50 protein-coding genes (1 of these 50 running past the window's edge) are annotated in these 57,671 nt (G+C 50.6%); 9 read left to right on the forward strand and 41 right to left on the reverse strand.

Translation table 11 applies throughout. From position 1 onward, the window contains the following. Positions 1-1,018: 1,018 nt before the first annotated feature. The 25 genes from CRO74_RS16255 to fahA all read right to left on the reverse strand — a co-directional run bounded on the left by CRO74_RS16255 (position 1,019) and on the right by fahA (position 29,702). A complete protein-coding gene (locus CRO74_RS16255; RefSeq protein ID WP_097127135.1) occupies positions 1,019-4,963 on the reverse strand; it encodes a PA14 domain-containing protein in 3,945 nt (1,314 codons plus the stop codon). 61 nt (positions 4,964-5,024) lie between these two features. Next, complete coding sequence (locus tag CRO74_RS16260) at positions 5,025-6,344, reverse strand: glycosyltransferase family 4 protein (protein ID WP_097127136.1); 1,320 nt, start codon at positions 6,342-6,344, stop codon at positions 5,025-5,027. 41 nt (positions 6,345-6,385) lie between these two features. Then, positions 6,386-6,796: a hypothetical protein gene (locus CRO74_RS16265; protein WP_097127137.1), complete on the reverse strand. Its 411-nt coding sequence runs from the start codon at positions 6,794-6,796 to the stop codon at positions 6,386-6,388. 10 nt (positions 6,797-6,806) lie between these two features. After that, a complete protein-coding gene (locus CRO74_RS16270; RefSeq protein WP_097127138.1) occupies positions 6,807-7,676 on the reverse strand; it encodes a glycosyltransferase family 2 protein in 870 nt (289 codons plus the stop codon). A 35-nt stretch (positions 7,677-7,711) separates the two neighbouring features. Next, positions 7,712-8,275, reverse strand: a complete 564-nt coding sequence (locus CRO74_RS16275; protein ID WP_245877879.1) for an LbetaH domain-containing protein — start codon at positions 8,273-8,275, stop codon at positions 7,712-7,714. A 20-nt stretch (positions 8,276-8,295) separates the two neighbouring features. Continuing rightward, positions 8,296-9,498: a glycosyltransferase gene (locus CRO74_RS16280; protein WP_097127139.1), complete on the reverse strand. Its 1,203-nt coding sequence runs from the start codon at positions 9,496-9,498 to the stop codon at positions 8,296-8,298. A 33-nt stretch (positions 9,499-9,531) separates the two neighbouring features. Continuing rightward, positions 9,532-10,197, reverse strand: coding sequence for an LbetaH domain-containing protein (locus CRO74_RS16285; protein WP_097127140.1), 666 nt, complete (start codon positions 10,195-10,197; stop codon positions 9,532-9,534). Position 10,198: 1 nt separating this feature from the next. Further along, positions 10,199-11,350 (reverse strand): glycosyltransferase family 4 protein, encoded by a 1,152-nt coding sequence (locus CRO74_RS16290; protein WP_245877880.1) that lies wholly within the window; start codon positions 11,348-11,350, stop codon positions 10,199-10,201. Positions 11,351-11,361: 11 nt separating this feature from the next. After that, the gene (locus CRO74_RS16295; RefSeq protein WP_245877881.1) at positions 11,362-12,738 is read right to left on the reverse strand and encodes a hypothetical protein; all 1,377 of its coding nucleotides are present in this window, start codon (positions 12,736-12,738) and stop codon (positions 11,362-11,364) included. A gap of 16 nt (positions 12,739-12,754) precedes the next feature. Further along, a complete protein-coding gene (locus CRO74_RS16300) occupies positions 12,755-14,044 on the reverse strand; it encodes a glycosyltransferase family 4 protein (protein ID WP_097127142.1) in 1,290 nt (429 codons plus the stop codon). Between the two features lie 10 nt (positions 14,045-14,054). Further along, positions 14,055-15,044: a glycosyltransferase family 2 protein gene (locus CRO74_RS16305; RefSeq protein WP_097127143.1), complete on the reverse strand. Its 990-nt coding sequence runs from the start codon at positions 15,042-15,044 to the stop codon at positions 14,055-14,057. A gap of 53 nt (positions 15,045-15,097) precedes the next feature. Next, on the reverse strand, positions 15,098-16,267 hold the full coding sequence (locus tag CRO74_RS16310; protein WP_097127144.1) for an acyltransferase family protein: 1,170 nt from the start codon (positions 16,265-16,267) through the stop codon (positions 15,098-15,100). 146 nt (positions 16,268-16,413) lie between these two features. Next, positions 16,414-17,448, reverse strand: a complete 1,035-nt coding sequence (locus CRO74_RS16315) for a glycosyltransferase family 4 protein (protein WP_097127145.1) — start codon at positions 17,446-17,448, stop codon at positions 16,414-16,416. Positions 17,449-17,462: 14 nt separating this feature from the next. Beyond that, entirely contained in the window at positions 17,463-18,764 is a 1,302-nt protein-coding gene (locus tag CRO74_RS16320) for a lipopolysaccharide biosynthesis protein (protein ID WP_097127146.1), read from the reverse strand. A 156-nt stretch (positions 18,765-18,920) separates the two neighbouring features. Further along, positions 18,921-19,403, reverse strand: a complete 483-nt coding sequence (locus tag CRO74_RS16325) for a UpxY family transcription antiterminator (RefSeq protein WP_097127147.1) — start codon at positions 19,401-19,403, stop codon at positions 18,921-18,923. 49 nt (positions 19,404-19,452) lie between these two features. Further along, positions 19,453-21,771, reverse strand: coding sequence for a GumC family protein (locus tag CRO74_RS16330; protein WP_097127148.1), 2,319 nt, complete (start codon positions 21,769-21,771; stop codon positions 19,453-19,455). A gap of 47 nt (positions 21,772-21,818) precedes the next feature. Next, positions 21,819-22,649 carry a polysaccharide biosynthesis/export family protein gene (locus tag CRO74_RS16335; RefSeq protein ID WP_097127149.1) on the reverse strand — a complete coding sequence of 277 codons (831 nt, stop codon included), beginning with the start codon at positions 22,647-22,649 and terminating at the stop codon, positions 21,819-21,821. A gap of 45 nt (positions 22,650-22,694) precedes the next feature. Next, positions 22,695-23,393 (reverse strand): sugar transferase, encoded by a 699-nt coding sequence (locus tag CRO74_RS16340; RefSeq protein WP_097127150.1) that lies wholly within the window; start codon positions 23,391-23,393, stop codon positions 22,695-22,697. Between the two features lie 1,366 nt (positions 23,394-24,759). Continuing rightward, entirely contained in the window at positions 24,760-25,050 is a 291-nt protein-coding gene (locus tag CRO74_RS16345) for a hypothetical protein (protein ID WP_097127151.1), read from the reverse strand. Between the two features lie 102 nt (positions 25,051-25,152). Further along, entirely contained in the window at positions 25,153-25,284 is a 132-nt protein-coding gene (locus CRO74_RS16350; protein WP_144035937.1) for a sigma factor, read from the reverse strand. Positions 25,285-25,303: 19 nt separating this feature from the next. Then, positions 25,304-26,161 (reverse strand): TraB/GumN family protein, encoded by an 858-nt coding sequence (locus CRO74_RS16355; protein WP_097127152.1) that lies wholly within the window; start codon positions 26,159-26,161, stop codon positions 25,304-25,306. A gap of 258 nt (positions 26,162-26,419) precedes the next feature. Beyond that, the gene (locus CRO74_RS16360) at positions 26,420-27,310 is read right to left on the reverse strand and encodes a flavin reductase family protein (protein ID WP_097127153.1); all 891 of its coding nucleotides are present in this window, start codon (positions 27,308-27,310) and stop codon (positions 26,420-26,422) included. After that, entirely contained in the window at positions 27,303-27,959 is a 657-nt protein-coding gene (locus tag CRO74_RS16365; protein WP_097127154.1) for a hypothetical protein, read from the reverse strand. Before CRO74_RS16365 ends, CRO74_RS16360 begins: the two co-directional genes overlap by 8 nt. After that, positions 27,956-28,438 (reverse strand): hypothetical protein, encoded by a 483-nt coding sequence (locus CRO74_RS16370; RefSeq protein WP_097127155.1) that lies wholly within the window; start codon positions 28,436-28,438, stop codon positions 27,956-27,958. Before CRO74_RS16370 ends, CRO74_RS16365 begins: the two co-directional genes overlap by 4 nt. A 91-nt stretch (positions 28,439-28,529) precedes the next feature. Then, complete coding sequence (gene fahA, locus CRO74_RS16375; protein ID WP_097127156.1) at positions 28,530-29,702, reverse strand: fumarylacetoacetase; 1,173 nt, start codon at positions 29,700-29,702, stop codon at positions 28,530-28,532. Between the two features lie 142 nt (positions 29,703-29,844). On the opposite strand from fahA, the gene CRO74_RS16380 reads away from it, so the two are divergent. Then, entirely contained in the window at positions 29,845-32,184 is a 2,340-nt protein-coding gene (locus CRO74_RS16380) for a PDZ domain-containing protein (RefSeq protein WP_097127157.1), read from the forward strand. A 45-nt stretch (positions 32,185-32,229) separates the two neighbouring features. On the opposite strand, the gene CRO74_RS16385 is transcribed toward CRO74_RS16380, so the two are convergent. The 4 genes from CRO74_RS16385 to CRO74_RS16400 all read right to left on the reverse strand — a co-directional run bounded on the left by CRO74_RS16385 (position 32,230) and on the right by CRO74_RS16400 (position 35,984). Further along, positions 32,230-32,667 (reverse strand): MarR family winged helix-turn-helix transcriptional regulator, encoded by a 438-nt coding sequence (locus CRO74_RS16385; protein WP_097127158.1) that lies wholly within the window; start codon positions 32,665-32,667, stop codon positions 32,230-32,232. A gap of 120 nt (positions 32,668-32,787) precedes the next feature. Then, positions 32,788-33,513 (reverse strand): phenylalanine 4-monooxygenase, encoded by a 726-nt coding sequence (phhA, locus tag CRO74_RS16390; protein WP_097128630.1) that lies wholly within the window; start codon positions 33,511-33,513, stop codon positions 32,788-32,790. An 85-nt stretch (positions 33,514-33,598) separates the two neighbouring features. Beyond that, positions 33,599-34,732 (reverse strand): 4-hydroxyphenylpyruvate dioxygenase, encoded by a 1,134-nt coding sequence (hppD, locus tag CRO74_RS16395; RefSeq protein ID WP_097127159.1) that lies wholly within the window; start codon positions 34,730-34,732, stop codon positions 33,599-33,601. 55 nt (positions 34,733-34,787) lie between these two features. After that, complete coding sequence (locus CRO74_RS16400) at positions 34,788-35,984, reverse strand: homogentisate 1,2-dioxygenase (RefSeq protein ID WP_097128631.1); 1,197 nt, start codon at positions 35,982-35,984, stop codon at positions 34,788-34,790. A gap of 303 nt (positions 35,985-36,287) precedes the next feature. Between CRO74_RS16400 and CRO74_RS16405 the strand changes: the two genes are divergently transcribed. Further along, positions 36,288-37,199, forward strand: coding sequence for a nucleotidyltransferase family protein (locus CRO74_RS16405; RefSeq protein WP_097127160.1), 912 nt, complete (start codon positions 36,288-36,290; stop codon positions 37,197-37,199). 275 nt (positions 37,200-37,474) lie between these two features. On the opposite strand, the gene CRO74_RS16410 is transcribed toward CRO74_RS16405, so the two are convergent. Next, on the reverse strand, positions 37,475-39,142 hold the full coding sequence (locus tag CRO74_RS16410; RefSeq protein ID WP_097127161.1) for an amidase: 1,668 nt from the start codon (positions 39,140-39,142) through the stop codon (positions 37,475-37,477). Positions 39,143-39,341: 199 nt separating this feature from the next. Here CRO74_RS16410 and CRO74_RS16415 point away from each other — a divergent pair, with 199 nt between their 5' ends. Together CRO74_RS16415 and CRO74_RS16420 are read left to right on the forward strand one after the other, a co-directional pair. Continuing rightward, positions 39,342-39,788, forward strand: coding sequence for a very short patch repair endonuclease (locus CRO74_RS16415; RefSeq protein WP_097127162.1), 447 nt, complete (start codon positions 39,342-39,344; stop codon positions 39,786-39,788). Next, a complete protein-coding gene (locus tag CRO74_RS16420; protein ID WP_097127163.1) occupies positions 39,757-40,614 on the forward strand; it encodes a Cfr10I/Bse634I family restriction endonuclease in 858 nt (285 codons plus the stop codon). Before CRO74_RS16415 ends, CRO74_RS16420 begins: the two co-directional genes overlap by 32 nt. Here the strand turns inward: CRO74_RS16420 and CRO74_RS16425 are convergent. The 8 genes from CRO74_RS16425 to nusB all read right to left on the reverse strand — a co-directional run bounded on the left by CRO74_RS16425 (position 40,544) and on the right by nusB (position 46,100). After that, positions 40,544-41,824 (reverse strand): DNA cytosine methyltransferase, encoded by a 1,281-nt coding sequence (locus CRO74_RS16425; protein WP_097127164.1) that lies wholly within the window; start codon positions 41,822-41,824, stop codon positions 40,544-40,546. The genes CRO74_RS16420 and CRO74_RS16425 overlap by 71 nt on opposite strands. Continuing rightward, positions 41,821-42,126 carry a DUF6471 domain-containing protein gene (locus tag CRO74_RS31625; RefSeq protein ID WP_179830222.1) on the reverse strand — a complete coding sequence of 102 codons (306 nt, stop codon included), beginning with the start codon at positions 42,124-42,126 and terminating at the stop codon, positions 41,821-41,823. Before CRO74_RS31625 ends, CRO74_RS16425 begins: the two co-directional genes overlap by 4 nt. 175 nt (positions 42,127-42,301) lie before the next feature. Further along, a complete protein-coding gene (coaE, locus tag CRO74_RS16435) occupies positions 42,302-42,913 on the reverse strand; it encodes a dephospho-CoA kinase (RefSeq protein ID WP_097127165.1) in 612 nt (203 codons plus the stop codon). Positions 42,914-42,991: 78 nt separating this feature from the next. After that, a complete protein-coding gene (locus CRO74_RS16440; protein WP_097127166.1) occupies positions 42,992-43,684 on the reverse strand; it encodes a hypothetical protein in 693 nt (230 codons plus the stop codon). Between the two features lie 3 nt (positions 43,685-43,687). Continuing rightward, positions 43,688-44,014, reverse strand: coding sequence for a preprotein translocase subunit YajC (yajC, locus tag CRO74_RS16445; protein ID WP_097127167.1), 327 nt, complete (start codon positions 44,012-44,014; stop codon positions 43,688-43,690). 12 nt (positions 44,015-44,026) lie between these two features. Beyond that, positions 44,027-44,479: a DUF1573 domain-containing protein gene (locus tag CRO74_RS16450; RefSeq protein ID WP_097127168.1), complete on the reverse strand. Its 453-nt coding sequence runs from the start codon at positions 44,477-44,479 to the stop codon at positions 44,027-44,029. 64 nt (positions 44,480-44,543) lie between these two features. After that, complete coding sequence (locus CRO74_RS16455; protein ID WP_012930772.1) at positions 44,544-44,846, reverse strand: YtxH domain-containing protein; 303 nt, start codon at positions 44,844-44,846, stop codon at positions 44,544-44,546. A gap of 117 nt (positions 44,847-44,963) precedes the next feature. Continuing rightward, a complete protein-coding gene (gene nusB, locus CRO74_RS16460) occupies positions 44,964-46,100 on the reverse strand; it encodes a transcription antitermination factor NusB (protein ID WP_097127169.1) in 1,137 nt (378 codons plus the stop codon). 325 nt (positions 46,101-46,425) lie between these two features. Between nusB and CRO74_RS16465 the strand changes: the two genes are divergently transcribed. After that, a complete protein-coding gene (locus CRO74_RS16465; RefSeq protein ID WP_097127170.1) occupies positions 46,426-48,207 on the forward strand; it encodes an ABC transporter ATP-binding protein in 1,782 nt (593 codons plus the stop codon). 101 nt (positions 48,208-48,308) lie between these two features. Here CRO74_RS16465 and CRO74_RS16470 read toward each other — a convergent pair whose 3' ends face one another. From CRO74_RS16470 to CRO74_RS16480, 3 genes are all read right to left on the reverse strand, one after another. After that, a complete protein-coding gene (locus CRO74_RS16470; protein ID WP_097127171.1) occupies positions 48,309-48,869 on the reverse strand; it encodes a hypothetical protein in 561 nt (186 codons plus the stop codon). Between the two features lie 266 nt (positions 48,870-49,135). After that, entirely contained in the window at positions 49,136-49,579 is a 444-nt protein-coding gene (locus tag CRO74_RS16475; protein ID WP_097127172.1) for a VOC family protein, read from the reverse strand. Positions 49,580-49,691: 112 nt separating this feature from the next. Beyond that, entirely contained in the window at positions 49,692-51,197 is a 1,506-nt protein-coding gene (locus CRO74_RS16480) for a D-apionate lactonase family protein (protein WP_097128633.1), read from the reverse strand. A 117-nt stretch (positions 51,198-51,314) separates the two neighbouring features. Between CRO74_RS16480 and CRO74_RS16485 the strand changes: the two genes are divergently transcribed. The 4 genes from CRO74_RS16485 to CRO74_RS16500 form a co-directional block, all read left to right on the forward strand. Then, the gene (locus tag CRO74_RS16485) at positions 51,315-52,703 is read left to right on the forward strand and encodes a glycoside hydrolase family 140 protein (RefSeq protein ID WP_097127173.1); all 1,389 of its coding nucleotides are present in this window, start codon (positions 51,315-51,317) and stop codon (positions 52,701-52,703) included. Between the two features lie 21 nt (positions 52,704-52,724). Beyond that, on the forward strand, positions 52,725-53,378 hold the full coding sequence (locus tag CRO74_RS16490) for a 3-keto-disaccharide hydrolase (RefSeq protein WP_245877882.1): 654 nt from the start codon (positions 52,725-52,727) through the stop codon (positions 53,376-53,378). An 88-nt stretch (positions 53,379-53,466) separates the two neighbouring features. Continuing rightward, positions 53,467-56,298 (forward strand): PVC-type heme-binding CxxCH protein, encoded by a 2,832-nt coding sequence (locus CRO74_RS16495; protein ID WP_097127174.1) that lies wholly within the window; start codon positions 53,467-53,469, stop codon positions 56,296-56,298. 220 nt (positions 56,299-56,518) lie between these two features. Continuing rightward, a protein-coding gene (locus CRO74_RS16500) for an FG-GAP repeat domain-containing protein (RefSeq protein ID WP_097127175.1) crosses the window boundary here: on the forward strand, positions 56,519-57,671 show its 5' portion. The gene runs 116 nt beyond the window's last position; the window shows 1,153 of its 1,269 coding nt (coding positions 1-1,153); the start codon lies at positions 56,519-56,521; its stop codon lies beyond the right edge, outside the window.

The following is a 57,671-nucleotide window of genomic DNA, read 5'->3' on the forward strand; positions in this document are numbered from 1 at the left end:
CGATGCCGATGATGAGGTCGAATTTATCGGCGAAGAAGGCGACGGCTTCACTGCCAATCAAACCGGCTGATCCGGTAACGAGTGCAATCTTCATAATTGTATTCTTTTGTTTTAATTTGTGAAATTTAAATTGATGGACGAACGCCACTGCGCGTCAATTCATCCTGTTCCGGCTTTGACATAAGGCCGAATGTACTGAGCCGTTTATGTGCTCGATTTTAATGGCAGTGCATTCTCTGGTACCAATTTATTGAGTAGTAAAAAAAGTTTTAATGTCTTAACGTATATTTTTTGCCAAGCGTTTTAATTAAGTATTAGATTTAATAAATAATATCTAAAATAAAATTGGTATTGAGTTTATTTATTGAAACCTTATCCTAAAAATAAGTCAGCTATAAATGATAATTTTTACTGGAATTAAAACATTTACGTCGTTGGGTGAACGAGTAATAGTCTCACTTCTTTTATACGTATATACCTAACTGTTTAAGTAAGGCTGTTATTCAATAACGTAACTGGGTTTTGCGACCGAATACTAACTATGTAAGCGATATATCTGCTCAAACCCATTATTTAACTACCTTAATGGATAAAAGGATCATGGTTTAATCCTCCTGATCCTGGCGAGTGTAACGGTTGATTAGTTAATCACAAATAAAGTCAGAGCCGTAATTTTACTTATATCAATTTATCAGTCTATTTTTATTCCACATCACAAAATGTCAACAGTAAGAAAATTGTGTTTGTTGAAAATGTATGCCTGTTGACACGACCGAAATTCTAACTCAGTGAAAAAATCGAAATTAAAAAAGTTTATTCCCGGCCCCTGGACTATAATAATAGTCATAAGTATAAGCCTCTTTATTCTAGTCGTCTGGCTGCTACGATATGTATTTATATAATGCCGAAAATTGATTTGACAGGTAACATAAATTGAAAAACTGTTCGCCTGTTTTTTTTATAATACAAGTCATCATTTTTCTGTTAGTCCATATACTTTATAGAAATCAGAACAAGCTTACCGGATAAATCGAGTGGACACATTAGTCGAATTCTTTTGAAATTGTAGTACATAAGTGCCTTTTGCAAATGTACTGACATCAACTGCGGAATCTGACGTACCCGTTGCCGGAATCCAGCTGGTCACTTCTTTTCCATCCATAGAGAAGACCCGGAGTTTACAGTCGCCCTCCACAATAGGGTGTTTAATGTAAAGAATTCCCTCGGTTGGGTTCGGGTAAACGCTGAATTTAGTGTCGGCAGAGGCCGTGAAAGCCGGACTGTTGACCACCTCAGCCCCCGGTGCATCTAACTTGAACTTCCAGTACCCTTCAGGGCGTGTCTGATTGCCAGCGTTAATGACGCCGGTATAGGGAAGATAAGGCCCCCCATTTTCGCTTACCAGTATTCGATAGCGCGTGGATGGCGTAGTTGCGGTGAGGGTATTGGCCTCATCGTCGGCCTTTAGGAGCACAACCGACGGCGAGTTGTTGGCAAAAAAACGCATCTGCTCAATATCAACCACCCGATTGACATTGTAGCCATTGCCCCAAAAATAGATGCGCAGGGTTTTGGGCCTGTGCCAGTTAGCCGCCGGGTCCAGAACGGATGCACTCACGGCATTGAAAGGGCCATATTTGATAAAGGCCGTGCCGTCTACCATCGTTATATCGAGCGGTTGGGCACGATTGAAGATTGGTGCAATAACATTGTTGTAATCTCCCTGCGCAATGACTTTGTCGTTGCCGTAGATTCGTCCAATGGGGGTGGGAACCAGCGTAACCTGGCAATTGATGCGGGAAATTACCTTGTCTTCGTCGTCGAGGATCTCGATATAGCTGCCGCCGTTTCGATTGCGCCCTTCGTCAATACTGAAGAAGTTGCCTTCCTGATTAATGACACCCTGTAGCCGCCAGCTATTGCGTAAATTGTTGTTGTTACCCAGATTACGGGTAATGCTGTAACTGGCGCTGTTTTGTCGGAAAAACATGAACAGGTCAGGAGACGCAAATCGGTCGTATTTTTTGACGGTTGTGCGGGCAGTCCAGTATTTCGCATTCATGTCGGTGTAGTCTTCCTGCGCCGGGCTTCGTTTCCAGCCATATAGGTCATTTTGCAGAATGCTGCTTGCCGGAAGACCCTCCAGCAAGTCAAGGCCATTGGTTGTGTCCGTTTCAATAGGCGGGTACAGGTACTCGGAAGGAACAATCTGTTTGGACTGGCTGGCGCTTGACCACGAAAAAACCGCCCGGTTGCCGCCATACGACTCCAGGCGAACCATGTATTGTTTATGCGCAGCCAGCGAAATACTGCCGCTGTATTCTGTTGAACTGCTCGTGGTGACCTGGTCGATCACCAATTTATTGTCGATCCAGAGCCGTATGCCTTTTGTGGCGTTGACATAAAACGTGTACTGTTCCGAAAACTGAGGACTAACAAAGCCGCTCCATCGTACGGAAAAATCCGACGTACCCGACAGCTTTGCGCCAACGGGGTTTTCTATCCAGTTGACATTAACGAGTTTATCGAGTTGGATCAGTCGGGTGTTGGCGTTGTTGAGGTCGGGCCCTTCGGCGTAGGTTCCGAGCAGGCCATTCGTGCGTGTTCGGGTTAGCGAAACAGGAATGGATTGCTGCTGAATGGTTTCCAGTCCGGTTACTTTCCAGCGATGCAGACCGCTATGCCCCGCTTCCTCGGCATGCCAGATGTAGATCGACCCGTCCTGCCCGGCCACTGCCGTGCCATACAGCACATTACCGCCCATGCCCGGAAAAGCGGGCTGCCCCCCGGTTTCGGTTCCCAGTACACCAAACTGGCCAACAAACAGGCCGTTTTCGTAAACGTGGTTCCACTTATTAGTTTGGCTGTTTTTCCAGAATTCGCCGTGGTAAGACCAGAAAATGTGCCGCCCGCTAACGGTTACATCGCCACCGCCATACTCAACGCTATTGCCTACGTCATAGGCTCCGTCGGGCGGGAAGTTGCCGGTGTACTCCTCTGCCGTGGCGTAGGCTGTTTTCCAGGCCCAGCCTGAGGTGCCTGGTTTGATACCACCCAGGTGAAACCCGAATCCGTTCGATTTGTCGGCGCTGATCTTGTTTTTGTTAAATGAGATGATCGTACCGTTTGCCGTGGTCAAACCGGGGCGCATGTTGCCATAACCCGTGAAATCGACGGGGTCCGTAGCACTGATAACCGGAATACGAGCGGTAAGTAACGGGGGCGACCAGAGGGGGTTATTTTGCGGATTGAAACCCGCCAGCAACTTCTTCTGCCATTTTAGGTTACCACCCACTCCGCTGGGCTGACTGATGGCCTGGTTCAGCGAACCATCCGCTGCCAGGTAATACTCGGCATTGTCGAGGGTAATCCCCGTAAACCGCAGGGGGCCGCTTTGAGGTAATTCAACGACGCTCCATCCTTTCGGTTTCACTTGCTGCAACAACGCATACGTCCGGTTATTGCTGAGCGTCGTTACCGACTTGAATACGTTGATGATGAATGTGTGGTTGATATTCTGCTGATCGAAATAGGTTTCCGGTATCGACGCCCGCCAGTTCCTGACCAGCGTCCAGGAGGAGGCCAGCGGTTTGGTATAATCGACATCGAACTCCAGATACTGGCAAAAGACCCGCCGGGGGTTGTTCTGGTCGACCTCCGAGCTGTAAGCGTGCTGCATGTACTGAATCCGATCAATGAAAGTTCGGCTGGCCGAGTAGTGCTGCGCCCGGTAATTGCCCGAATCGCCCACCCAGAACGACCCATCGGCCTGAAACGCAAGAAACGTATCGTTGATAATCCCGCTCACATCCGAAAAGTAGAACTTGTCGTTGTTCACGGTTGGGTCTGTTGCATAGCCACCCTGTTGACCCAGTGTCCAGCTCGATACGCCACTCACGTTATTGTAGGCTTTCAGTTGCTGGCTTCCTCCGCCATCGGCAACGAGTACGGTTCTGTTATCGGGCGATACGGCCAGGGCCATCGGACGTTCCAAACCCGTCAGGGAAACATCTGTCTCGACTAGATTGCCATCGGTTGCAACGGCGTATTTACGTACGGTCAGGCCGTTGATGACCCAAAGCTGGTCCTGCCCGTCCACGGCTAGTCCGGCCGCATCGTTGAAGAAGAGCGTTTGGACCAGCGCACCGGTTGTCTTGTTGTACACCCGAATCTGGTGCCTTGCCTTGTGCGAAACGAACAGGTAGTTCCCGTTTTTCTGAACGGCCAGCCCCGTTATGACACCATTGGCCTCCCGGATTATATCCAGACAGGACGCGTATGTTTTGCCGAGGGCAGTCTTGAAGGAAAGGCCTTTGGGAAACAGCTTTTCTTTATCATCGCTGGTATTGGTACCATAAATAAACCAGCTGTTGCCATTGCCGTAACCGTCATAACCGGCCCAGTAAACGGTGGTCCCATCAGTGGCCGTAAACAAGGTGGCCTGGGCCGTTTCACCTTTTGGCGAAAACTCAATCCGCGACTGTGGGTTGTCTACCGTAAACTTGGCCTGCGAGGGATTGCCTTCGGCGTAGCCAACGCCAAAATACGTGGTGTTGCCGCTGACGGCCATACTCTGCATACGCAGAAAAGCCCGATGCATGTTGTTGCCCTTGCTAATGCCAAAGGACGAATTGCCGATAACACCCTCCCAGGTATAATTTACATTGTTCGATAATACCCGGATGTCGTAATTGCCTTCCGTAATAAGCCTGCCCTCATCGTCGAGGCCATCCCAGGTTTTTTGATGCGTACCCGCCGGGTACTCGACACCGCTCCAGAGGGTCCGGAGCAGCACGCTGTCTTTGGAGAATACGCCCGCGCTTGTTCGGGCCGCCGTTTTCAGGGTAAACGAGAAGGGAGTCCGGTCTTTGGACTGGGCAGCTGTCATTAAGGGCAGCAGGGTGCAAATAACCAGACTTACCAGCAGGAGCAACACTCCCTTACTCGTTTTTAACCTGTACATAGACTATTTCTTATAATCAGTAAACCACCAAAATTCGAACTGGTTGGTATAATGTGTTTTTTTATTGGTTGACAACCTCTGCTACCCGAGGGGCAGATACCGGCTCATCCAGCAATACCTGGGCAATGTTCGACAGTACCACTTCCCGGCCAAACTGCACCACAAATTTTTCGGCTTCCGATTTGTAGTCTTCAATAACCGGATCGTTGGTAATCACCATAGAGACGTACTTCTTCAGGGTAGCCATGTCGCCGTAGTCACTCACCAGCGCGATGTCGTTTTTCTTCGTCGTCTTGTAGAGCTCCGATTTAGCGTCGGCGTTGACGATCAGCAGCTGACGCATGGCCATGATACCCAGCAGTTTCGATGGGAAGTAGATATCAAATGGTACTTTCACCTGCGAGATAAAGACCGCATCGACATCGGCCAGAAACTCAAGGTATTCGGAGGAGTTCAGGAACGGCATGAACTGTACGTTCCGGATCGACTTCTCGGCGGCATAAGCCTTCAAGCGTTCCAGATCGGCCCCTTCACCAATGATCAGAAACTGTACATCCGGCACGTGCGCAAATTCGACGGCGGTATCCAGCAGAATATCCAGTCCCTGCTTTTTGCCCACGTTACCGGCATAGCCAATGAGTTTGGTGGAGGGAGCAAAGTTGAACTTCTTGCGGAACAGCCCGGCTGCGGGCTTTACAAAGGTTTTTTCGTCGTTGTGCGTCCAGTTCGGCCAGAAAAGGATCTTGCTGTCGGGAAGCTTTTTGCGGTCGCGCAGCAGGTCGAGCATACTGCCCGAAATACTGGATACATAATCGGCTTTTTTGTAGCTCCATAACTCCAGAGCGTTGATGACCTTCAGCATGGCCGATCCTTTCAGCATACCCAGCGAGTAAGCCGCTTCGACCTGAAAATCCTGCACGTTGATGACCAGTTTTCGACGCCAGAACAGGTTCATGAAAGCTGCCAGTACACCCAGCAGAACGGGCGTGGTAAAGACCACGATAACGTCTGGCCGCTTCACCCGGAACGAGTTGATCATGGCAAAGAAGGTCAGCGACACTTCGTGCATGATTCGCTGAAAAGCCGACGGATTATGCGGAACGTATAAGTAGCCCCGGTGAACCGTAACGTTGTTGATCACTTCTGTAGCGAACAGTTTGCCTTCATCCTCTTTGCGTTTCTGCCACTGTGGATAAAAAGGAAAACCGGTGATAACATCGACGTCGTAGCCATTCTCGGCGCAGTAAAACGCGTAATCAGAGGCATAAATAGAGATGCCGCTATGATCGGGAGCGAACGTCTGACTGTAAATAAGAACCCGTTTGTTAGCCATGAGCCAGTTGTATGTTGTTGAGAGTCGTTTGAGAAAATGTTTTGTCATGCCATAAAGGCATGGCGGGGCATACGTAAGTGTCCGGGCCTTCAGAAAAGGGATTTGATCTCGCGACCTGCCAGCAGCAGCGCCGTGACAAGCACGAGGCCAGCCGCTGCACCCCCTGATCCCCAGCCAATATCTCCCCAGTCGAAGTGACGCAGGGGAAGTAGTAACTGACCCGCTTCGGCAAGCGTAACAATGGCGACCAATCCCAGCCAGACGGCTAGCCACATGGGCCAGGGCCGGTTTGTGCTGACCAGCCAGATGGCCGAAAGACCGCCGAGGAAAACGAACGGAATGGCCGTTCGGATATTCATGTTCGCGTCGTCGTCTGCCCAGCGCGTTACCCAAATGGGTAGGTAATTGGATAATTCCAACCTTGGTTGCGGTAGCCAGCTGAACAGAAAGACACTGAGTAAGCCAATCGCTAAAAGAATATAAAGAATACTTGATCGCATGAAGGGGTAGTTACTCACTGGCTACCAGTACCGGTGATTTGTCGGCCGGTTTGGCCTGATGCTGCTTCATTAGCTCCTTTGTCCGCAGCACAATGAAGTACTCGTAAATGGCCTGTAGCGTCGAGTAAGTGACGCCAGCGCCCCCGTCGAGAAAGGCCCGGCGCACGACCACCATGTACAGCCATTTGATAATTGGCCGACCAGGCATTTGGTAGAAAAGCCCCTTCTGGTGGAATCGTTTCTCGGTGAAATCCTTACCGAACAGTGCTTTCTGTACCGAAAATGACGTTTGCCCGTTCATGTTGGCGAGGTGCGTGGCGGCTTCCATATCGGCGTAGCCCAAATGCCGCTGCCACCAGAAACGGAACCCTTTGCTGAACGGATAATGATCCAGAAAACCGCTCAACCGACCCGTAGGGCCATCGGGCAATGACACCGGGTTCACCAGCCGTTCGTAGCGCATCTTGTTCGGGCGGAACAGCCGCAGGTAATACGGCGACATCTGTGCGTGTTTCAGCCAGGTGCCATCCCAGGCAAAATCCCGGCGTTGTACTTCAAAAGCCACAGCATCCGTCCGGGTGGTATCAAAGGCTTTCAGCGAAGCCAGCAAACTATCCGATACCCGCTCATCGGCGTCGATGTAGAGTACCCAGGGGTATTTGAACGGAATGTTGGCCAGTCCCCAGTTCTGGTGTGCCGACCAGTTGTCGAACTTCCGCTTCGTGATGGTCGCGTTGGCAGCCAGGGCAATATCAGCTGTTCGGTCGTCGCTGAAGGAGTCGAACACGTGAACGTCATCGCACCAGGTTACCGATTTCAGGCATTCGGGTAAATCCTGCTCTTCATTCTTTGTGAGGATCAGTACGGAGATCGGGATCATATATCGTTATCGTATGATGTGTCTGAATAAGAATTTTACGCTTCCTGCATGACGCGTTCCTTGATCGGCTTGCAGGGATGACCGGCGCAGATTGTCCAGGGTGGCATGTTTTTGGTCACCACCGAGCGGGCACCCACCACGCAGCCGTTACCAATGGTAATGCCCGGATGAACAAAGGCTTCGGCCGCCACCCACGCGTGGTCGCCAATTTCGATCGGCATAGCTACCAGCGGAGAGCCGGGCCGGGTGTAATCGTGGGTACCTGCGCAGATGTGCGCCCCCTGCGATACCACCGCCCGCTGACCAAGGGTGATTTTGGCCAGTGAATACAGGATAGCTCCATCCGCTACGCCACACTCGTCGGCGAGGTCGAGGTTCCAGGGAGCCCAGATTTTCACGTTCGGGTACACGTGAACGCCCCGGCCAACTTTCGCCCCGAAACACCGGAGCACGAATGACCGCCAGCTATGAAAGGGGCGGGGGGAGAGCCGGAAGAATAAGGCGGCAAAAACACCCCAGACAACCCGGCCAATTCGGTTCTTCAGCGAAAACGAAGGCCCCGTGAATGTATCTTGATTAACCATTACCATGTTGAGCATAGTTGAAATTGCCTGCTTTCTCAGGCACTGATGGCCTGCGCCATGCGGGCAGCCGCCGGATTGATGTAGAAATATTCTTCAAATGCGTACCGGGCCTGCTTTTCCATCTTGCGCTGCTCAGGAGGTGTCAGACTCAGCCAGTCTTCCAGTACCTGCCGGGTGCCTTCGACCGTATTAGGGGCGACGAAACCACCCGCTGCTGATGCGATTTCCCGCCAGATATTGACCTGATTCGAGATTAATACCGGCTTTCCGCACGCGAGGGCTTCCACCACGGCAATACCGAAGTTTTCCTGATGGCTGGGGAGTACAAAAGCCTCGCAGCCGTAAAAAGCACCCCATTTTGTATTGCCCGTAAGCATACCCGGAAATATCACTTTGTCTTTTATGAGCGGGTTGCCAGCCACCAGTTGCTGCATACTCTGCCCGTAAGTCGTTTCCAGACCCGGCCCGGCAATGACCAGTTTCGGAACCGACGCGCCCGTATGCTGACTTGCCGACACGACGGCTGCGTACGCTTTGATGAGCAGATCGACGCCTTTTTTCATGTCTATCCGGCTCAAAAACAGCAAATAAGGCTGGTTGGCTAGTTCGGGACATTTGGTTAGAAAAGCCTCCTTCATGGCTGGCGTAAAAGCCGGTGAGCTGTCGATGCCGTACCCAACGTTGATTTCCTGACTGGGCTGGTAAGGCCTGAAGGGCTTCCGGGCCTGGATCAACTCTTCCTCGCAGGTAAACAACATCCCATCGGCTTCGTTGACAACTTTGTCTTCGATCACCTTCCAGTAGAGCCAGTTGCGCAGCGCTTTTAACTTGCGGCCTTTAGCTTCCTGAAACCAGGGGTCGAGCATACCGTGCGGCATGATGAACACTTTGGGCATTTTACCCGCCGACTTCTGCTCTTTTTTTACCTGCTGGATGGCTTTCCGGGCTGCATAGCTGTGGTACAACCAGAGACCATGCACAATGACGGTATCGAACCGGGTGAGGTTATCGACCAGCCAGGGAACGAGCTTTGCGCTGTACTGCCACGAGCGGCCCGCCGGACCGAGCGCGTGGATCGGGAAGGAGTAATCGGACAGGTATGGGGCGTCTGGCGCGTCAATGCTGGCTACCTCGTTCTGGATACCCAATTCCGTCAATCCATTAATTATCGTGCGTATAGCCTGACAAACGCCCCCGGTTTTGGGGTCCATCCCGGCAACTACATGTAAAACGTTCATTATGTTGTGGTATCTGGCGTTTTGCCGGGTTGATTAAATGACAAAACCCTCAGTACGGGAAAAATATTTAGCCGTTTTGGGCACCGGTTGCAACGCTTTGGCCGGTACACCGGCGTAGAGCATCCACGGTTCCTCAAACGCTTTGTTAAGCAACGACTTGGCACCCAGCACCGAATGGTCCGGTAAGCGGGAGCCGCCCAGTACCACCACGTTGGTCCCCACAAAAGTGTAGTCGCCAATGCTGATGGGGGTGCTGTCCTGCCGGTTCTCCTCCACGTTGATCGAGTGCGTCAGAAACTGTGAGTTGTACCCGGCAATGGTCGAGAACTTGCCAATCTCCAGCCGGTTGGTACAATCCAGATGATGATTCTTATTGACTGAAGCCGATTCGCCCAGCCATAACTCCGGCCGACGTGTAGCCGCCTGGTGGCGAAAATGGGCCGAGTCGGCATCTTTGGAAAAGCCCGTGATCCAGTTGCTCCGTCCGATGTACGCGTCTTTCTCCATCTCAATCCGGTCGAGGTTAACGGCTACGGTGAAATGGTCGATTCGGGCGTTGTCCTTCATAACGAGCCGGGTTGGGAAAATCCAGGCCAGGCCAATGTGCGCTGTTGGACTGATCTCAAAGCCGAACCACTTGTTGAGAGCACGTCGGCGTAAGCTCCACGGAAGGAAAAATGAAATGAGTTTCAGAAACATATCAATGGACCGTAACCGGTACCGGGCTGTGGATATCGAGGTAAGCGTTCATGATGCGATCCGACTCGAAGTTGGCCGCGTTCTCAAAACCCCACCGGATAAACTCGGCGCGGGTGGTTTCATTCTGTAAAGCCAGCAGGGCTTCGGCAAAGGCAATGGGTTCGGATGGGTGCGCGTACAAAGCTGCGCCACCGCTTACTTCGGGCATAGGTTCAATAGTACTGGTGATTACCGGGGCGCCACAGGCCTGCGCTTCGATGAGCGGCCAGCCAAATCCTTCCGAAAAGGAAGGAAAGACAAAGGCCTGGCAAAGACTGTAGAGCGCCACCAGCGTGTTATGGTCGGGTTGGGTTACAGAAACGACCCGTTCGGACAAGCCGTATGCGTTGGCCAGTTGGAGCAGATCGTCTTCCAGCGCATGACCGGCGTAACAGATCGTGCCGGTCCACTGCGAGCCTGCTTTATCGGCCATATCCAGCAGCATCCGGCGGTTTTTGCGGGCCATGCCGGAGCCTACGTGCAGAATGAACGGTTCGGGTAAGCGAATCCCTTTCTGATGCAGCAGCTCACGGGCTTCATCTTCGGGCATAGGCCGAAAATGACCGTTGAACGCATTGTGAATAACCCGCCAGTCCTGCTGTGGAGCTGGGTGGCCGGGGGCCAGTTCGGTCAGCTGTTTCAGGGTAAGCTTAGAGACGGTTGCCAGTAGTTTAGCCCGTGACAAATGACCGAGAATCCATTTCTGAAGAATTTTGCCGAATCCAGACGCCGGGCAGTAGGCATCTTCAAAGCCCATTGCTCCCCGAATGGCGAGTACATCGTGGCAGGTTATGCCCGTGCGCTCATGCGGCAAATGCCCCAGATAAGGCGCGTTGGAATGATCGCAGATGTGGAACCGGACGGCATCGTAGCCCGTACCCGGCCGCAAACGCCAGCGCAGTAGCAGCGGGAAAAGCAACCATTTGTCCAGGTAGCCAAGCCATTTTCCCAGTCCAACGGTCGTGTTACCGGCCCCTTTGGCGAAGAAAACCACCGGACGCCATATCTCGGAGCTAACGCCCAGGTTCTGGAATCCGGTTTGCATCATCTGCGCAAACCGCTCCATACTTTCCTGCTTGTCGGGTGGGTAATTCCCAATTAAAACAATACGCATCGGTGTAGTCATTAGTGTGTGTTGCCGGACGCGTTGGACCGGGATTGATGTAGCGACGCCAGAAAAAGTCCGCCAATCAGCGTGCTAAAGCCCAGGGCCGTTGGTTGTGCCCACTGCGCCTGAGGCACCATCATCAGGATATAGCCGATCAATACCCAGGGCAGGAAATCACCGGCGATGAGCCGTTTGTACCCGATCACCACAAACTCAAGGCTTATGCTCACCCGGATCAGAATCAGAAGAAGCCCCAGTAAAGGCCCCATTTCGCCAATGACCCGGCCCCATTCGCCTTCCGAGATCAGGAAAGCGCGTGAACCACCCGTCAGCAGGGTACTGCCCGCGTTGGTTCCCATGCCCTGGCCATAGCCCCAGAATGGCTGATTAAACGAGTCGCCGAGGGCACCGGCCAATCCACCCAGCCACCGGTCGCCCAGGGAGCCTTTGAGGCCACCTTCTACATCGCTGGCGCTGGTGAAACGGGAAATAAACGCTTCCATAGGTGCCTGTAAAACCGGCAACTGGCTCAGTATCGCCACGACGATCATCGCCCCGATAATCAGCATGATCATACGCCCGGCATATTGCGGCTTGCGGAGGATGGCGATGGCCACAAAAGCAAAATCGATGGCTACGAAAAGCAATAAGCTTCGGCTGATAGAAAAGGGTATCGCAGCTGCCATACCGGCCGTAGCCGCAAGCAGAATCAGTCGGTTGATGCCCTCGGCCTGAACCCAGAAGTAAAAGATAAAGATGCCCGCAAACCCGAAAAAGAGGTGAAGGCCGTTGGTGAAGGAGAAGGTGCCCGGTGGCCGGAAATAACCCATAGCCCCGTCGAAACCAGCCCCCGCCATGTCGCCCCCAACGCCCCGGTTCACAAAGGCCGATTGAGGACTGTAAAACTGAATGGCAATCAGAACGGACATGAAAACCGAGATCAGAACGGTCATCTTGCCGAGTTTAATAACGTCTTCGCGCTCAAAAATGGCCCCGATCACGAACATCAGCGGGAAATGGAACAGCAGAATACGCGCGCCGAACAGGGCCACCGTAAGGTTGCCGTGGCCGAGGAAAATGGCGGTATAAATGCCGAGCAGGCCAATGGACACCATGCCGAGCAAGTAACCGTTTATGCGTAACTGCCCGTTTCTCCAGGCACCAATGATCAGAAAGATCGCAATTGGGTCACGAACGATCAGCAGGGGAGTCGCCAGTCCCGGCAGTACCCACTTTCGTAAAGCACCCTCCAGAAGGAGCAGCCAGAAATACAGCCAGATACCCCGCTTAAGCCATTTGTTGGCCTCCATCTGTTCAGGCATAGCCTGCCGATCGGAAGGCATATTTGCCCTCAACCCAGACTTCGCCGAAATTGGAAAATCAACTACAGACATTGCGTTCGAATTAATGTTAGGCGTTGGCCGCAATCTGCGGCTTCCGTACTAGTTTGGTGTAAAAATCATTGATCGAGTCAACGACCGTTGTGCCGTAGCCATCCCAGGTGTAGGTGGCTGCGTGCGCCTGGGCCAGTTTCCCCATTTCTGGGATCTGGTCGCGGTTGTCGAGAAACCAGCTTAGTTTTTCGGCAATGGCTTTCGGCGAACGGATAGGCACCAGAAAACCGGTCTTTCCTTCCTGAATCAAATCGGCACCACCGGTATTGGGCGTAATAATGAGCGGCAATCCCTGGCTCATGGCTTCCTGCATCACCAGCGCACGACCTTCTACAATGGAAGGCAGGCAAAAGACATCGCAGGAGCGCATTAGGGCCAGCACCTGATCGTGCGGGCGACCAGCCTCGTAAGTAAATCCGGCGTATTGCGACCGGTAAAACTCGATCGGGCTCAACAGCGACCCCATAACGACCAGCTCCAGATCAGGATTATTGAGGAGTTTAACCGCTTCGAACAAGTCGCCGAGGCCTTTGCGCTGCCCCATCGAACCCGCAAACAACACCCGTAACGGCCGACGGTTTGTTGACTCGTTCGTTTTGGGCTGGCTTGCCGCAGCGGGCAGCACCGGCGACCCGAAGGGGGCCATGATGGTCTGTTTGTCGGCGGCCCAGGCAGGGATGGAGTCCATCACGAATAGCCCGGGTCCCACTACAATATCGGCTAGTTCGAGTTCGCGGGTTTTGCGTTCCAGCTTGGCTTCCGAATCCTGAATGCCGCCCCCCAGCGTAGGTGCCCAGGCGGGCATACGTTCGGCTTCTTCGAGCATCAGCTTACGACCAGTTTCCCAGTAGGCAATGGGCAGATCATACACGCACGTCAGGCCCAGCTTTTTAGCCTGCCGAAACGTTTCCAGCGCGCCATCTTCGTAGGCATATACCGCGTTGACGGATTGACTGGCCGCTAGTTTGGTCAGCCGCTGCGCCGTGAGCCGGTCGAAATCCTGATAAACAGCGTCGATACTGGCCCATCCCTGCTCATGCCGAACGAGTTGGTTCAGCCCCAGTTTCGGGAACGCCATCCGGGCAATTTCCCGGAGCGGGTGCGTCTGGATCTGTTCTTGCGGAGCCGGAAACGTTCGGCGGAGTAGTTCGCTTCGCACGCTGCCCGGCAATAGCTTCAGCCAGCCCGCATCGGGATTGGTGGCCAGGGTGGTGTTGAATTCCGCCAGGGCGTTTGCTTTCACCAACGCTGTTAAAACAGCGCGAACGTTGGCATTGCCGGTAGGATGCGAAAGCACAATTTTCATAGGATAGGGATTATAAGCTGTACTCGACTTCCTTTTTTTTCTTGATCGACTGCCGGTTTGGCTGCCCTGAAAACAATTTCTTCGGCTCGAAGTAAAACAGGATATACAGCACCCGTTTTATTCCCTGCAAAGACAGGATGCGCTTTCTGTACCATTCGCTGAACAGGATCTCGACCGCTTTGCCGCGTTTGCCGAGGTTAACGGCTTCCGTAATGGCAATGGGTGCCCGCTCGTACAACCGTTTGGCCCGGACTTCCTCGGAAAATGGACTGTTGGGCTTGCTGTTGCTCAGAATATGATACGCCTGATAAGCACAGTCGCTGGTTCTGGAATGCGAGATCGACTCGGCCGACAGGCGGTATTTGCCAAGGAATTTATTGACGAAGTACATCTTGTAGCCCGCCAGTCCCAGCCGGTACCCAAACTCGTAGTCGCAGGCATCACCGGCGTCGATGTTCCACTGCATTTTCTTGATGATCTCCGCCTTGATCAGGTATCCGTTGTTCGGGAACTGCTGGCAGAGGGCCGATTCAAACGGAGTCAACGCCGTGCCTTCAAACTTCTCGATCCGGTAAAAATCCTGATTGAACGTGATGGACGACTCCGGGTCGATCTCACCGGTATCGGTAATGATGTACTGCTTGCCGAACGCAACACTCACCGATGGGTCACGCTCAAAGACGTTCACCAGGGTTTCCAGCGATTCGGGCATGAGCAGATCGTCGTCGTGCAGAATCATCACCTTATCGCCCTGTGCTTCGTTGAAAAGCATGTTTATATTCCGGGCCTGCTTCAGCGACGGCTTGTTGTGGATGTAGCGAATCGTTACCGGCGATTCTTTCTTCAGTTCCTCAACTACCTGAGCCGTCACCTCGTCGGGTGAGTCGTCGCCGATGACCAGTTCGTAAGGCAGATACGTCTGCTCAAGACACGACTTCACGGCTTCTACGAGAAGATCGGGCCTTTTGTAGGTCGGAATTAAGATCGAAACTTTAGTCATTGGAAGTATTTTTTTATCGCTGGACGTGCCGAAAGGTTAGCCCGGCGGGCAAATCAGTTATCGTTTCCGGACGGCGTATTAACGGCCGATTCTTCAACGGAATGATAGACAAGTACTTTATTCGGTTGGGCAGGCGAAAAAATGCCCGTCGAAAGTTTTTTTACTTTCGTCAGCAGGAACGTAAAGAGTCTATCCCATACAAACCGCTGTTTATCCATGAGCACGCCTAACACCGCCGAAACAAGGGTAACAACAACAATCGCCTGCCACATGTCGGCCGGGTTACCAACCTGATAACCCAAAACGGCCCGCCAAAGGATGAGCAATGGATGGTGCAGCACATACAGCGGGAATGTCATGTTGGCCACATCCCGGAACCGCTCGATCCATCTATTTGGCTTAGCTGGCGCCTTGGCAACGGTTGGCAGAAGCCACAGGGAGAAGGCGAAAATCAGCCCTGAGATCCAGTCGGTAATGAACTGATTGGCGTAGTAAAGCGGACTTCTGCCGAGCTGGTACGGAATGGCGGGCAACGAGAGAATAGATACCACTACAACGCCAAACAGCAAAATGATAAGCAGGAACACCTTGTTTGATGAACTGGCGGGTCCCCGGTATTTGTAAGCGGCCACACCGGCCAGCCAGATGGGCATCATGCAAAGAATTTTGGGACCGGCCATCAGGCACATAATCACGAACGGAAGCAGGGACTTGTAGCCTCCTTTGGCATAAAACCAGGCACCAAAAATGGCATAGTACCAGAATTCATAACTCAATGACCACAGTGGCCGGTTAATGGGCGGGGTGGCCGACAGAAACCAGATTTCGTTCAAAAAGGTGCTGCTGAGCAGATACCTTGGCCAGGCCGCTCCCCGCGAGTACTCCGCCATGAGCACCGGATCGACCTTCGAAACGATGACGCTGGCAACGATGGTAATCAACAATGTGGGGAACAGTACTGAGCACAAACGACTCAGACGCGCTTTAGCGTACTGAAATTCACCCCGGTTGTTGTTCGTCGTTGTATAGGCAATAACATAACCCGACAGCACAAAAAAGACAATGACAGCCCCGTGCGCCAGGGATTTCAGCAGTGCCGATTCAACCCCATACCACTGATCATGAGCATGGACGTATAAGACAACGAGAGCTGCCAACAGGCGGGTGGCATCCAGGTAGACACTCGATACAGGCGAAATTATTCGGATAGATTTCCCAGACATTGGGGTAAGGTTTAATATTGGATGGATATTCAGTCATGATGCAGTCTATTGATACGTTAAACTGCTTATGTATAGTGAATTGCCTGTCTGTTCTATTCAACTAAATAGCCCGATTCGACAGGTGAATCAGTGGTGGTGATAATGAATTAGTTATTGTAGGAGGTACGGTAGAAGTCCATTGGTTTCAGGAAACCTTCGAGCGTATCTTTTGCCAGTTTACCGCGACGCTGGTATTCCGTTTCGTCCATGGTTGCGGCCATCTGCATGCAGCGTGCCAGGCCTTCCACATCGCCCGGCTCAACAATCAGCGAGGCCGCTCCCCCGGCTTCGGGTAAACCCCCATCGCGCGTAACGATAGACGGAACACCTACGCTGCGGGCTTCGATGGGCGTGAGGCCCAAGTCTTCCTGTGTACGGGCGGGGGCCAGCAACCAGCGTGTAGACGACAGATACTTCTGTTTCGTCGCATCGTCGACAAAGCCCGGCATGTTTACATGCTTAATCTTCAGTTCGTCGATCATAGACAGCACGACCGGTTTCAGCGGCCCGTCGCCCAGTATCGTAAGCGGGTACTCGTTGGGGTCGAAGTTGCCGAGGGCGTAGGCTTTCAGGATTTCCTGAATGCCCTTGTTCTCAATCCAGCGGCCCACAAACAGGAACCCTTTACGCTGTTCGGGTGGGCACCAGGCTGTTGGCAGGCGGCATACGGTTGGGACACAGTCGCTGTTGCTGGATTTTTTGCCGTTCTCCCAGGTGCCCCACACAAAGTTGGAGTTGAACCACCGGCGGTAAGCAAACCGGATGGAGAAACGCCAGATCAGGTTGTGCAGGTTGAGTTCGGGCAGGCGACGGTTGTGTACGGTCAGGAAAACCTTTTTCGACATGAACCGGGCCGGAAAAACAATGTCGGGCGGCATATTCTGCACGTGCAGCACATCGGCCCATTTAAGCAGATCAACTAATTCTTTGGACCCTCTCCGGACAAAATAAACCTGTTTGCAGACCGCTTCGGCCGACTGCACCAGATTCTCGACCGCTTCTGCCCCTTCAATTATTTTGAAACACAATTTGACATCAAATTCCTCCCAGGAAGAAGCTGCTTCGGCCAGCGCAATCATGTAGGCCTCAATACCTCCGTAAACACCCTGAGATGAGCCAATGATGAGCAGATTTTTTTTCATTGCAGATTCGTAGTTTAGTTGGCGTCGTTTTTCAGGGTCACAATTCGGTGAATCCCGTACGCCACGTGCATAACCAGATGCACGATACTTGTAAAGATGTTGAGCCAGAAAATCCCTTTAAGGGTCGACACATCAATGATGGATACGCCAATTATAGTGGCCGCAATACTGACGGTAATCGAGATGGCGGGGTTCATGACCCAGCCTCGGCTCGAAGACAGAAAAAATGCGGAAGTGGCAATAAAACCAATCGTGCTGCCCACCATCATAATGATCAGCTCGCTGGTTAAACTCGTGTACTGAGGCCCCAGAACGCTTAAGATCGGCCCCGAGAAAATGACTACTCCTCCCACAATGCCGATGCCCAGCAGAACAAGACCGGCCTGTATCTTTAGGTACTGCTGAACGACGATGGCTTTGATACCCGGTGTACGGCTGAAAACAGGCAACACCAGCGACCCGAACAATACCGTGAACAACGTCATGGCAACCGGCAACCGACCCAACGCACCCGCCTGAGCCACCCCCGACGTAGAGCCGTAAATGGAAATAAGCCAGATGGTAAGCTGCCCCGATATGCAGTAATAAATCGATTCGGGCAGTAACCGTTTAACCATGAAGAGAATATCCTTCTGGTCGGTCAGGTTAACGGGTTGCCCCATGTCGGCAAAGGCCGATGATATCTTCCGTATCTGCCGGTTGGCCCATAGCTGGGGAAACCCTGCCGACAGGATCGCGATAAACGTGATGGGAAACGTGAAGATACTCAGGCTGAGCAGGGCTAACCGGCTCAGTGCAACACCCACCTGTATCTTTTGCAGCGGAGCGACCTGCTGATGCAGCTTTGGCGCAATTTCCAGCAGCGTACCCGACAGCGACGCAAAGAAAGACGGAATCAGAGACAGCACAATCAGTACCGACATTGTCCAACTGGCATCGTGGTGGTGCAGTAAGTAAACCAGTATGGGCAGGGCAACGCACAGGCTGCCAACCGCAAACTTTTTCCGCAGGTTAAATCCCGTAGACAGCACTTCGCCCAGCCGTTGTTTATCTTGCCACACTTTGCCCCCCTTGGCCATAACGCCCGTAGAGATGCCGCCATCGGCCAGGGTTGTCATGGTACCCAGCATGGTATTGGCCAGCGTATATAATGCATACTCGTGCGTAGGCAGCAAGCGAATGACCAGGATACCACTGATAAAGCCAATTGCCTGAACCGCTACCTGCGCCGTGCCGGTAATGGAAATAAGCTTGATCCAATGCCATATTTTAGCATAAGACGGGTTATTAGTTAGGTCTGAAATGGCTTCCTTCATGAATTGGGGTACTTATTAAAATCGGTCCGGCAGATTGACGCTACCATGACCTGCTTGTATGGCTCCGCCCTTTCAGTCCCATTCGGAGACCTATGATTGGGCCAAATACTATGCACTTACTCTTTGTACGCTTGCATTAACCTGACCGACGGGTAATTACCCGACAATAGCGGTAGTGGTCAGATCTACCTTCAATACCATCTGGAGCGACTCCAGCACAACGGTAACGATCTTGCCATCCTGGCGAATAACGGTGCCAGTCGAGTCGCGGAACGAACCCGATTTGATGGTCATCTGCGTACCCGGACGTAAAGGTTTGATTTGAATCAATTGATGATCGACATCGGCCAGCATCGACTTTATTGAGTCGATCTCGGCGTCGCGAACAATGGCTGGTTTTCCTTCCCAGAACAGGTACCGAACGAGGCCGGGTACCGAGAATACCTCATGCCGTTGCCGTTCTTCCAGCCTCACAAAACAGTAGGAGCGGAACAGGGGCTCCTCTACTACCTTAACCCGATCAGACCATTGGCGGGGGCGTTTGATCATAGGGCAGTACACCTCTATGTTCTTTGCCCGTAGTTTTTCCGCAACGATTTTCTCATTTCGAGACTTTGTATAAAGAACGAACCAAGGCATAATCTTAACGTTTGTTGATTAGTAGGCCGTTAACAGCCTGTAGCAACGCTTAGTACGCTTTGCGCTTCGGGTAGCTGTAGCCATAGCCGAAATCCTCACTGTTAGGGTAGTTAACGGCATTGACAATGACGTTCAGCGATTTGAACTTGTGGCTGTCGTTCAGGTTAGACAGCAAACGCATGTAGTTGCGGGGGGTGTACTCGTGGCGTACGACGTAAAAAGCCGTATCGGTATAGGGTCCCAGCAGCGTGGCATCGGCCAGCATACTCACCGGAGGAGTATCCAGTATGATGTAATCGAACTCATTGCGGAGTTGATCGAGCAATACCTGAATGCGTCCGTTAGACAACAGCTCCGTTGGGTTATTAGGAATTGGACCGCTCGAAATGAAGTACAGATTAGGATGAACCTGGGTTTGCTGAATCAACTGCTCATGTCCAATCCGGCCATCGAGATAGCTGGAGATACCCGGTTTGTCGAGCTGAGTCATGTTCAGGTACTGAGCCGTTTGGGGCTTACGCAGATCCAGTTCCAGGACAATGACCTTCTTGTTGAGCAGCGCCAGGCTCAGGGCCAGGTTTATGCTGACAAAGCTCTTGCCTTCTCCACTAACCGACGAAGTGATCAAAATCACCTGCCCGTCTACCGCTCCATCTTCCCGGGCTGCATACTGTAAATTGGCCCGGAGAATTTTGAACTGCTCGGCAATGAGCGAGTGGCTGGTCAAGTCAACAATGTTGTTCTTAAGCTGTTTTGGCTTCCTGGTGATCTCACCGAACACCGCAATGCCTGTTTCTTCTTCGATCTCCTTTCGCGACTGTACTTTGTCGTTCATCAGGCCACGCGCGCTGATAAACCCGGCCGGAATAAGCAGTCCTGCGAAGACGGCCAGCATGTAAATGCTACTGTGACTTGGCTTAATTGGCCCCGGAGAACTGTACGGTGCATCCATAACGCGGCTATCCGTAATGGAAGGCGCATGGGCAATGGCTGTCTCTTCTTTTTTCTGAAGGAGCAGCAAATACAGGTTTTCCTTGATGGACTGCTGGCGCTTAATATTCACAAACTCGCGCTCCTTGCGGGGAATCGTTCGGATAGACGAGGTAAAGCGGCCATTCTGCTGTTTCAGGCTGCTTTGCGTTACCAGCAAATTCTGCCGCTGGTTAGAAACGTAGTCCAGAATAGAGGCCTTGGTACTGGCAATCTGGGCCTCAATCGTTTGCCGATAAGGGTTGTCGGGCTGGGTTGTCCGGTTGTATTTTTCCTGCTGTGTGCTAAGATCACTTAGTTTTCTCAACAGGCCAGACAAAACAGCATCATTCCCCATCACCGTAGCGGGGGCCGCGCCGTCCTGGCTGCTTCTCAAATATCTCTCGACCCCACTTAACATCTTCAGCTGAATATCAACGTCGTTCAGGCGGGCGTCATTATCTTTTACCGATTCCAGAAACAGGTTTCCTTCCGCGCTCAGATCCGTTATGCCAGCTTCACTCTTGTAGGATTCTACGTTTTTTTCAACGTTACCTAACTCGCCGGTAATCATACGCAGGCGCTCGTCGATGAACTGCATCGTACTGGCCGCTTCCTTGTTCTTATCTGTCAGGACTGCGAACGTGTACTCGTCCATCAGCTTGGCCAGAATCGCTTTCCCTTTTGAGGGCACCGACGTTTCCATGCCCAGCTTAAGTACCGTACTCTTCTGGTTGTTCAGTTCTACTTTGACTGCTCCCTGATATTGCTGAATTGTTGACTCTTTGTCGTAAAAAGCAACCTTAATTACGTTTTTTTCGGGGTTATAGAGCGAATCGATATACGTTACGTTAAACGTACCGTAATCACTTTTTGCTACCTGGTTAAAGTTATATTCCCCTTTCTTATTGCCTTCTTCATCCAGCAGTTCATACTGCTTTGGATTCAGAATATGTACAGAAACTGGCGCATAATAAGCCGTTGGATTAAGCTTAATTACGTTTACATGAATAGGCGACGAATCAAAAATTTCTTCATCATCCCGAACATCCCCTTTTTGAAAATAGGCGATGTTCAAATTCAAATCATCGACCACCCGCTGAATCAATGTGCGGGACTTTAATGTCTCAATTTCATTCTCGATATTTTTTTCGCTTGGCTTGCTGTTTTCGCTTTTGATGATGTCATCACCAATCATACCCTTATCCTCTTTTTTGATAAGGAGAGCCGCGCTTACCTGATAAATTGGTGTTGTGTTGCGAAGGTAATAGTAGGCACCACCCAGGGCAGCTACCAATGCAATAACAAACCAGTACCAATTGCGTAAATACTTCGAAAAAAACAAGCGCATATTCACGGGCTTATTTGGCGTCGAATAGTTATACTGATTGTCAATCATTTCTAGTCTTATTTATAACGTGAGTTTCTGAAATATGGCTGTTCGGGCTAGTTGAACAGGATATTTGCCAGAAATAATAATGTGGATGTTAACCCTAAATAAATAGGTAATAACTGAAACGTACGGTCGGCGGATGTCAGTTTTCCACTACGCGGTTCTATATAAACAACGTCGTTATTTTGAACAAAGAAATAAGGTGAGTTCAGCACGCTTCTGGAGGTTAGGTCCAGGCGGATAACTTCGCGCTTTGCCCCGTTCATTCGGATAAGCATCACATTATCCCGACGGCCAAAAACCGTTAAATCACCGGCCATTCCTAGCAGGTCAGGCAATGTTGTTTTGTTATCAAGTAAACTAAAAATGCCTGGGCGGTTAACTTCCCCCAATACGGTAACTTTGTAATTCAACTGACGAACCGTTACCGAAGGATTGGTGAGGTATTTGCCAAGTTTTTCGACCAAAAGTTTATTGGCATCTTTTATCGACAATCCTACTAAGTTTACGTTGCCAACGAGCGGGATATTAACGTTTCCTGCTTCATCGACCATGTAACCCAAAGGCTGCTGTCCCTGCGTGGTTGCCCCCGGAAAGATCGTTAGGTTAAGCGGGTGAACGTTAGGGAAGTTGATGAGCTCGTTCGATTCTTCACTTAAGCTTGTTACAACGATGGCAAGAATATCTCCTTTTTCAATAACTGATAGTGAGGGCGTTACTGGTTGTAGTGTACTGTAGCTTGCGGTATCTATCTGGCGACCCCCCTGAAAGTAGATCACTGATTTAGTTGATGTACATGCTGAAAAAAAGACCATTAAAAAACCGAAGTTAATTAATGTTATACAGAACTTGTTTAAAGTCAGTCTGTTAATGGAGGTGGTCATATCAATACGTTGTCGGTGAAAAGTATACTTAATCGGGTTGCCGGATTACCAGGCATTTTTATCACCTTCAAGCATTGTTTTAATAGTGAGGAAAAATATTTTCATATCGAACAGAAAACTTCTCTGTTTGATGTAAAAAAGGTCGTAGCGAACGCGGTGATCCATTTTTTGAGATTTCTCAGTTTCGCCCCGTGCCCCGCGTACCTGGGCAAGACCCGTAATACCCGGTTTTATTGTGTACCGATTGCGGTAAGTCATGGATGTCCAATGAAGAACATCGTGTTGTACCGCGTGTGGACGAGGCCCAACGATACTCATACTCCCGAGCAAAACATTAATGAATTGAGGTAATTCATCGAGATTTGTTTTCCGTAAGAACCGACCAACCCGTGTTACCCGGTTGTCATTGAAACTGGTCTGCTTAAATTCCGTCTGCTTGCTATTGTACATCGTACGAAATTTTATGCAGGGAAAGCAAGCTCCTTTGTAACCAGTTCTGGGTTGTATGAAGAATATAGATCCGGGAGAATCTATAAAAATGATAATGCCAATTATTGGTAACAACCAACTCAGGACAAACACAATAACTACAGTTGAGATTAGTATGTCAACTATTCGTTTACCAACGAGTAAATAGAAAGAATTCGATTTATCAATGACGAAGCTTTCATCTTCGATCCATTGTAAATATAAATTGCTTGTCGGCTTGGTCGAAAGGTAGAATTTTGAAAGAACGTTTTCCATGTTTCTTTGGCTAAAGCTTGGTGTTACTTCGATTGTATCTAGTTCACAGTCTTTGTTACTTTCCCTTGAAGAAACGATTGTGTTTGTCATGGCCTAAAACCGGTATGTGAAATTTACAACCCGTAGAAAAAATTAATAAGGCAAGCGTAGTAAGTAAACTGTCTGTAAAAGTTACAGTAGCCTCTTAAAGCTTACCGTTATAACTTGCTTCAACTTTTAGACGCTGTTTTAGTCACAAAATTACTTGAGTACTACTAAGAAAATAGGATAAATTATTTAATGGGACTTTTGTATTAACTCTAAAATTTGTTACCACAGTGCCGCAAAAACTGTCATTATAGCCGCATTATGTTTACTATATTTCTTAAAAATAATGTTTTATAATTTATTTGTTGCCTTTTAAAAATTTATGTAAATAAATAATCTAAAACTAAGAAGAGAAATTATAGTATTTTTTTTATGATTGCCGTCTGAAAAAAAAAGCCGCTACTTAGAAATTTTTTTTAGGCAGTTTTACTACTCTGAAAATTGCTTAATCTAATATGGGAATTATATAATTATTTCACTATTCTCTTACTTCTCTAACCTACTGTCCAAAAATTTCGGCGATTTGGGGGGTCTACAGGATTTCTACTAATTGACCCGATTAGCAGAAGTTACAAAGATGTATCGGCTTGTTATTAATTGGTACACTAAACACTTGATCAATAAGGATTTAACAATAAGTTAATGAGAGTTTCAACAGACTGGACAACTGTTGTTTATCCATTTTCTACAAAGACCTTTCTTACAAACACGAGAATTAGCGTCTTTGGTCAACGAAGTAGTAACGGGTAAAAGACAGAAAGTATACGATCGTTTCCACACGAGTGATATTGTACTTTATGAGGAAGTGTATTTATTCGATTTGTAGCTTTCAGGGAAGTAAGTGAAGCTTACGAAAACAAGTAACTAAACTTTTTTTATAGTAGCAAATAGGCAGGAAAAAATTGCTCAAATGGTAGTTTTGTTAAATAAAATTGATGTAAGATAAACCAAAATAGGGGTATAGAGTAAATTATAGTTAGTTATTCATGATGACAAAAGGTGCTTTAAATTGCCCGTAAAGCAACGGTCCTGTTAATCGGTTTTGTGGGCATTTACCGACAGTAAAGACGCGTTGTTTTTAGCTACTTATCGAACTCTTACAGACAGTTTTTTTAATTGATCGAGATGACGTCCGTATAGCCGTTGTATATACACTTTTATTAAAAGAAGAAGGCCAATCAAACCCGCAGTTAGTAAGGCTAACAGCATAAAAAAGGTGGGTTTGTTTGTATTAATTTGTTTAGTGGAAGCAAAAAGGGATCGTTGATTTGCCAGGCGGCTACCGTGTAACCGATGTAGCCGCCCATGAAAAAATGATGGGCTCCGCCCATAGGCAAAAGCTAAAGTGGATTCGGATAAATCGTTCTGCGACCTTGATCTGGCGCTGTAAATAAGTACGCAGGTCGGTAACTTCGGGTTGCACGCCTTCAGTGTTGGTACTGCCAGCTAAAGGCGATGATCTGTACGATACTAATGACACCGACGATGCCCGTAAGCCATCGAATGGTGTACCATCATCATCGTACGGGGCATGGGCCAGCGCTAGTTTGCTGTCCAACACCTGCTGCATGGTTATTTTCTTTTTCTTACGGAAGTAAGAAATGGCGGTATTCAGGCAATCTGATAGAGCTAGGCCGTGAAACGAGGGTCATTCCGAAATAGGCCATGACGTCTAGGCATTCAGCAGAATCTCCTGAAACAGGTCCTCCCGGTCGATGGAGTTGTTAATATATAAATGGCAGACCTTGTGGATGATCTTCTGATGCTGTCGGATGAGGTTGAGGGAATCCGGCGCGGAAGACATGGCGTTTGTCAGGGAACAGCTAGTTCACGGCTTTTATGGTGTAGCCTTTTTTGCGGAGTAACTGAATAACGCCCTTGTCGCCCCCCAGATGACCGGCCCCAACGGCAATAAACGTGGGTTTTTGCTTAACGGCCTGCTCAATCGTCGGAATCCAGTTGGCGTTGCGGTCATTGAGTAGTACATCTTCATACCCCGCCATGTCGCTAAACTCACTCTGCCGCATCAGTTTGAGCAGTCCATCGAGGTCCTGCGCTTTATAGAGGGTGATTAGCTGATTGAATTCAGTACGTGCCTTTTCCTGATTCCGGACCATCTCCACCAATTCGGCAGCTTGTTTCTCGACCGGAATTTTGTCGAAAACGTCGAACTGCGATTCCACGGTTTCGAGCCCCAGGACTTCCTTTTTCTGCTCCGACGCCATTTTGGCGAAGGTCATATCGTAGGATTCGGGCTGGCAGTTAAGCAGTGTCATGTAGTTCATAGACATCAGCGCCAGGGGTTTGAGCATTCCCAACTGAGCGAGGCCCGCGCCCATTTTGCTTTTGTAATAGTCATTCAGCAGGTTGTAATCGTCGGGTTTGAGCCATTCTTTGTACGACTTCCCACCCGTATTCATCATGCCTTTCTGCATTTTGGGCATCATTTGCGGATCGTCCATATCCAGTTCCAGATACACCTGCTCTGTACTCGACAGGGCTTTCCTGATCGGCTCGGTAATGGCGAAATCGGTAGGGCAGATGAGGTGAATGGTTCCGAAAAGGTACGAGGGTTTGGCGAGATCCTTGCCCGATATCTCCCAAAGCATAGACTTGTTCTGACCAAAGCCAAACGTTGTTAGTCCAGTCAGGGTAAACGTTAAAAATAGTTTCTTAAGCATGGTTGCGGGTTATTAATGTTGTGTTTGACGTATAGGTCGCCGGGTTGATTTAAATAGTACAGCAGGAGTGAAAATTTTTCTGCTCGGTATAGTCTGTGACTATGTCTAAAACCTGTTTAAACTTTTGTTTCGATGCTGGTTTTGTCATCCCTCGTTCCTCGGGATGACAAAAAACGCCTAATTCAACTTGAAAAATAAAAATTTAAACAGGTTACCAATAAAAGATGACAGCACTACAAATAAACTGATAATCGCCAATCAACCTCCTGTCGCCAGCAGCGTTAGCCAGGCTTCTTTGACGTTGCGCTCGGCCAGCAGGTTTTTAGCCCGCAAATGAAGCAGGTCGGGGAGGTATTGGCAGCCGTTTCTGGCTTCGTCAAATAACGCCGTCAACGCGCCGGATTCCAGAAAGGCCGTCACCTCGTCGGCGGTGGGCAATTCTGAAATGCTGCCCAGTTTCCCGAGGTCATTCCCTGATAAAATGGCGCTGTTACGAATGTGGACGGGAATGGTATCAACGCCGATGCCTGTCTGCGGGCGGGCTACTTCAAACAGCGCATCGCCCTGCGCACGGCAGTACCAGTCGCCACCCATCCGGGCAACAAGGTCGATCAGATGCGGATCGACGGTGCCTTTTTCGGTGAAAATAGCCTCGTGAAAGTGACCCGCCACCACTTCGCAGATAACCAGATGCCCGGCTCCTGGCCCCTCGCCCGAAGCAATGATCTGCTTCACGACACATTCAAAAACGGCTGGTGATTCGGCAACCCTTGGCGGACGAACCAGATCGGACGGAACAGCGGTAAATCCGGCTTTTTCAAACTCATTGATACCTCGCTCAAACTCGGCACTGGCCAGCGACATTTGTTCCACCATGGCGTAATTAACGACGTTGATGACTACCTCGCCAACCTCTTCCAGATTGAGCAGGGTATGTTTTTTATGCCCGTGCCGGTTAATGGTCGGGGCAAAAACCAGCGTTGGCGGGTTGTAGCCAAAGAGGTTAAAGAAGCTGAACGGACTTAAGTTGACGGTGCCATCGGCAGCAATGGTGCTGGCGAAGGCAATGGGACGCGGCCCAATCGTACCGATCATGTACCGGTAAAATTCGTTAGGGGGCACATCCGCCGGGCGAACAGTTTTAGTCATGCAATGAAGTGGCCGTTGGGCGCGGGTGAAGTTGATAGAACAAATGTATACCAACCCCAACACTATATACCAACGAATTTCCCGCTACATGCCCGATTCCGGGGACAAAATACGGGGGTACTCCGCCGTCTTTGGTACCGAAGATGGCAGCTGTTGTGACCCGGCCCGTAAAGCGGAGTAAAAATCGGGGTGAGAGCGCCGTCTGATGCCCAAGAATGCCTTCAAGTCCAATGGCCAGATTGGACAGGTCGGGAATAGGGCTTTCGTAGTCACCGAATGTAGTGCCTTTGAAGAAGTACGTGCCGGATTGACGGTACGACGAAACCAGCCCGTGCCAGCCAAGTACCAGCCCACCATCGCCTATGCGTTCAACACCCACTTTGAGGTAATAGCCTTCATCGTGAAGCCGTATGTTCCGGAAAATAGTATCGGAGCGGAGACCGGCATACCCGCCAACGATGGATAAATACGTTGTCGACAGTGGGATTTTAACAGTAGCTTCGGCCAATCGGTAAGCATTATGTGCCGGTCCAACGGCGGAGAAAACGGGTTTCAGCACATCGACACCAATGAGTACCGAAGGACTCTTTTGTCCGAAACTCACCGAGGGAGCGAGCAGTAATCCCATCAAAAGTAGCCGTGATTTCATAAGCGTAGGGCTAGTTCAATGTGCGTTTCCTGCGGGCCACCGGGAAACGAACCGTTTCGATTTTGCCAGTACGATACGCTGGAAACAGTGCCCTGAGTTGTCTTGGCGGGGATTCCGTCCGGTTCGAACAGATCCAGCACATAGCCGCATCGCTGATTTCGGAAGGCGAAGGAGCGTCGGTAAAAAACGGTGACGGTATCCCGGCGGCCATTGAGCTGAAACACGTACCGACTCTGGTTGGCATTGAGGTTTAGGGGCAGTTCGAGCCAGATTCCACTGGTGACGATTGATGTCGATACCGGTTGCTTAGGCAATGGATTCCGGGCATCGAGGGCGTAGATTGTGTCGATCTTCGCGGGGGTTGTCAGTTGCAGCGACAAATTGAGAAAGGGCTCTCGGGACGGCCCGCAGTTCTCACAACTCATCAGCGCAAACGATAAGCCAAATGCCATCAATAACAGGGTAAAAACAGGTCGCATAAAACGCAAAAGGAGGTAGGTAAACGACTGACCCTTAACTGGACGGATGCGTTGGACTTAGTAAATTTTATAGTCGTGCCTTGACGTAAACTTAAATGATTGTCCCCGTAACCTCGCCAAGATCTATGCGAATGCCCTTGTGAAAACCGTGTCCCTGCAAGGTTACCGTATCGCCATTGACCAGAAAGGTACGGGCGGTTGTGTGGGATAAATGAAGGGGACGCTCGCCGTTCCAGCTTAGTTCGAGCAGCGAGCCGTAACTGCCGGGTGTGTCGCCGGAAATGGTGCCGGTGGCCAGCAGGTCGCCAACGCGCAGGTTACAGCCGCCAACCGTGTGGTGCGCAATCAACTGGGCGAAGCTCCAGTAGAGGTATTTGGTATTGGAACGGGCAATGCAGACGGTCTCACCATCGGCAGCTTGCAGCCACACGGCCAGTTCAAGATCGAAATGGCCCGGCGCAGAGGTTTGCAGATAGGGCAGGGGCGTGGGGTCCTGCGGCATGCCCGCCACCCGAAACGGCTCCAGATCATCGAACGGTAACACCCAGGCCGCCAGGCTAGACGCAAAGTTTTTCCCCAGAAACGGCCCCAACGGCTGGTATTCCCACCGCTGAATATCCCGCGCCGACCAGTCGTTGAACAGCGCAACCCCAAAAATATAGTCTTCCGCTTCTTCCATAGGAATGGGTTCGCCCAGCGGGTTTTCTTTACCGATGATGAGCGCCAGTTCCAGTTCAAAATCCAGCGCTTTCGACGGACCAAAGGTTAACCGATTGTCATCCATAAACTGGCCGCTCGGTCGGCGGACGGGCGTGCCGGAAACCACAATCGACGACGCCCGGCCATGGTAGCCTACAGGAAGCTGTTTGTAATTAGACAGCAGCGGGTCGCCCTGTGGCCGGAATATGCGCCCCACATTTTCGGCATGGTGAATACCCGCGTAGAAATCGGTGTAATCGCCAATCCGAACGGGCAAGTGCAGTGTCACCCGCGATTCATGAATAAAAACCTGATCGTGAACATCGGCCAGCGCAGCGGTGTCATTGTCGAGTAGCTCGTTCAGTCGTTGTCGGATGGCGCGGTGAGCCGGTTTACCGAGGGCGATAAAGTCGTTCAGCGCCGGTTGGGCAAATACGGTGGGGTCGATGGATAGATCATCGAAATAACCTAGCAAACTCACCACTTCGAGGTCGAGAACGAGGTCTTTGTATTGGATACCCACGCGGGGGCTGGCGATGTCGTAACTGAAAATGCCGTAAAGCATAAGGGTTGAAACGGTTGGCGTTGGATTAGTACAAAAGTAAAGGAATTCCCCCGGAGCTACCCCAAACCGAAAGCCATACAATCCGATAGATTCCCGGCTTGAGTCTCTTTGTAGAGTAGCACTTGTATAGCCCCTTGCCTTCATGAAAAACCGAATTCTGCTCTTTCTGTCTCTCACTACATCAACGATCACGGCCCAAACTCGCCTGTTCGTTTCGCCGTCGGGCCGTGATACCAATCCGGGCACGTTGACCCGACCGCTGGCAACGGTGCAGAAAGCCCTTGAAAAGGTGAAAGAGACTCCCGCCGACAGGGTTCAGATTCTACTGCGGGGAGGGATGTACTTTCTGCCCGCAACCCTGCACATCGATCCGCAAATTACCCAGGGGAAGGCATTGCTGATCGGTGCTTATCAGGCAGAGCGGGTGCAGGTGAGCGGAGGTAGGCCGGTGCGGGCAAATTGGCAAAAAGGTACCGGAAACGTATGGACGGCCGATGTGGCAGGCCCGGCTTTTGAGCAGCTTTTTATCAATGGCAAAAAACAGATTCTGGCCCGCTACCCGAACTACGACGCCAGGGCCCGCGTGTTCAACGGAACAGCCGCCGACGCTATCAGCGAAGCGCGTATCAGCCGGTGGCAGGCTCCAGCGGGTGGGTACGTCCACGCCCTGCACCGGGGCGAATGGGGCGATTTTCACTACCGGATTACGGGTAAAAAAACGAATGAGGTGACGATGGAAGGCGGCTGGCAAAATAATCGACCGGCTCCCATGCACCCCAAAGAGCGTTTTGTCGAAAACATCGCCGAAGAACTCGACGCGCCCGGCGAATGGTTTTACGATAAAACTACCCACAAACTATCCCTGATTCCGGCGCCCGGCGTCGATCTGACGACCGCGACCGTCGAAGTGTCGCGGTTGAAAGGTCTGGTCGAACTGGTTGGTGAGGCAAAAACTCCTCTCAAACATGTACGGATTCAGGGCATCCGGTTCGTCAACGCCGAGCGTACGTTCATGGAGCCTTACGAGCCATTACTGCGGGGCGACTGGATGATTTACCGGGGTGGGGCCGTTTTTCTGGAGAACACGGAAAACTGCCGAATCGACAACTGCGAATTTACTGATTTGGGCGGCAACGCCGTTTTTATCAGCCGCTATAACCGAAACGCGGTGATCAAAGGGGCACACATGCACCATATCGGAGCGAGCGCCATCTGCTTCGTGGGCGATTCGTCGGCGGTGCGCTCACCGGCATTCCGGTACGAATTGTTCGTGCCGTACGCGAAACTGGATAAGCAGCCGGGGCCGAAAAATGAGGCCTATCCGGCGCAGTGTGTAGCCGAAGACAACCTGATTCACCACATCGGGCAACTCGAAAAGCAATCGGCGGGGGTTCAGATTTCGATGGCTTCGGGCATCGTTGTGCGGCATAACTCCATTTATCAGGTGCCACGCGCCGGTATCAACATCAACGACGGAACCTGGGGCGGTCACCTGCTCGAATTCAACGATGTGTTCGATACCGTTCTCGAAACAGGCGATCATGGGGCGTTCAACTCCTGGGGCCGCGACCGCTTCTGGCATCCGAACCGGGGCACAATGGACAGTGTGGCGGTCGCTCATCCCGAACTGATCCTGCTCGATGCCCAGGCCCCGGTCATTATCCGAAACAACCGGTTTCGGTGCGACCACGGCTGGGATGTTGACCTGGACGATGGCAGCAGTAATTACCACATTTACAACAACGTTTTCCTGAACGGCGGTCTCAAGTTTCGGGAGGGGTTTCAGCGCGTAGCCGAGAACAATATTCTGATTAATAACTCCTTCCACCCACACGTCTGGTTTGCCACCAGTGGTGATGTGTTCCGTCGGAATATTGTCATGCGGTCTTACGCGCCCATCGGTATTACCCAATGGGGAAAAGAGCTTGATGCCAACCTGTTCCCCGATGCGGCAGCGTTGCAGAAAGCGCAGAAGAACGGCACTGATGCCCACAGCCTCTTTGGCGATCCCCATTTCGTGAATGCCGCAACGGGCGATTATCGCGTTAAAGACGATAGTCCGGCGAAGAAAACAGGGTTTCAGAATTTCCTCATGAATCAGTTTGGGGTACAAACGCCCGCCTTACGCGCCCTTGCCGAAACCCCTAAACTGCCTGTGCTTCTCAATGCCCAACTGGAAAACAGCGTTCAGGAACTGGTTTGGCTGGGTACTTCCCTCCGAAACGTACACGGTCTGGGCGACCGCTCGGCTTTCGGGCTTCCCGACGAAAAGGGTGTAATCGTGGTCGATATTCCCGCAGCCAGCAAACTGGCGCAGTCGGGTCTGAAAAAAGGGGACGTCATCCGAACGGCCAATGATGAAGAGGTGCCAACCATCGGGAAGCTGATTGCCATACAGCAGGGAGTCAACTGGACAGGCCGAATGGACGTAACGGTCATTCGGAATCAGCAAATAACGAAGTTGACCTTGCCGCTGAAATAGTAAGTGAGTGCGAAGCTGGCGTGGCCCGCGCCAGCTTCGCACCACTCACTCACTGATATTACTATAAATGGAGTCCATAATTCGCACAAAGTGCTGATAATCCTCGTCGCTGAGGTCCCCCCAGCCTTTGCGTCGCATGGCCGATACAACGGGCAGTACTTCGTGGTATTTCGCTTCACCGGCTTCGGTCAGGTACACCAGAAACTTCCGCCGGTCGGTGTCCGCCATGCGCCGTTCTGTGAGGCCTTTCTGGCTAAGCAGGTCGATGATGCGGGTGACGGTTGGCGCGTCTTTCGTGGTCATCTCCGAAATCGTGTTCTGACTGATACCCGGATTTCGGAAAAGGTGGTCGATGATTACCCACTGGTCAACGGTGAGTTCGAACCCCGCATCGGTAAACTGCTTTTGCAGGGCATTCCGGATCTTCTTGATTGTGGTGTCAATCTTAAAAAAATAAGCACGCGTATCGGATGGATGCGTCATTCGCTGAAGTCAAGTTTCGTCAGTTCTATTCAGGCTGGTCAGAACGTATTGGCCGAAGTTTATTTCGACTTTCGGTTTCTGACCAGATCGTATATACCCGCCAATAAATGACAAATGTAATCAACTAACCAATAAGCTTTCCAGCGTCTCCTCAATCTGGGATACGGACCGGTACAGTTGCTTGTACGACTCGATCACGAAATACTGCTCCTGGTAATGGTCGATGATATACGGCGTTTGGAGCAAGGTCGCCACATCGTACGGGACACGTTTCGGAACCTCACTGTACAAACTGTAGGTTGTTTCCCCCACCGACGATAGTATGCCCCCGCCGTAAATCCGTAGTTGACTGCCTTCCTGAATCAGACCAAACTCCACGGTGTACCAGTACAGTCGCGAAATCATGGCAATGGCTTCTTCGCTATCAATATGCTCCAGCGCAATCCGGCTCAGCGATGCCAGGAAATCGCAAAATGCCTGATTGGACAACATTGGCACATGCCCGAAGGTATCATGAAACATATCCGGTTCGGGCAGGTACTCCAGTTGGTCGCGCCGACGCAGCCAGGTCGTTGCCGGAAAATTCCGGTTGGCCATCAACCCGAAAAACTCCCGGTTGGGAATAAGTCCCTCCACAGCCTCGACCCGCCAGCCCGTAAGCCGTTTCAGATTCGGGTTCAGGTCCCGTTCAAAATCCGGGATGCGGTCGGCCCGAAAGCCCGTTGCCTGGATGCCGTCGAGGTAATCCTGACTGGCTTTTCCCGGCAGCTGCGCCAGTTGCCGCTCGAACAGAAGCCGCCAAACGGCCTGATCGTCGGGGGTGTATTTGGTGTATGTCTGCATAATGAATGTCTGAATGATAGAATGCCTGAATGATAGAATAAATGCCATAAACCATTCACTCATCCTATCATTCAGGCATTCCTGATTATCAAAGTGTTCTCCGCAGTTCCTGTTCGCGTTCGATGGCTTCGAACAGGGCTTTGAAATTGCCTTTCCCGAACGAACGGGCTCCTTTGCGCTGAATAATCTCAAGGAAAAGCGTTGGGCGCGGGCAGATGGGCTTGGTGAAAATCTGGAGCAGATACCCTTCATCGTCCCGGTCGACCAGAATACCCAGCGGGCGCAGCGTGTCTATTTCTTCGTCGATTTTTCCGATGCGTTCGGCGAGGTGTTCGTAATAGGTTTCGGGTACGGTCAGGAATTCGACGCCCCGATCGCGGAGGGCCAGAACGGTTTCCACGATGTTGTCCGTAGCCACGGCAATGTGCTGAATGCCGGGACCACCGTAGAAATCCAGATACTCCTCAATCTGTGACTTCTTTTTGCCCTCGGCCGGTTCGTTGATGGGGAATTTCACCCGGCCATTTCCGTTGCTCATGACTTTGCTCATCAGCGCCGTATAATCGGTAGAAATGTCCTTGTCATCGAAGGAAACAAGCTGTTGAAAACTCATTACATCGTGGTAAAACGTCATCCACTGGTTCATTTCGTGCCAGCCGACATTACCCACCATATGGTCTACGTATTTCAGTCCGGCATCGGCTGGCCGGTAAGTCGGGTTCCAGGGTTGATAGCCGGGTAGAAACACACCGGTATAGTCGTTCCGCTCCACAAATACATGCACCGTGTCGCCGTAAGTGTGAATGCCCGACCGGACAACATAGCCGGTATCGTCCTGCTCGCGGGTCGGTTCCATAAAAGGTTTTGCGCCCCGCTTTGTTGTCTCCTCAAACGCCTTGCGGGCATCGTCTACCCACAGCGCCACCACCCGAACACCATCGCCATGCTGGTCGATGTGGCGGCCGATGGCCGAATCGCCATGCAGGGGAGAGGTGAGCACCAGTCTGATTTTACCCTGTTGCACCACATACGATTCCCGGTCGCGCAGACCCGTTGCCAGTCCGGCATGAGCCACAGGTTGAAAGCCAAAGGCCGTCTGGAAATAATGCGCCGACTGCCGGGCGTTACCCACGTATAATTCAAGGTAATCCGTTCCGTTGAGCGGCAGAAAATCCTCAGTGGAGGGTTCTATTATGGGTTGGATTAGTTCAAGTGTTTCCATGATTTGTTGATGTTGTGATTGTTGATGTTGTGTAGAGACGCAATCCTTTGCGTCTCTACATGATCCACGATTTGTAGTATTTTCCGTCATCCAGCGCCACGGCCTGTTCCGTCAGCATGAGCGGGCGGAAGGTGTCGACCATAACGGCGTATTCCTGGGTTTCTTTCTTGCCGATGCTTCGCTCCATCGCACCGGGGGCAGGGCCGTGGGGCGTACCGCCGGGGTGCAGGGTGATGTGGCCGGGCGCAATGTCGTTGCGGCTCATAAAATCGCCATCGACGTAATAGATTACCTCGTCGGAGTCGATGTTCGAGTGGTTGTAGGGAGCCGGAATCGACTTGGGGTGGTAATCGTACAGGCGCGGAACAAACGAGCAAACCACGAAGGATTCGGTCTGGAAAGTCTGATGCACCGGTGGCGGCTGATGCACCCGACCCGTTATGGGCTCGAAGTTGAAGATTGAAAAACCATACGGGTAGTTGTAGCCATCCCAGCCAACCACATCGAACGGATGTGAGGCATAGACCAGCGAGTGCAGGGCACCCTGTTTTTTGATCTTCATCAGAAAATCACCGGCCTTGTCGTGCGTTTCGAGTGCACCCGGCCTGATGATGTCCCGTTCGCAAAAAGGCGCATGTTCCAGCAGTTGCCCAAACTGATTCCGGTAGCGTTTGGGCGTGTAAATGGGCGAATGCGATTCGACGTAGAGCAGCCGGTTGTCGGCCGTGTCGAATTCGATCTGGTAAATCACCCCACGCGGAATAACCAGATAGTCACCGTACTGAAACGGGATCGTTCCAAACAGCGTCCTCAGTTTCCCCGTGCCCCGGTGGATGAACAGCATCTCGTCGGAATCGGCATTTTTGTAGAAATAGGTCGTTAGCGATTGGCGGGGAGCTGCCAGTCCAAACGTGAGGTCGTTATTGACCAGCAGCGGAACCCGGCTATCCAGAAAGTCATCGGCAGGTGCTACCCCAAAGCCGAGTAATTTCCGCGACAGCATGTTTTTTTGTACGGCCAGTTTAGGGGTCATATCGACGCTTTCCAGCACTTCCCGCACCATCGTTGGCCGGTGAACATGGTAGAGCAGCGACGACATCCCTTCGAAGCCGATGGTACCGAACAACTGTTCGTAGTAAAACGGGCCGTCGCCAAAGGGAGAGGGTGCACTCTCCGAACCCGAACCGGCGGATCTGGCAAACTGCGTGTGTCGTTTGGGTGGAATAGAGCCGAGTGTGTGGTAAAAAGGCATAGTGTCGGTCAGTTTTTCCGGCGAATCCACGCACAAAAGGTCCGCTGGAAGTCAAGTTATAGCGCTACGTTTAATTAGTTGTTAAGGCAACTATTGTTTAGCATACAATTATAACGACAACTATTGAAAATTGTATATTGTTTAGATTAATTTTTATTATAAGGGACAGAATTGAGCAATAAGGCATTAACCTCACTTTAAATAGTAAAGCACAACCCCTTTTTTTAATTTTGGGCGGGCAACTTTTGCTATACTTTGCGACCATAAACTGTTTAACGCACCGGCGAACCGGTGATAACTGAAATGCAACCTACCCTTTTGATTCTGGCGGCCGGTATGGGCAGCCGTTACGGTGGTGTCAAACAACTCGACCAATTTGGGCCTAATGGCGAAACCATCATAGATTATTCACTTTTCGACGCCATCCGGGCGGGCTTCGGTAAGGTTGTTTTCATTATCCGGGAAGAACTTCGGGAAGACTTTGAGGAAGTATTCGGCAGTAAACTAGCCGGAAAAATTGAGGTCGACTATGCCATCCAGGCCCTCGATTCGTACGTTCCAGCCGAAGTGGGGGAAGTAAGACGGACGAAGCCCTGGGGCACCGGCCATGCCATGCTTTGTGCCAAAGACCATACGCATACTCCCTTCGCGGTCATCAACGCCGACGATTTCTACGGCCTCGAAGCATTCCAGCTCATCAGCGATTTCCTGACCACGAACACCGACGATCAGCTTCATGCAATGGTTGGTTACGAAGTGAGAAACACGTTGTCGGAGAATGGGTCGGTATCGCGGGGTGTTTGCGAAGTGGCCGAGAATGGTAATCTTCTGTCGGTTATTGAGCGGACGAAGATTTACGAGCAGGCAAACGGTGGTAATGAGAAAAAAATTGTTTTCGAAGAAGCCGACAGTCTGACGCCCTTATCTCCCGATACACCGGTTTCGATGAATTTCTGGGGCTTTAAACCCAGCGTGTTTCCGTTGGTAGAACACCAGTTCGAGAGCTACGCGATTGCGAATATCAACTCGCCCAAAGCCGAGTTCTACATTCCCACCGTCATGACCACTCTGATTCAGACGGATACGGGTCATTGCAAAGTGTTCCGCAGTCATTCCGAATGGTTTGGCGTGACCTACCCCGACGATAAGCCGGTTGTTCAGACGGCTCTGAAACAACTGCACGACAACGGAGCCTATCCGGAAAAACTGTGGTAATTGATTGAACACAGGGACCGTTCGTGTTGTGCATAGTTTATAACTATGCACGGGTATTATCCATAAAAAAGATTTATTAACCACAGAGGCACAAAGGCCACAGAGGATTGAGTTCTCTGTGGCCTTTGTGCCTCTGTGGTTAATAAATCAATTAGCCTAGCTCGTGCGCTCCGCTTCTTTGCGTAACTGAGCCGCAATTCGGGCGGGGAGTGTTTGTGTTCACTCTACTTAACCCACGACTATAGTAAAGATTCTCGCTTTATAAGGCCAGGTTTCTATTGAAGCGATGGGTGCTTTTTGTGCCATTCTGTAGCATCCTGATAGGCTTTTGCCACGGCCAGTACCTTCCCTTCTTCAAATAACTGACCCATGAAGGTGATGCTCGTGGGCAGATTTTGCTTCGTGAAACCATTGGGTAACACCACGCAAGGGTGGCCCGTTAGGTTGGTGATCGTCAGGTTGCCGCCCGCGTAGGCGGGTGATACGTACACATCAATCTTGGCCGCCTTTAGTTGGCCTGCCATTTCATTGATGAGCTTGGTACGGGCTCGGTTTGCCTGAATGTATTCCACCGCCGGCACGAATCGGGCCGAGCGGAAGGAGTTGGGCCAGGCATTTTTGCCCTGCCGCACCATGAGGTCGTCGCGGCCGGAGCGGGTTAGCTCATCGAACGAAGCCGCTGCCTCCACGGTCAGCAGAAACGAAATCCGGCCCGCCGGAACGCCCGTTGGTAAGTCGAACGGTACCAGTTCAGCACCCAGATTACGCAGCGTTTGTAGGGTGAGCGAGTCGTTGGCGCGGTTTGGATAATTGCTTTCAAAGGCCTTTTTGACGTAACCGATGCGGGTGCCTTTCAGCGTTGTCAGGGGTGTGTACCGGAAGGGCGCGGCCATAACGGTGGGGTCGTGGCCATCGGGACCGTAAATCGCGTTGAACACCAGAGCGCAATCTTCCACGCTGCGGGTGATTGGCCCGATTTTGTCCATGCTCCAGCTCAACGCCATTGCCCCGTGCCGACTCACCCGCCCGAAGGTGGGGCGCAGCCCGGTAGTACCGCAAACGGTAGACGGCGACACGATAGAACCCAGCGTTTCGGTACCGATGGCAAACGGCAGCAGTCCCGCCGATACACTCGACGCCGACCCCGCCGATGAGCCGCTGGAACCGGCCGTTGTACTCCAGGGATTGCGGGTCATGCCGCCAAACCACACATCGCCCATGGCCAGGGCACCGAGGGTCATTTTGCCGCACAAAACGGCCCCCGCTTCTTCGAGACGTTTCACAACGGTAGCGTCGAGGTCGAGTGTCTGGTCTTTGTAGGGCATGGCGCCCCAGGTCGTTTTGTAGCCCTTTTTGGCGAGCAGATCTTTAGCGCCGTAGGGAATACCGTGCAGAGGTCCCCGGTATTTACCCGCCTTCAGTTCTGCATCGGCACGTTTGGCCTGACTCATCGCCAGCTCTTCGGTCAGGGTAATGACGCAGTGTAGTTTCGGGTCGTAGGTCTTAAGCCGGTTCAGGAAGAATTGCGTGAGTTCAACCGACGTAATTTGCTTGGTCCGGATCAACTCGCCGAGCTGCCCGACGGTAAAGAATGCCAGTTCATCCTGATTTTTGGGTAGCGATACTTTACCAGCGGGCGACGCTTTGAACGATGATGGCCCGGCAGGCATAGTAAAACCAGCCGGAAGCGGATTGAAATACAAAGCGGGGGCTACATCGTTCGGTAAGTCGATCTTGCGGAGGGCTTCGTAATTGGTACGGGCGTTATTCAGGTTGCCGAGCATGGAATCACGCTCGGCGGGGGTAAACTCCAAGCCGAAAACTTTGGAAGCCACGTCGACCATTTCAGCGGTCAGGGGCTTCATCGGGTCGTCGTTGGTGATGAATGCACCCAGTAAAAAGCTGCCGGCGCAGGCAGTAAGCAGGAGTAAGCGTTGTTTCATTCGATTTGGCTTATTGACAAAGTAATAAGCCAAATTACGGCACAAAGGGCACTAATTGCCCGCCTGTTGCAAAAAATCCTCGTGTAGCCGAATTTTATTGCGTGTTATGTGGTAATAGTAAAAGCTCTCAGAAAACCTAGACTAAAATAGAAGAACGAAATCGCAACAGTATTTACAAGAGGTTAGTTGTTTTTGAATTATGGACAAACTAACTAAAGAGCAAAGGCGAAAAAATATGCAGGCCGTGAAGGCCACAGGCTCAAAGATTGAAATAGCCTTAGCAAAAGCTTTATTTGCTAGTGGTTACCGCTACCGAAAGAATGATAAAACTGTTTTTGGAAAACCTGACTTAACGTTCAAAAAGTTAAAAATAGCTATTTTTGTGGACAGTGAGTTTTGGCATGGTAAGGATTGGGAAATACACAAGTATGACCACAAAAGCAACCAAGATTTTTGGCACCAGAAAATAGAGCGGAACATTCAAAGAGACAAGGACGTGAATAAGGCTCTTGAAGAATCAGGTTGGAGCGTTTTGCGATTTTGGGGCAAAGACATACAAAAAGAAATAAACCTTTGTATCAATAAAATTGAAGAAATAATAAAATCAAGAAATAATGAATTTCATAAGGATACTCAAAGACGGTAAATCGCAGGTCATTAAAGATGAGGCTTTTTTTACTCTTTTAAATAATACACTGCCTAACATAGATAAGTCGATTAGAGAACTTATTTCAGAATTTGACACAGAAGTTTCAAAAATTGACAAGACAGTTACTAAAGATGCTTTAAATAATGTTCATGGAGATTGGTATGAATGGTTGTTAGCTATAGAAGCTTGGAATTATTGCGCTGATCATGAAAAGGCAAACCTAGCTATACTTACGCCTAATATTAGTCAATTTGATGTTGCTAAACTATATAACAATAGGCTATTTTCACTAATTCAAGATTTAAGAGAAAAAGTCCTTATTTCTTCATCTGTCCAATTAATTTCCTCAAATCCTGATTTTGTGATTATTGATAGAAAACTTGTCAATAAAATATTTCCTAAGATTGAAAGAATAAATTTTATTGATAAGAGTTCATTAACAGTTATCGAAAATGCTTTTAGGCATTTCATAAATCAATGCGATTTTGAAGATATTTTTGGCTATATATCAGTGAAAACTTCTTTTAGACCAGATAGACGTTTACAAATTCCCCATGAAGGCAGTTTGATGAAGGCTATTTACACACATTTACAAACAAGAGAATGGATTATTAATCCTAAGGGATTAATGTATTTTGCAATTGCTACCAAAGTTGGGACTCCAGATCGCGCTGCATTAAAAACGGTTGCAACGCATAGCATTACAACCGTCCATAGCATTCCTCAAGCAGCAGTCGATGAGGTTTATGAGGTTAATTCTCTTCGACAAGCTCAGGAAGCATTTGCTCAGATTTTACATGCTTCGCCAAAATCTGTTTCATAATTGCAGTTCCTAGAGCTTGGGCAAGTACTGGAGGAACGGCGTTCCCAATCTGTTTCCCCACGCTTACTAATGTTCCTTTTTCTCTGCCTTTTACTCGAAAATTCCAGTCATAAGGGAAAGATTGTAAAGCGGCCATTTCAATAGTACTTAATCCTCGGTTTTCCCATGGGTGAATATACATGCCTTTAGCTGGATTATAGGCTGCGGTCCTTATCGTAACCGACGGTAAATCAGCAATTAAGCGGCCAAAAGTATCATTTCCTTGATGACGGCCATTTTTCCAACAATTAGGTCTTAATTCCATTGGTAAGACTTTGAAATTTTCACCTTGATTTATATAAGTCATTCTATTAACTACAAAATCTGAAATGTTCATTAAAACATAATCTTTTCGCGTAGTAGTATCTAAAGGTAAATTTTTAAAAGCATCATCTACCGAAACCCATTTTTTGTAGTTATTTAATGGAGCTACATCAAATAATGGAAATGACTGAAAGTCTTTCACATAAGATTCATAATGCTTCAAATTTTTAAAATGTGTAGGAAATGGAAAGGCGGGTTTATCTACACCTTTAATTCCGATTAAGAAAAAACGTTCTCTACGTTGTGGAACTCCATAGTTTGCAGCATTCAAAATTGTATGAGAAATTCCATAACCTAAACCTTGTAACTTATCAACCATATAAGCTATTACATCTGAATGTTTATTTTGGGTAATTCCAACAACATTTTCAAAAATAAATGCTTCTGGCTGAATACCTTTAACCATTCGAACAAATTCTAAAAAAAGATCGCCATTTCTTTCATCATTTTTACCTAATTTTTTACCTATATTACTGAAAGGTTGACAAGGTGCTCCTCCAACAACTAATGATACTTCACCTTTCACTAAACCAACAAAATCTAATAGCTCATCAACAGATATATCTCTTACATCGCCTGGTACTCTCGTTGACACTTTACCATTTTCGAGTTTTTCTTTTTCTTCAAAAACTTTCCACTCAGGGCGATTAAATTTTAAAGTTTCTCTACAATCTATATCATACTCAATACAAGCGGCAGTTTGAAATCCACTATTTTCCAGTCCAATATCTAACCCTCCCGCTCCTGAAAATAAACTAATTACTGGAAACTGTTTCTCATCTTCATTCAGTGGTAAAGCAGAAATATCTATAAATTTTGTATTGGTTTTTGAGTTAGTGTAAATCATTGTCTAGTTTTTTTAGGTTTTGACTTCTGGCTTTTATAGAATGTTTGAGGTTCTTCCAAGTATGCAGGTTCAAAGCTTTCAATCTCACATACAAAAGATTTGCACCCTATTGCATTAAGACATTGTAATAAGAAAGCAGCACTAAATGTACCGCGACTTATTTTACTATCTATACCTGCCTTAGTTTCTTCAACGCCTATTTCTTCTAACAAACTGGTCAGGCTTTCGTTTGTGACACCACGCCTGACCAGTTCAGACTTCAAAAGACGTTTAGCTTTCTCGTTCCAGTCTATCTCTTTCATTAGCCAAAGATTAAACTTCATTTGCATATATGCAAATTTTTATCAAAAAATACCGGCAAATAATAATATATGCAAAAAAATAACTAGGTGTGTCGTTCCCAATTCATAAGAACCTAGACAAATAAGAATGCTATCTTTCAATAAAGTAATAAGCCAAATTACGGCAGAAAGGCCACTAAATGCCCGCCTGTTGCAAAAAATCCTCGTGCAGCCGAATAATCTGTGGAAGCAGCAATTGCCTCTCGTCGTTCTCGATCACGTAATCGGCAAGGCGAAGGCGCGCTTCGTCGCTTAACTGGCGATCAATAATATTCTGAATCTCAGCATCGGAACGGTGGGGGTCACGTTTACGGATTCGCTGGATACGCAGCGCCACGGGGGCCTGTACGACGATGATTTTAGTAAGCGTGTTGCCATCACCCGCAGCCTGGTTCATCAGGGCAGCTTCTTTCACCACATAAGGCTTGTCGGCATGTTCGTTGACCCAGGCCGCTGTGTCGGCAAAAACACGGGGGTGAATCACGGCGTTGAGGGCGGCCAGCAATGCCGGATCGGTAAATACCTGAGAAGCTACCCACGCCCGGTTGTATGTACCTGAAGGGCTGTAGGCATCTGTGCCCAGCACCCGTTTTATATCGGCTTTCAGGATGGGGTCGTGTTCGGTAAGCCATTTGGCCCGTTCGTCGGCTTCATAAACGGGAATGCCGAGTGCCTTGAACACCGTACAAACGACACTTTTACCCGACCCAATGCCGCCCGTTACACCAATTTGAAGGGGATGTTTCATGGGGAATGGAGAAGTGAATAATGTATAATGAATAATGGGCAATGCATTCTGTAGTTTACATTACTCATTCTACATTATTCATTTTAAAGGCGACAGCAGTTCGCCGACTTCAAAACTAACTGCAACCCGGTTGGCGCTGGTGTGCAGGAGCGGGTGGCGCAGTTGATTAAGTGGAAGCTCTTCGTCGTAATTATCCGAAATGCGTTTGCGGGGAATGCGTACCCAAATCGTGTCCGGCAACCCTTTGACCAGCTTTGCAGGACCGTCAATCTGGATGGAACGCGGGGTCATGTTGATCACGCTCGATACCATGAAACGCGGGGCCATGTCCAGATGCAGACTGTCGGGGAGAAGCTGAACCATTTTGGATGTGTGCCGGTCGAAACTAAGTGCCAGTGTATCGGCCACAACGTAGTTGACGTGCAGCTTTTTTACCTGTTCGCCCAGAGCTGCGGCCAGCGAGGATGTATTGATAGCCGTTGCCCGCAACGGGTCCTGAACGATATAATCGACCGGATCGATGCGGAAAGGTAACCACGAATGCCGCAGCAGTCCCCAGCCATCGCTCGACACATTTACCCGTACAAATTTGGGTAATGGCGAGGTGGCAATAAATAATGAATCATCGTAAACAAACCGGATCGGATACTCAACATTGAGCGTGTAACCCGGTTTGTTAAGAGCGTTCAGAAACCAGAACAGGGCAGCCGCTCCTAAGCAGAGAAGCGCTTTTGTTGGTTGAAAGGAGCGAACGTTTGGGGCGGTATTCACACGTTATTGTTTCTCGGCTTCCGTCGCTGGTTTTACCGTTGCCTCACGCGAGATGGAGCTTTTTTCGAAGGTCATCTTAACGCCCCGGTCTACTTCCAGCGTAATCGTGGTTGCATCGACAGAGGCAATACGACCGTGTAAGCCACCGATCGTAACGACGCTGTCGCCTTTCTTGAGATTTTCGACAAAACTCTTCTGGTCTTTCTGCTTTTTTTGCTGCGGACGAATCATGAAGAAGTAAAACACACCAATGATCGCTACCCAAAGGAGCACATTGTAAATCATTGACGTATTGGAGCCGGCTGCGGCCTGTAACAGAATGGACAACATAAGGGAGTGAGTTTAGGACGTTTTGGTGGTTTCGGTCTTTGGATTTACCAGCGCCTTAAATTGAAGGTCGGTCATGGACGGTTCCGTGTTGGCAAAGATGGTGATGGTTTTGTTCTGTTGCCCACTTTTACCCCGGCTGTTGAAGCGTACCCGTACCGATGATTTGGCACCGGGGGCTACCGGCTCCCGTGGCCATTCGGGGGTCGTACACCCGCAGGAAGCCGTAATGTTGTTGATAATCAGCGGAAATTCGCCCGTGTTGGTGAACGCAAAAACATGCTCCACCGTATCGCCTTCCGTAAGCGTACCAAAATCGTAAATACCGGTTTCGGCAAAGGTAATCTTCGGCATTTTGGTCGAAGCCGTTTCTTTGGAAGCCTGGCCCTGCTGGCGATTGTCGCAGCTGATCTGACCAAAACTTAATCCCGCGAAGGCCACTATAAGCAGCCAGTTTTTGAGGTGCATTGCTGAGGTATTGTTTTTAGAACGTCCGGCCCATCGGTGATTGATAAGCCGGACATACCGAATACTATGCGTTTTGCTGTTTAATTTGTGCCATTAGCCGATCTACATCTTCCAGCAGGCGCTCCGCTTTTTCACGAGCATCGTTCACAACCCGCTGACCTTCATTCTTCGATGAATTTTCGGGCAGCTCCACCGAGTTCCCCAAGTCTTCCAGCAACTGATTAATCTGCTCTCTGTACTTCGACAATCGGAACGACAGGCGATCGCGGGTGATCTTGCCCTTATCGGGTGCATAAAGCAAACCGATAAGAGACCCGGCAGCAATTCCGGTTAGCAAAAAGGTTAAATCACGGCCAATTCTGCTCATTTCTAAGAAAGTTTGTGGTTTGTTGTTTATCACTACGAATTCTGGTTTTTGGCCTTCAGGCTAAAGGGCCTTTTGTTGGCAAAACCATACTTCGTAACTTATAAACTAGCAACTCTTTTATTTATTATCCAACAACCCGCGTCCGCTTTTACGCAGTCGACCGGAAGCCAGCAGCTTCTCGGACAGGTTATCCAGAATTCCATTTACAAATTTACCGCTTTTAGGCGTACTGTACGCCTTTGCGAGTTCGATATATTCATTAATCGTTACTTTGACCGGAATGTTTGGGAAACTGAGCAACTCACAAACCGCCAGTTTCAAAATGATTTTGTCGATCATCGCCACCCGCTCAACGTCCCAGTTTTTTAGCTGGTCGGCCAGGAGTTGTTCATAATCGGCGTCGTTTTCGATAGATTTTTCGAACAGCGTGTTCAGGAACAATTCGTCTTCTTCCCAGTCGTCGGTGAGCGGTTCGAGTTGCAGACCCGTTGCACTCTGGGCTGATTTCAACGTTCGGATGGCCAGGCCGCGAACGACTTCGCTGTTTTCTGCCCAGCTCAGGTCAATTTCGGATAGATGGTCGCGAATGACCTCATGCTTGAATACCAGACTACGGAGCACATGTTGTGCCAGCGCCTGATCTTCATCGGCGGTGTGGGTACGGGTTGAGCAGTAAGCCCGGTAGGTATCGTCGGTTTTAAGGGCTTCGCGCAGGGCTTTTCGAACAAATCCAAGGTCTTCCGTCCACGAAATATTGTGCCGGACGGCTTCATTCTGGAGCGGCTGGTGCTGGGCCAGGGCCTTGATAACGGTGTTGTCGTAAAGCGTCGACTCGAAGGGAAAAGGCGTTTCGTCAACGTCGCGATACCGGCGTTCGCTGTCGATCTGGGCAACCTGACCGAGTTCAACGAGTAAGGTTAACACCAGCAGGTAATCGTCGTAGATGCCGTTTACCTGTTTCAGCATCATGTGCGCGAGGTGCTGGCGATCTTTTCTCGTACGAATCTGGTAAAACACAAACCCATCGTTAGCGGCCTTGAGCACGTTACGAGGGGCATCGTCATCCTGAGCGGATTGATTGTTTTTGATGGCCTCTTCGAAGAGAAGAGCGGCCAGTTTCCGGTAGCCTTCCAGTTGTCGCTTATTCTGCGGCAACATCGAGTTCAGGTCGGGTTGGAAGAGGTCATTGATGCCGTCGATGGCTAATTGTTCATTGGAAAATTCGGCCTGTCGAAGCGCATATATCGCCTGCATGACCTTTATTCGGAGTAGTCGCCTGTTGAGCATCCCGCCTTAGTCTATTTGCTACCAGTATGAAAAAGAACTGCTTAAATCGGGTGCAAAAGTAGGGGTTTTTGGGGAGAAAGACAAATTGGTGTGAGTATTAGGAGTTAGGAGTTGGGAGTTGGGAGTGAGAAGCGAGAAATGAGAAGCGAGGAGTTAAGAGGGCTGACGCATGTTTATACTGCCGGATGGCTCCTCACTCCTCGCTCCTCGCTCCTAACTCCTACTACTAGCACTTTCCCTGCAACTTTTCCCCGTGCCGGGCGGTTACGAACTAAACGCTGCCGGTTGAATTGTGAAAGCTCTTTCCTATCTAAATAAATACCTCCTAAAGTATAAATGGTACCTGATTTTGGGGACGGTGTTCACCATCATCTCCAACCTGTTCGGTATTTTTCCGGCGCAGCTGGTGCGCTATGCCCTGGATCTGGTGCGCGAAACGCTGGATATCTATTACCTCTACGATAAATCTCCGCTTCAGTCGTCGCTCTATGAGGTATTTACATTCAGCATTCTGCTGTTTGGTATACTCACGCTGGTCATGGCTTTGCTAAAAGGGTTTTTCCTGTTCCTGGTTCGGCAAACGCTTATTGTGATGTCGCGCCATGTGGAATATGACCTGAAAAACGAGATTTATAACCACTACCAGACGTTGCCCCTGAGCTTCTACCGGCAACACAACACCGGCGATTTGATGGCCCGGATTTCGGAAGATGTGAGCAAAGTGCGGATGTACGTCGGTCCCAGCATTATGTACGGGCTGAACCTGATCGTGCTGTTCATTCTGGTGATTACCTACATGGTAAGCATTAACGCCCGGTTGTCGCTGTATGTGCTACTGCCGCTGCCCGTGCTGTCGGTGGCGATTTATATTGTTAATAACATCATCATTCGTCGGTCAGAAGAAATTCAGCGGTCGTTGTCGCGGCTGTCTACTTATGTACAGGAAGCTTTTTCCGGGATTCGCGTCCTTAAAGCCTTTGTGCAGGAGAATAATTCGGCTGCAAAATTCGAGCTTGAGAGCGATGAATATCGCAACAAATCGTTGAGCCTGACGCGGGTCGATTCCCTGTTTTTTCCCATCGTGGCCATTCTGGTTGGGTTGAGTAACGTGCTGGTGATTTTCGTTGGTGGTCAGGAAATCCTCGCCGGTCGACTCACGCCGGGCAACATCACCGAGTTCATCCTGTACGTGAACATGCTTACCTGGCCGGTTATGGCCCTGGGCTGGACAACGAGCCAGACGCAGCGGGCAGCCGCATCGCAGGAGCGTATCAACGAATTCCTGAACATCAAAACCGACATTGTGTCGCAGAAGAATATTCAGCATACCATCAACGGCGAAATCGAGTTTAAAAACGTGCGTTTCGTGTACCCTGACTCGGGCATCACGGCCATCAAGAACTTCTCGATGCATGTCCGGGCGGGCGAAACGGTGGCTATTCTGGGCACGACCGGTTCCGGCAAAAGTACGCTGGCGAACTTGCTAACGCGCATGTATGACGTAAGTTCGGGTGAGATTCGGGTCGATGGTATCCCGATCAAAGACTACAACCTGACCTCGCTGCGGGAGCAGATGGGCTACGTGCCGCAGGATGTTTTCCTGTTCTCCGAAACGATCAGCAACAATGTTCGCTTCGGTAAGCCCGATCTGCCACAGGAGCGCGTGGAGCAGGCCATCCGCGATGCCGATCTGTACCAGAATGTACTGGAGTTTCCGGAGCAGTTCGATACACGCGTTGGTGAGCGGGGGGTTACCCTGTCGGGTGGGCAGAAACAGCGGTTGAGTATTGCCCGCGCCATTGCCCGTAATCCTAAAATTCTGATTCTGGACGACTGCCTTTCGGCGGTGGATACCAACACGGAGAACATCATCCTGAATAATCTCCAGCGCATCATGGCCGACCGGACATCGGTCGTGATTTCGCACCGCGTTTCATCTGCGAAACTAGCCGACTTCATCATCATGCTGGACGACGGCGACATTATCGAGCAGGGCACCCACGACGACCTGCTGGCAAAGAACGGAGCTTACCGCGAACTGTATGAAAAACAGTTGCAAACGGAAGAAGCGTAAAGATTTAAAGATTTCGATATACAATTCAGGAAAGGGCGGAGGTCGTTAGAATCTCCGCCCTTTTTTCGTTTTTTAACAGGCTGTGTTCAACAACAAATTCACTATTTAATTCGGAAGTTGACGCCTATGCTTCCCTGCCATCCGCTGTTATAGGGGGACAAATAGGCTTTCTGGAACTGGGTGCCTTCTACCATTGCTTCGATGGACCAGCGATTCCCCACCCGATAATGGGCACCTAGACCCGCATTGACCTGCCAGGCCGTTCCCTTAAACCCGGATAGCGTTTGATACGGGTTCGTTGGTTCCCTCCGACCGTAGGAACGCTGGCCATAGTTTGCCCCCACCTGACCAAACATAGCAAAACGGGTGCTGCGTAAAAAGTAATAACGCGTTGACAAACCACCCCCAAAATACCTGAAATGCGGCCCAATGTTCACGTAGCGACCTTCGGCCGCAACAGACCAGCCATCTTTCAGAAAGTACTGGATACGGGGTGTTGTATGGGCCACAGTACCCGGCCCACTCCCATAGCCGCCACCCGCATTGACGCCTACCATGATATGCCCCTGACCCAGCAAATCCTGCTGGTGCGCATCTGGCGATGATTGGGCAAATCCATAAACAGGCAGAAAGAGAGCCATTAATAATACATAACGTTTCATTGTATGGTCATAAATTAGTTTACCCGAAGATGCCGTAATTAATGACCGCGTTGTAAGTCGTTAAATTCTTTTAACATAAAAAGTTATCAGCTGTAGCGTGGCTGATAATCGACTGACCGGAAGCCGCCACGGAATCAGTTGAGTACACGCAAAATGTGCCTATAGAGTCGTAAACCGACGTTCAGCAGAAGGCGGAAAATCCCGGACATATTCCTTACAATAGAACAGGACAATCGGGCAGGGAACAGCGTCATAAAAGTGCTCACCTACGCTTCTTCCAGCACTTTCGTATCAATTTTTGTCATGTTGAGCATAGCCTGCATGGTGCGTTTTGATTTTTCGGGGTCTTTGTCGCCCAATAACCGACCCAACGACGCGGGGATGATTTGCCACGAAACGCCGAATTTATCCTTTAGCCAGCCACACTGGCCGGGCTCACCCCCTTCGCAGAGTTTTTCCCAGTACATGTCTACCTCTTCCTGTGTATCGCAGTGAACGAAGAGCGAAGTGCCCGAAGAGAATGTAAAGGACGGCCCGCCGTTCATGGCTATAAACTCCTGCCCATCCAGCTCAAAGCTAACCGACATAACGGTGTCTGAAGGCAAGCGCCGAATTCGAGTTACTTTCGAGTTTTTGAAAATGGACGTATAGAGCACTGCGGCTTCTTCGGCCTGGTCGTTAAACGTCAGGAAGGTGGTGATTTTCTGCATGTTGTTTACGGGTTATGTTCAGACAAATGTAGGGTATGCGCTTCTCGCAAAGACAGGGTGAAACCGACAAATAGTGGGTGTATTGCGACTATGTAGTACCGAACGGTTGGCACTACAAAACAGTCGCCAGTGGATACACGGCATCGTCGTTTACTAAACCATTCGGCCCGTGCGACTGGTAGTACGTGATCGACGCAACGCCCGCATCGGTGAGCGCCTGTAGACTTTGGCGAGTCCAGTCGGCCCCGAAGCTGGTTGTCTGGCGCGGGTCGGGGGGCTGGTTCAGGCGTTCGGTGGCGGCTCCGGCGCGGGTGGTGAAGCGCGACCGCAACGTTACCGGCGAAATATGAATGGGTTTACCTACGCTCAGGTTGCGGGCTGATGAAACAGTTTCCACCTGTCCGGCAATGTTTTCAAGTAAGGTCAGATCATCAAACGCATGAACTTGCGGATTAACTGAGTAAGCCACGAAATCAACCAGCGAAAAGTCGAACGGATTCCGGTTCAGTTCGGCGAAATTATCGTCGGTTCCACCCCCCACCAGGACGTCAGGCCAGTTGGTGCGCAAGACCGGGACAAGCGCCTGTAAGAGTTCCGTTGAGGTGGTTAACGTCGCGGCATTGTACACGATAATCGAATGAACGGCTGCGTTTTCTGTCTTCAATAGTTGCTGTAAAAGGCTTAGTTCATTCGCGGATTCGTCGCCGAAAAATACGGCCAGTTCCAGCGGAACCGTCAGCAACGTTGCATCCGCAATGGCGTTGATCAGCCGGGTTTGCCAGTCAGGCAGACTAAAGAAAATGTCGGCCCGCAGGTGCGAGAGGTTGAGTTTTTTCAACAAAGCCGCTTCGGTAGCCGTCAACGGTGGGCCGTCGGTGCGCTGTCCGACCCCAACCTGCGGTCTGGTTGAAGTGGAGTTGTCCGACCGTGGAGTTACCTCAATGGGCGCCATTTCGGCCGGGATTTCCCGTTTCGATTGACTGAATACAATACGGTGGCTGAACACGTCACCGGTCTGTACCGTCACCGGGAAAGGTCTGGAAAGGGGAGTCGAATAGGTTTTGAAGGAGGCATCGGTCCAGTTGCGCTGGTCTTCCGTTTCGAACACATCGCCCGAAAAATCAAGTTGCCAGGTACCGCCGGAAGCGGGTCGCCAGCGCAGGGTCTGGATATTTAGAAATGGTTGATGCGGGCTAATGTAGGTTGGGAAATGGGCGTTTGTGTACTGTCCGTCCGGGGCAATCAACTCAGCGGGTTGCCCCGAAACGCCCTCAATTGGATGCAGCACACATAGCCCAACCCGGTTTTTTCGGAAGGTGTTTAGGGCGTTGCCCGACCAATCGACTGTAATTGTCCCGTCAGCTTCGCCCTCGATGGTAACTTTGCCCGTCATTTGAATGCCGAGGTCGTTTGTTTGCCAGTCGTACTGAATATGAAAGGAATCGTTTGTTTGCCCGATCACTTCGTTAGTGAACGTAAGTGCGGCCGTAAGCCAATTATGATCGCGAATGGCGAAGTAGATCATTCGGACAAGTTCCGTTTCGTCGAGCGAAATGTAGCGCAGAAATCCGTTTTCGTAACGAACGTTAACAGGACCAGCGTGTAAGATATGAGACATAGAGGAGTAGATTTGTCGTTTTCGGAGATAAGGCAGGCGGTTTATTAACAGGTAAAAGTAGACCATCCGACACTTTAGTTTACCTACCAATGTGTTTATAAGGTAATACCTAAACCAATGAAAAACACCTTCCTGCTACTCTTACTCATTTTTACTCAAACGCTGGTACTGGCGCAGCAGCCGTTCTCGGGCGGACGCCTGAAAGTGTCCGACAATAAACGGTACCTGGTTCATCAGGATGGCAGCCCGTTTTTCTGGCTAGGCGATACGGCCTGGGAACTCTTCCACCGCCTGAACCGCGAAGAAGCCGACCAGTACCTCAAACGCCGGGCCGAACAGGGTTTCACGGTTGTACAAGCGGTAGCGCTGGCCGAGTTCGACGGCCTCAAAGAGCCGAATCCCTATGGCGAAGTACCACTCGTGGATAATGACCCAACCAAACCCAACGAAGCCTATTTCAAACACGTCGATTTCATTATCGACAAAGCGGCTCAGTACGGAATTGTCGTTGCCTTTTTGCCTACTTGGGGGGATAAAGTTTTTAAAAGTTCGTGGGGGCAGGGACCGGAAATTTTTAACCCGGCCAACGCAAAGGTCTATGGGCGTTATCTGGGCAATCGCTACAAAAACCGCGAAAACATCGTTTGGGTACTCGGGGGCGACCGCCAGCCCCGCGACGGATCGTCGGATGTAGAGCTATGGCGAGCTATGGCCACCGGTATCCAGGAGGCCGTTGGCGGGGCCGATAAAGCTCTGATGACCTACCACCCGCAGCCCAATGGTCTCGACGGGGGCGCATCGAAGTGGTTTAAGAATGATGCGTGGTTCGATTTCAACATGCACCAGAACGGCCACTGCCGTAACAACAGCCCATATGACAACATCACGGTGTCGTATAACAACCAGCCCGTGAAGCCGACGATGGATGCCGAACCGATTTACGAAGACCATCCGGTTTGTTTTAACGCGAAAGACCTGGGTACCTCCAACGCCTATGATGTGCGGCTGTATGCTTATCTGGATCTCTTTGCTGGTGCCCACGGACATACCTATGGCTGCCACGACATCTGGCAGATGTACAGTGCCAAACGACCCGCCGTGAACAACCCGCATATTTTCTGGCAGGAAGCCCTCGACCTTCCCGGAGCGAACCAGATGAAACACGTTCGGCGGTTGATGACCGCCCGCCCGCTGCTGGCCCGCATACCCGATCAGTCGCTAATCGTTGAAAACAACCTCGGCCCCGCCGAACGGATTCAGGCTACGCGGGGTGCCGATTATGCCTTTGTGTATTCGGCCGCTGGAAAGCCGTTTACGGTCAATCCGGGGAAAATTTCGGGCAAAAGTATTACCGCAACCTGGTTCGATCCGCGTTCGGGAAAAACGCAGTCGGCGGGCTCGTTCGACAACCAGAAGCCCATGCAGTTTAAACCACCCACGCAGGGTTACGGGCAGGATTGGATACTGGTGCTGGACGACGCGACTAAAAACTATGCGGCTTTGTAACGCTCATTCAATTATCGAATCATGAAATCACTCTGTCAAATCTGTTTCGTACTTAGTATAACTGGCTATGCCTTTATGGGGCTACCCACTTTTGCTCAATCGCCGGAAAAAGCGGTGTCTTTATTTGACGGCAAAACCCTGAAGGGCTGGAAGACGGTCGATCCGGCCCACCAAAAACTATGGTCCGTAGCCGACAGCATGATCATGAGCGGTGACGGCATCCATAAAATACCGGAAAATACTTACTTACATACGCTAAAAGAGTACGGCGATTTTGAATTTCGCTGCCTGTTTCGCTTGCACGGCGATCCGAAAACGGGCATGATCAACAGCGGCATTCAGTACCGATCTGTGCTGGAAGGTGGCAAAATAGTGGGGTATCAGGCCGACATTGGCAACGGTTTTTGGGGTGATTTGTACGACGAGCACCGCCGGGAAAAACTCGTGAGTGGCGATCTGCGAACGCTCAGACATCTCCTGAAAGAAGACGGCTGGAACAGCTACATCATCCGCTGCAAAGGCAACCGTCATGAACTCTACATCAACGGCGTTAAAACCTGCGACTACATCGAGAAGGACAGCAAAATCCCGAATAAAGGCGTCATCGCCGTGCAGATTCACAGCGGGGGAGTGGCGCAGGTCGAGTTTCGGGATTTAGTAATTGTGGAGTTGTGAAGATACCACCCCTAATCAGTAGGAAATTCAATTCATCTAGTTTCATAGATAAACGTATTTACATTCACCGGCTTACGACTTATTTCCAATGAACAGGTCTTATCTAGTCATCCTTTTTGTTTGCGCTGCCCTCGCCCTGTCCAGCCCATATAGCCTCGCCCAATCGACCAAAGCCAAACCGGCGGCTCAGGCCACGGAGAAGGTTGATCGTGAATACGCAATGGAGGCCACCATGCTCGGTTATTTCTCGAAAGACGGTGCCCGCAACCCTACGCTGAAAGCCAACAAAGGCGACCGCGTTCGGATTACCATTACCAACGGCGAGCAGATGACGCACGATATATCACTGGAGAAACTGGGTCTAAAAAGTAAGTCGATCAACGATAAGGGTGCCAGTACCAGCATCACCTTCACCGCCGATAAAAGTGATACTTATTATTGCTCGGTTCCGGGCCACCGCGCGGCTGGCATGGTCGGTAATTTCGAGGTAGTTGAAGGTTCGTTAGCCACGGCCACCGTTGCCGGACAGCTGCCGACGAAAAACGGGAAGCCGCTCAACCTGAATTTCGAAACGGGTACCCTGGCCGACTGGACCGCTACCGGCGACGCGTTTACCAACCCGCTCGTCGATCAGGACCCGTCGCCGGTACACGATAAAGAGATGCACATTGGTTTCGACGGGAAGTATTTTTTGAGCAGCGGAGGTACTGTCAACTATAAGCAAACGGGTACGTTGACGTCGGTTCCATTCACCGTCACCCAGCCGTTTGCTGCGTTCAAAGTGTCGGGGGGCGCGTTGCTGGATACGCGGGTCGAACTGGTGCAGGCCAACACGGACAAGGTTATTTTTCACAGTACCGGGCAGGGGCGGGCTACCCTTCAGCCGGTCGTGGTCGATTTGAAATCGTATCTGAATCAGGAAATCTTTATCCGAATCATCGACAACGAAACGGGTATTTCGCAGATTCCCTACATCGCGAATGATAAACTGGCGCATATCAATTTTGATGATTTTCAGTTCTATGCCACCCGACCGATTTTTCCCAACGAGCTGAACCAGAAGGATATTATCATTCTGCCACCACTGGACCCCGTCCTTCATGCCGGACTGTCGGGCATCGAAGCGGCCAAAGTCATGACGTTGCCCAAGGGCTTCACGATTACGCTGGGAGCGGCTGAACCAGATGTTGTTAAACCAATTTGCTTTACGCTCGACCCTCGTGGTCGGCTTTGGGTAGTTGAAGGGCATACGTATCCCGTTCCGGCACCGGAAGGACAAGGCCGGGACCGCATTCTTATTCTGGAAGATACCAATGGCGATGGCACGCTGGACAGTCGGAAGGTCTTTGCCGAAGGGCTTAATCTGGTCAGTGGTATTGAAGTGGGCATGGGGGGCGTGTGGCTGGGCGCGGCTCCGTACCTGTTGTTCATTCCCGCTGATTTTAAGACTGATAAACCGCTGGGACCACCTCAGAAAATGCTCGACGGTTGGGGTACCGACGATACTCACGAAGTACTGAATAGCCTCCGCTGGGGACCCGACGGCTGGCTCTACGGCACCCACGGCGTGTTTACGCACTCTAACGTTGGCAAGCCCGGCGCCCCTGATTCGGAGCGGACGAAACTGAACGCTGGTGTCTGGCGATTTCACCCGACTACACACCAGTTTGAGTTATTTTCTGAAGGCACCAGCAATCCCTGGGGGCTCGATTTCAACGATTACGGCCACGCGTTCGTAACGGCCTGCGTAATTCCGCACATGTACAACATGATCCAGGGCGGACGATATTTCCGGCAGGCGGGTAAGCATTTCAATCCCTATACCTACGATGACATTAAAACCCACGCCGATCACGTACACTGGGTGGGCGAGCGGGGGCCACATGCCGGTAACTTTCGGTCGGCTTCGGCGGGTGGTGGTCATGCCCATTCGGGCGCTATGATCTATCTGGGGGGCGACAGTTGGCCGAAGGAGTATCGGAACGATATTTTTATGAACAACATCAACGGGGCCAAGCTGAACAACGACCACCCCGTTCGGGCCGGGTCGGGGTACATGGTTACGCACAAGCCGGATTTTCTGACCATGAACGATTCCTGGTCGCAGTGGCTGAATATGAAGTACGACCCCAGCGGTTCGGTCTGGGCCATTGACTGGTACGACAAAAATCAGTGCCACAGTCCAAACCCGGATGTGCATAACAAAACGATGGGCCGGATTTTCAAAATCACCCACGAAAACGACAAATGGGTTAAGGTCGATCTGGCCAGAGCGTCGGACATGGAACTGGTCAATTACCAGCTAAACGCCAACGAATGGTACGTACGGCAAGCCCGAACCATTTTGCAGGAGCGTGGTCCGAACAAAAAAGTACATAAAGCGCTGAAGGAAATCCTGGCGAAAAATCCTGATCCGACCCGGAAGCTTCGGGCTCTGTGGGCGTTGCATGTGACAAAGGGACTTTCTGAAAAAGAATTGACCGATTTGTTGTCGAATGAAAGTGACTACGTACGGAGCTGGGCCATCCAGTTGTTGACAGAGGGTAAGAATGTATCGCCCGAAACCCTGAAGCGCTTTGCGGCTCTGGCCCAAAACGACAACTCGGCCCTTGTTCGGCTGTATCTGACCTCAGCCATGCTTCGACTGGACCCCGCTCAGCGGTGGGATGTGATGGACGCGCTCGTTCAGAAAGTGCAGGACAAGGACGACCACAATCTGCCGTTAATGGTGTGGTATGCTTCTGAACCCCTGGCTGCTGTCGACATGAAGCGGGCGCTGGAAATGGCCCAGAAGTCGAAGATGCCGAAGCAGTTATCCTACACTATTCAGCGCATCGGGGCCATGGGTACCGACGAAGCAAAGAAGTTGCTGAAAGAGCTGAATGACCGCGTGGGTAAACTCGACCATTCGCACGAGTAACCAAGGGCTGTCCGGTAACCGAGGGCTACCTGTAACGGGGGCTTTACCCGAGGGCTGTCCGGTACCCGAGGGCTACACCCCCGGATATCCACAGTCAACCCCTTCGGGGTTGTTATGTGATAGCCAACAACTCGACAACCCCGAAGGGGTTGACTGTGATTAACCGGGGGCATAGCCCTCGGACCACGACCACGACCACGATGATGGCCACGATATCACCATGAGCACGACCACAACCAACACCAAACTCCACCTACATACCATCCTCCTCGCCTGTTGCCTAACCAGCGCATACGGCCAGGAGGCAAAGCCGCTGTTCAAGGTGCGCCAACAGCAGGCAGAAAACACACCCACACGAGCGACGGCAACACCCGTCGTTCCGGCAGGCGATTTCAAAAAGACCACCCTCACCCGCGATTTTATCTCGGAAGGCGTAGCTGTGGCCGACCTGAACAAAGACGGACGCATGGATATTGTGGCGGGTTATTATTGGTTCGAAGCCCCCAACTGGACGCGCCATGAAATGGCTCCTTCCCGTACGTTCGACCCCCGAAAGGAGTACAGCGAATCGTTTCTTAACCTAGGCATGGATGTCAACCTCGACGGTTGGGACGATGTCGTCATTATCGACTTCCCCGGCAAACCCGCTTTCTGGTTCGAGAATCCAAAGAATAAATCCACATCAGGTGAGTGGAAAAAGCACATCATTGCCGATTCTGTTGGCATTGCCAATGAATCACCCGGGTTTATCGACATTGACGGCGATGGCCGGCTCGATATTCTATGTGGCGATAAGGACAAGAAGCAGATTGTCTGGCTAAAGCCACCATCGAAACCCGGCGAGACGGAATGGACACGCTACCCGTTAAGCACAGAAAACGTGCCCGGCACGGAGATATTTTCGCACGGGATCGGCTATGGCGATGTGGACAAAGACGGTATTAAAGACGTCGTGATTCGGGATGGCTGGTTCAAAGGAACGGCTGACAATAAATCTGGCAACTGGGTCTTTCACCCGGCTAATCTGGGCGAACCCTGCTCACACATGCAGGTGCTGGACGTGAACGGCGACGGAAAAATGGACGTCGTCAGTGCATCGGCACACGCGCTGGGTATCTGGTGGCACGAGCAGGTCATAGATGAGCAGGGGGCCATTAACTTCAAAACCCACCTCATGAGCAACACCACCGCCCAAACCCACTCGTCCATCATGGCCGACCTCAACGGCGACGGCCGCGCCGACTACATCACCGGCAAACGCTTTCTGGCCCATCACGGCCGTGATCCTGGCGACAGCGATCCGGGTATCCTGCTCTGGTTTGAATTCACCCCCGGCAAGGCCCCCTATTACAAAGAGCACGTCATCGACAACG

Origin of the sequence: Spirosoma fluviale (genome assembly GCF_900230225.1) — a bacterium.
GTDB classification, from domain to species: domain Bacteria; phylum Bacteroidota; class Bacteroidia; order Cytophagales; family Spirosomataceae; genus Spirosoma; species Spirosoma fluviale.

Bases quoted from the DNA above. Each gene is read 5' to 3' on its own strand.
- CRO74_RS16310 (WP_097127144.1), bottom strand. From the start codon at position 16,267: ATGTCTGGGAAATCTATCCGAATAATTTCGCCTGTATCGAGTGTCTAC.
- CRO74_RS16495 (WP_097127174.1), top strand. From the start codon at position 53,467: ATGAACAGGTCTTATCTAGTCATCCTTTTTGTTTGCGCTGCCCTCGCC.
- CRO74_RS16405 (WP_097127160.1), top strand. From the start codon at position 36,288: ATGCAACCTACCCTTTTGATTCTGGCGGCCGGTATGGGCAGCCGTTAC.
- CRO74_RS31625 (WP_179830222.1), bottom strand. From the start codon at position 42,126: ATGAAAGAGATAGACTGGAACGAGAAAGCTAAACGTCTTTTGAAGTCT.
- CRO74_RS16290 (WP_245877880.1), bottom strand. From the start codon at position 11,350: ATGCGTATTGTTTTAATTGGGAATTACCCACCCGACAAGCAGGAAAGT.
- CRO74_RS16490 (WP_245877882.1), top strand. From the start codon at position 52,725: ATGAAATCACTCTGTCAAATCTGTTTCGTACTTAGTATAACTGGCTAT.
- nusB (WP_097127169.1), bottom strand. From the start codon at position 46,100: ATGCAGGCGATATATGCGCTTCGACAGGCCGAATTTTCCAATGAACAA.
- CRO74_RS16260 (WP_097127136.1), bottom strand. From the start codon at position 6,344: ATGACAAAACATTTTCTCAAACGACTCTCAACAACATACAACTGGCTC.
- CRO74_RS16270 (WP_097127138.1), bottom strand. From the start codon at position 7,676: ATGATCCCGATCTCCGTACTGATCCTCACAAAGAATGAAGAGCAGGAT.
- CRO74_RS16340 (WP_097127150.1), bottom strand. From the start codon at position 23,393: ATGGAAAACGTTCTTTCAAAATTCTACCTTTCGACCAAGCCGACAAGC.
- CRO74_RS16470 (WP_097127171.1), bottom strand. From the start codon at position 48,869: ATGAAACGTTATGTATTATTAATGGCTCTCTTTCTGCCTGTTTATGGA.
- CRO74_RS16275 (WP_245877879.1), bottom strand. From the start codon at position 8,275: ATGCTCAACATGGTAATGGTTAATCAAGATACATTCACGGGGCCTTCG.
- CRO74_RS16360 (WP_097127153.1), bottom strand. From the start codon at position 27,310: ATGACTAAAACTGTTCGCCCGGCGGATGTGCCCCCTAACGAATTTTAC.
- CRO74_RS16450 (WP_097127168.1), bottom strand. From the start codon at position 44,479: ATGCACCTCAAAAACTGGCTGCTTATAGTGGCCTTCGCGGGATTAAGT.
- CRO74_RS16370 (WP_097127155.1), bottom strand. From the start codon at position 28,438: ATGCGACCTGTTTTTACCCTGTTATTGATGGCATTTGGCTTATCGTTT.
- CRO74_RS16345 (WP_097127151.1), bottom strand. From the start codon at position 25,050: ATGCAGCAGGTGTTGGACAGCAAACTAGCGCTGGCCCATGCCCCGTAC.
- coaE (WP_097127165.1), bottom strand. From the start codon at position 42,913: ATGAAACATCCCCTTCAAATTGGTGTAACGGGCGGCATTGGGTCGGGT.
- CRO74_RS16380 (WP_097127157.1), top strand. From the start codon at position 29,845: ATGAAAAACCGAATTCTGCTCTTTCTGTCTCTCACTACATCAACGATC.
- CRO74_RS16320 (WP_097127146.1), bottom strand. From the start codon at position 18,764: ATGAAGGAAGCCATTTCAGACCTAACTAATAACCCGTCTTATGCTAAA.
- CRO74_RS16455 (WP_012930772.1), bottom strand. From the start codon at position 44,846: ATGAGCAGAATTGGCCGTGATTTAACCTTTTTGCTAACCGGAATTGCT.
- CRO74_RS16280 (WP_097127139.1), bottom strand. From the start codon at position 9,498: ATGAACGTTTTACATGTAGTTGCCGGGATGGACCCCAAAACCGGGGGC.
- CRO74_RS16265 (WP_097127137.1), bottom strand. From the start codon at position 6,796: ATGCGATCAAGTATTCTTTATATTCTTTTAGCGATTGGCTTACTCAGT.
- CRO74_RS16295 (WP_245877881.1), bottom strand. From the start codon at position 12,738: ATGTCTGTAGTTGATTTTCCAATTTCGGCGAAGTCTGGGTTGAGGGCA.
- CRO74_RS16385 (WP_097127158.1), bottom strand. From the start codon at position 32,667: ATGACGCATCCATCCGATACGCGTGCTTATTTTTTTAAGATTGACACC.
- CRO74_RS16255 (WP_097127135.1), bottom strand. From the start codon at position 4,963: ATGTACAGGTTAAAAACGAGTAAGGGAGTGTTGCTCCTGCTGGTAAGT.
- yajC (WP_097127167.1), bottom strand. From the start codon at position 44,014: ATGTTGTCCATTCTGTTACAGGCCGCAGCCGGCTCCAATACGTCAATG.
- CRO74_RS16305 (WP_097127143.1), bottom strand. From the start codon at position 15,044: ATGACTAAAGTTTCGATCTTAATTCCGACCTACAAAAGGCCCGATCTT.
- CRO74_RS16420 (WP_097127163.1), top strand. From the start codon at position 39,757: ATGAATTTCATAAGGATACTCAAAGACGGTAAATCGCAGGTCATTAAA.
- CRO74_RS16330 (WP_097127148.1), bottom strand. From the start codon at position 21,771: ATGATTGACAATCAGTATAACTATTCGACGCCAAATAAGCCCGTGAAT.
- CRO74_RS16325 (WP_097127147.1), bottom strand. From the start codon at position 19,403: ATGCCTTGGTTCGTTCTTTATACAAAGTCTCGAAATGAGAAAATCGTT.
- CRO74_RS16315 (WP_097127145.1), bottom strand. From the start codon at position 17,448: ATGAAAAAAAATCTGCTCATCATTGGCTCATCTCAGGGTGTTTACGGA.
- CRO74_RS16480 (WP_097128633.1), bottom strand. From the start codon at position 51,197: ATGTCTCATATCTTACACGCTGGTCCTGTTAACGTTCGTTACGAAAAC.
- CRO74_RS16425 (WP_097127164.1), bottom strand. From the start codon at position 41,824: ATGATTTACACTAACTCAAAAACCAATACAAAATTTATAGATATTTCT.
- CRO74_RS16365 (WP_097127154.1), bottom strand. From the start codon at position 27,959: ATGAAATCACGGCTACTTTTGATGGGATTACTGCTCGCTCCCTCGGTG.
- CRO74_RS16355 (WP_097127152.1), bottom strand. From the start codon at position 26,161: ATGCTTAAGAAACTATTTTTAACGTTTACCCTGACTGGACTAACAACG.
- CRO74_RS16400 (WP_097128631.1), bottom strand. From the start codon at position 35,984: ATGCCTTTTTACCACACACTCGGCTCTATTCCACCCAAACGACACACG.
- hppD (WP_097127159.1), bottom strand. From the start codon at position 34,732: ATGGAAACACTTGAACTAATCCAACCCATAATAGAACCCTCCACTGAG.
- CRO74_RS16350 (WP_144035937.1), bottom strand. From the start codon at position 25,284: ATGTCTTCCGCGCCGGATTCCCTCAACCTCATCCGACAGCATCAGAAG.
- CRO74_RS16410 (WP_097127161.1), bottom strand. From the start codon at position 39,142: ATGAAACAACGCTTACTCCTGCTTACTGCCTGCGCCGGCAGCTTTTTA.
- CRO74_RS16485 (WP_097127173.1), top strand. From the start codon at position 51,315: ATGAAAAACACCTTCCTGCTACTCTTACTCATTTTTACTCAAACGCTG.
- CRO74_RS16415 (WP_097127162.1), top strand. From the start codon at position 39,342: ATGGACAAACTAACTAAAGAGCAAAGGCGAAAAAATATGCAGGCCGTG.
- CRO74_RS16335 (WP_097127149.1), bottom strand. From the start codon at position 22,649: ATGACCACCTCCATTAACAGACTGACTTTAAACAAGTTCTGTATAACA.
- CRO74_RS16300 (WP_097127142.1), bottom strand. From the start codon at position 14,044: ATGAAAATTGTGCTTTCGCATCCTACCGGCAATGCCAACGTTCGCGCT.
- CRO74_RS16285 (WP_097127140.1), bottom strand. From the start codon at position 10,197: ATGTTTCTGAAACTCATTTCATTTTTCCTTCCGTGGAGCTTACGCCGA.
- fahA (WP_097127156.1), bottom strand. From the start codon at position 29,702: ATGCTTTACGGCATTTTCAGTTACGACATCGCCAGCCCCCGCGTGGGT.
- CRO74_RS16475 (WP_097127172.1), bottom strand. From the start codon at position 49,579: ATGCAGAAAATCACCACCTTCCTGACGTTTAACGACCAGGCCGAAGAA.